The organism is Nisaea sp., assembly GCF_034670185.1.
GTDB lineage: Bacteria > Pseudomonadota > Alphaproteobacteria > Thalassobaculales > Thalassobaculaceae > Nisaea.
On sequence record NZ_JAXMNY010000005.1, the window covers coordinates 115,344 to 171,157 of the forward strand.

Annotated in this window: 60 protein-coding genes and 1 tRNA gene (2 of these 61 cut by a window edge); 38 read left to right on the forward strand and 23 right to left on the reverse strand. The window is 58.8% G+C overall.

All coding sequences use genetic code 11. From position 1 onward, the window contains the following. The 5 genes from VOI22_RS19545 to VOI22_RS19565 all read right to left on the reverse strand — a co-directional run. On the reverse strand, positions 1-515 hold the start of the coding sequence (locus VOI22_RS19545; protein WP_323798121.1) for an FAD-dependent oxidoreductase. The gene continues 769 nt to the left of window position 1, outside the view; the window shows 515 of its 1,284 coding nt (coding positions 1-515); it begins with the start codon at positions 513-515; its stop codon lies beyond the left edge, outside the window. Between the two features lie 187 nt (positions 516-702). Continuing rightward, positions 703-1,956, reverse strand: a complete 1,254-nt coding sequence (locus tag VOI22_RS19550; RefSeq protein ID WP_323798122.1) for an adenylate/guanylate cyclase domain-containing protein — start codon at positions 1,954-1,956, stop codon at positions 703-705. Positions 1,957-1,968: 12 nt separating this feature from the next. Further along, the gene (gene neuB, locus VOI22_RS19555; protein WP_323798123.1) at positions 1,969-2,997 is read right to left on the reverse strand and encodes an N-acetylneuraminate synthase; all 1,029 of its coding nucleotides are present in this window, start codon (positions 2,995-2,997) and stop codon (positions 1,969-1,971) included. 6 nt (positions 2,998-3,003) lie between these two features. Further along, positions 3,004-3,657 (reverse strand): acetyltransferase, encoded by a 654-nt coding sequence (locus tag VOI22_RS19560; RefSeq protein WP_323798124.1) that lies wholly within the window; start codon positions 3,655-3,657, stop codon positions 3,004-3,006. A 47-nt stretch (positions 3,658-3,704) separates the two neighbouring features. After that, on the reverse strand, positions 3,705-4,367 hold the full coding sequence (locus VOI22_RS19565) for an NAD-dependent epimerase/dehydratase family protein (protein WP_323798125.1): 663 nt from the start codon (positions 4,365-4,367) through the stop codon (positions 3,705-3,707). On the opposite strand from VOI22_RS19565, the gene VOI22_RS19570 reads away from it, so the two are divergent. From VOI22_RS19570 to hisH, 3 genes are read left to right on the forward strand one after another with little or no spacing between them, the layout of a single operon-like run. Next, entirely contained in the window at positions 4,368-6,032 is a 1,665-nt protein-coding gene (locus VOI22_RS19570; protein WP_323798126.1) for an N-acetyl sugar amidotransferase, read from the forward strand. Positions 6,033-6,056: 24 nt separating this feature from the next. Further along, positions 6,057-6,824, forward strand: a complete 768-nt coding sequence (locus tag VOI22_RS19575; RefSeq protein WP_323798127.1) for an imidazole glycerol phosphate synthase cyclase subunit — start codon at positions 6,057-6,059, stop codon at positions 6,822-6,824. Next, a complete protein-coding gene (gene hisH, locus VOI22_RS19580) occupies positions 6,824-7,465 on the forward strand; it encodes an imidazole glycerol phosphate synthase subunit HisH (protein ID WP_323798128.1) in 642 nt (213 codons plus the stop codon). The genes VOI22_RS19575 and hisH overlap by 1 nt, the downstream gene beginning before the upstream one ends. 18 nt (positions 7,466-7,483) lie before the next feature. Here the strand turns inward: hisH and VOI22_RS19585 are convergent, their stop codons facing one another. Further along, positions 7,484-8,815: a surface carbohydrate biosynthesis protein gene (locus tag VOI22_RS19585; protein ID WP_323798129.1), complete on the reverse strand. Its 1,332-nt coding sequence runs from the start codon at positions 8,813-8,815 to the stop codon at positions 7,484-7,486. A gap of 301 nt (positions 8,816-9,116) precedes the next feature. Here VOI22_RS19585 and VOI22_RS19590 point away from each other — a divergent pair, with 301 nt between their 5' ends. Further along, positions 9,117-10,016 (forward strand): NAD(P)-dependent oxidoreductase, encoded by a 900-nt coding sequence (locus VOI22_RS19590; protein WP_323798130.1) that lies wholly within the window; start codon positions 9,117-9,119, stop codon positions 10,014-10,016. A 49-nt stretch (positions 10,017-10,065) separates the two neighbouring features. Next, positions 10,066-10,923: a hypothetical protein gene (locus VOI22_RS19595; RefSeq protein WP_323798131.1), complete on the forward strand. Its 858-nt coding sequence runs from the start codon at positions 10,066-10,068 to the stop codon at positions 10,921-10,923. A gap of 62 nt (positions 10,924-10,985) precedes the next feature. Here VOI22_RS19595 and VOI22_RS19600 read toward each other — a convergent pair whose 3' ends face one another. After that, positions 10,986-12,617 (reverse strand): carbamoyltransferase, encoded by a 1,632-nt coding sequence (locus tag VOI22_RS19600; protein ID WP_323798132.1) that lies wholly within the window; start codon positions 12,615-12,617, stop codon positions 10,986-10,988. Positions 12,618-12,835: 218 nt separating this feature from the next. Here VOI22_RS19600 and VOI22_RS19605 point away from each other — a divergent pair, with 218 nt between their 5' ends. From VOI22_RS19605 to VOI22_RS19630, 6 genes are all read left to right on the forward strand, one after another. Continuing rightward, positions 12,836-13,420, forward strand: a complete 585-nt coding sequence (locus VOI22_RS19605) for an SIS domain-containing protein (RefSeq protein WP_323798133.1) — start codon at positions 12,836-12,838, stop codon at positions 13,418-13,420. Next, the gene (locus VOI22_RS19610) at positions 13,420-14,172 is read left to right on the forward strand and encodes a transaldolase (protein ID WP_323798134.1); all 753 of its coding nucleotides are present in this window, start codon (positions 13,420-13,422) and stop codon (positions 14,170-14,172) included. The genes VOI22_RS19605 and VOI22_RS19610 overlap by 1 nt, the downstream gene beginning before the upstream one ends. Before the next feature lie 45 nt (positions 14,173-14,217). Further along, positions 14,218-15,231, forward strand: coding sequence for an SDR family oxidoreductase (locus VOI22_RS19615; protein WP_323798135.1), 1,014 nt, complete (start codon positions 14,218-14,220; stop codon positions 15,229-15,231). A 75-nt stretch (positions 15,232-15,306) separates the two neighbouring features. Then, positions 15,307-16,299, forward strand: coding sequence for a GDP-mannose 4,6-dehydratase (locus VOI22_RS19620; RefSeq protein ID WP_323798136.1), 993 nt, complete (start codon positions 15,307-15,309; stop codon positions 16,297-16,299). 2 nt (positions 16,300-16,301) lie between these two features. Next, complete coding sequence (locus VOI22_RS19625; protein WP_323798137.1) at positions 16,302-17,306, forward strand: thiamine pyrophosphate-dependent dehydrogenase E1 component subunit alpha; 1,005 nt, start codon at positions 16,302-16,304, stop codon at positions 17,304-17,306. Positions 17,307-17,319: 13 nt separating this feature from the next. Continuing rightward, positions 17,320-18,372: an alpha-ketoacid dehydrogenase subunit beta gene (locus VOI22_RS19630; RefSeq protein ID WP_323798138.1), complete on the forward strand. Its 1,053-nt coding sequence runs from the start codon at positions 17,320-17,322 to the stop codon at positions 18,370-18,372. 3 nt (positions 18,373-18,375) lie between these two features. Here VOI22_RS19630 and VOI22_RS19635 read toward each other — a convergent pair whose 3' ends face one another. From VOI22_RS19635 to VOI22_RS19655, 5 genes are read right to left on the reverse strand one after another with little or no spacing between them, the layout of a single operon-like run. Next, positions 18,376-19,032, reverse strand: coding sequence for a class I SAM-dependent methyltransferase (locus tag VOI22_RS19635; RefSeq protein WP_323798139.1), 657 nt, complete (start codon positions 19,030-19,032; stop codon positions 18,376-18,378). Further along, a complete protein-coding gene (locus VOI22_RS19640) occupies positions 19,025-19,912 on the reverse strand; it encodes an SDR family oxidoreductase (protein WP_323798140.1) in 888 nt (295 codons plus the stop codon). Before VOI22_RS19640 ends, VOI22_RS19635 begins: the two co-directional genes overlap by 8 nt. Position 19,913: 1 nt before the next feature. Further along, positions 19,914-21,206 carry a nucleotide sugar dehydrogenase gene (locus tag VOI22_RS19645; RefSeq protein ID WP_323798141.1) on the reverse strand — a complete coding sequence of 431 codons (1,293 nt, stop codon included), beginning with the start codon at positions 21,204-21,206 and terminating at the stop codon, positions 19,914-19,916. A 4-nt stretch (positions 21,207-21,210) separates the two neighbouring features. Next, positions 21,211-22,137 (reverse strand): Gfo/Idh/MocA family oxidoreductase, encoded by a 927-nt coding sequence (locus VOI22_RS19650; RefSeq protein WP_323798142.1) that lies wholly within the window; start codon positions 22,135-22,137, stop codon positions 21,211-21,213. A 15-nt stretch (positions 22,138-22,152) separates the two neighbouring features. Next, on the reverse strand, positions 22,153-23,706 hold the full coding sequence (locus tag VOI22_RS19655) for a PfkB family carbohydrate kinase (protein ID WP_323798143.1): 1,554 nt from the start codon (positions 23,704-23,706) through the stop codon (positions 22,153-22,155). Positions 23,707-24,028: 322 nt separating this feature from the next. Here VOI22_RS19655 and VOI22_RS19660 point away from each other — a divergent pair, with 322 nt between their 5' ends. From VOI22_RS19660 to cobM, 6 genes are read left to right on the forward strand one after another with little or no spacing between them, the layout of a single operon-like run. After that, positions 24,029-25,102, forward strand: a complete 1,074-nt coding sequence (locus VOI22_RS19660; protein WP_323798144.1) for a sirohydrochlorin chelatase — start codon at positions 24,029-24,031, stop codon at positions 25,100-25,102. Positions 25,103-25,116: 14 nt separating this feature from the next. Beyond that, positions 25,117-25,770 carry a precorrin-8X methylmutase gene (locus tag VOI22_RS19665; protein ID WP_323798145.1) on the forward strand — a complete coding sequence of 218 codons (654 nt, stop codon included), beginning with the start codon at positions 25,117-25,119 and terminating at the stop codon, positions 25,768-25,770. Next, on the forward strand, positions 25,767-26,999 hold the full coding sequence (cbiE, locus tag VOI22_RS19670; protein ID WP_323798146.1) for a precorrin-6y C5,15-methyltransferase (decarboxylating) subunit CbiE: 1,233 nt from the start codon (positions 25,767-25,769) through the stop codon (positions 26,997-26,999). The genes VOI22_RS19665 and cbiE overlap by 4 nt, the downstream gene beginning before the upstream one ends. A gap of 4 nt (positions 27,000-27,003) precedes the next feature. After that, positions 27,004-27,723 (forward strand): precorrin-2 C(20)-methyltransferase, encoded by a 720-nt coding sequence (gene cobI, locus VOI22_RS19675; protein ID WP_323798147.1) that lies wholly within the window; start codon positions 27,004-27,006, stop codon positions 27,721-27,723. Beyond that, the gene (gene cobJ / locus VOI22_RS19680; protein WP_323798148.1) at positions 27,720-29,516 is read left to right on the forward strand and encodes a precorrin-3B C(17)-methyltransferase; all 1,797 of its coding nucleotides are present in this window, start codon (positions 27,720-27,722) and stop codon (positions 29,514-29,516) included. The genes cobI and cobJ overlap by 4 nt, the downstream gene beginning before the upstream one ends. Then, positions 29,513-30,277, forward strand: a complete 765-nt coding sequence (cobM, locus tag VOI22_RS19685; protein ID WP_323798149.1) for a precorrin-4 C(11)-methyltransferase — start codon at positions 29,513-29,515, stop codon at positions 30,275-30,277. Before cobJ ends, cobM begins: the two co-directional genes overlap by 4 nt. A gap of 117 nt (positions 30,278-30,394) precedes the next feature. Here the strand turns inward: cobM and VOI22_RS19690 are convergent, their stop codons facing one another. Both VOI22_RS19690 and VOI22_RS19695 read right to left on the reverse strand, forming a co-directional pair. After that, complete coding sequence (locus tag VOI22_RS19690) at positions 30,395-31,150, reverse strand: cobalt-precorrin-6A reductase (RefSeq protein ID WP_323798150.1); 756 nt, start codon at positions 31,148-31,150, stop codon at positions 30,395-30,397. 3 nt (positions 31,151-31,153) lie between these two features. Next, positions 31,154-32,245, reverse strand: coding sequence for a cobalt-precorrin-5B (C(1))-methyltransferase (locus VOI22_RS19695; protein WP_323798151.1), 1,092 nt, complete (start codon positions 32,243-32,245; stop codon positions 31,154-31,156). Between the two features lie 162 nt (positions 32,246-32,407). On the opposite strand from VOI22_RS19695, the gene cobA reads away from it, so the two are divergent. Continuing rightward, entirely contained in the window at positions 32,408-33,250 is an 843-nt protein-coding gene (gene cobA / locus VOI22_RS19700; RefSeq protein WP_323798152.1) for a uroporphyrinogen-III C-methyltransferase, read from the forward strand. 4 nt (positions 33,251-33,254) lie between these two features. After that, the gene (locus VOI22_RS19705; protein WP_323798153.1) at positions 33,255-34,583 is read left to right on the forward strand and encodes a cobyrinate a,c-diamide synthase; all 1,329 of its coding nucleotides are present in this window, start codon (positions 33,255-33,257) and stop codon (positions 34,581-34,583) included. Positions 34,584-34,655: 72 nt separating this feature from the next. Here the strand turns inward: VOI22_RS19705 and VOI22_RS19710 are convergent, their stop codons facing one another. Further along, a complete protein-coding gene (locus VOI22_RS19710; RefSeq protein ID WP_323798200.1) occupies positions 34,656-35,144 on the reverse strand; it encodes a Fur family transcriptional regulator in 489 nt (162 codons plus the stop codon). 234 nt (positions 35,145-35,378) lie between these two features. Between VOI22_RS19710 and VOI22_RS19715 the strand changes: the two genes are divergently transcribed. From VOI22_RS19715 to VOI22_RS19725, 3 genes are all read left to right on the forward strand, one after another. Next, a complete protein-coding gene (locus tag VOI22_RS19715; protein WP_323798154.1) occupies positions 35,379-35,912 on the forward strand; it encodes a hypothetical protein in 534 nt (177 codons plus the stop codon). 182 nt (positions 35,913-36,094) lie between these two features. Continuing rightward, positions 36,095-37,162: a hypothetical protein gene (locus VOI22_RS19720; RefSeq protein ID WP_323798155.1), complete on the forward strand. Its 1,068-nt coding sequence runs from the start codon at positions 36,095-36,097 to the stop codon at positions 37,160-37,162. Between the two features lie 167 nt (positions 37,163-37,329). Next, positions 37,330-37,405: transfer RNA gene (locus tag VOI22_RS19725), tRNA-Thr, on the forward strand. Positions 37,406-37,431: 26 nt separating this feature from the next. On the opposite strand, the gene VOI22_RS19730 is transcribed toward VOI22_RS19725, so the two are convergent. Continuing rightward, positions 37,432-38,274 (reverse strand): hypothetical protein, encoded by an 843-nt coding sequence (locus VOI22_RS19730; protein WP_323798156.1) that lies wholly within the window; start codon positions 38,272-38,274, stop codon positions 37,432-37,434. 200 nt (positions 38,275-38,474) lie between these two features. On the opposite strand from VOI22_RS19730, the gene VOI22_RS19735 reads away from it, so the two are divergent. Together VOI22_RS19735 and VOI22_RS19740 are read left to right on the forward strand one after the other, a co-directional pair. Further along, entirely contained in the window at positions 38,475-38,831 is a 357-nt protein-coding gene (locus VOI22_RS19735; protein ID WP_323798157.1) for a hypothetical protein, read from the forward strand. A 6-nt stretch (positions 38,832-38,837) separates the two neighbouring features. After that, positions 38,838-39,335: a hypothetical protein gene (locus VOI22_RS19740; protein ID WP_323798158.1), complete on the forward strand. Its 498-nt coding sequence runs from the start codon at positions 38,838-38,840 to the stop codon at positions 39,333-39,335. A 30-nt stretch (positions 39,336-39,365) separates the two neighbouring features. Here the strand turns inward: VOI22_RS19740 and VOI22_RS19745 are convergent, their stop codons facing one another. Beyond that, on the reverse strand, positions 39,366-39,800 hold the full coding sequence (locus VOI22_RS19745) for a hypothetical protein (RefSeq protein ID WP_323798159.1): 435 nt from the start codon (positions 39,798-39,800) through the stop codon (positions 39,366-39,368). 168 nt (positions 39,801-39,968) lie between these two features. Continuing rightward, positions 39,969-40,691 carry a Bax inhibitor-1/YccA family protein gene (locus VOI22_RS19750; protein ID WP_323798160.1) on the reverse strand — a complete coding sequence of 241 codons (723 nt, stop codon included), beginning with the start codon at positions 40,689-40,691 and terminating at the stop codon, positions 39,969-39,971. A gap of 168 nt (positions 40,692-40,859) precedes the next feature. On the opposite strand from VOI22_RS19750, the gene VOI22_RS19755 reads away from it, so the two are divergent. The 4 genes from VOI22_RS19755 (at position 40,860) to VOI22_RS19770 (ending at position 42,599) form a co-directional block, all read left to right on the forward strand. Then, positions 40,860-41,240: a hypothetical protein gene (locus VOI22_RS19755; protein ID WP_323798161.1), complete on the forward strand. Its 381-nt coding sequence runs from the start codon at positions 40,860-40,862 to the stop codon at positions 41,238-41,240. Next, entirely contained in the window at positions 41,237-41,869 is a 633-nt protein-coding gene (locus VOI22_RS19760) for an SIS domain-containing protein (protein WP_323798162.1), read from the forward strand. Before VOI22_RS19755 ends, VOI22_RS19760 begins: the two co-directional genes overlap by 4 nt. Positions 41,870-41,938: 69 nt before the next feature. Further along, positions 41,939-42,397 carry a hypothetical protein gene (locus tag VOI22_RS19765; protein ID WP_323798163.1) on the forward strand — a complete coding sequence of 153 codons (459 nt, stop codon included), beginning with the start codon at positions 41,939-41,941 and terminating at the stop codon, positions 42,395-42,397. Positions 42,398-42,401: 4 nt separating this feature from the next. Beyond that, positions 42,402-42,599: a hypothetical protein gene (locus VOI22_RS19770; protein WP_323798164.1), complete on the forward strand. Its 198-nt coding sequence runs from the start codon at positions 42,402-42,404 to the stop codon at positions 42,597-42,599. Here the strand turns inward: VOI22_RS19770 and queC are convergent. Together queC and VOI22_RS19780 are read right to left on the reverse strand one after the other, a co-directional pair. Beyond that, positions 42,596-43,288, reverse strand: coding sequence for a 7-cyano-7-deazaguanine synthase QueC (gene queC, locus VOI22_RS19775; protein ID WP_323798165.1), 693 nt, complete (start codon positions 43,286-43,288; stop codon positions 42,596-42,598). The genes VOI22_RS19770 and queC overlap by 4 nt on opposite strands. A gap of 338 nt (positions 43,289-43,626) precedes the next feature. Beyond that, on the reverse strand, positions 43,627-44,424 hold the full coding sequence (locus tag VOI22_RS19780; protein ID WP_323798166.1) for a TIGR02391 family protein: 798 nt from the start codon (positions 44,422-44,424) through the stop codon (positions 43,627-43,629). 66 nt (positions 44,425-44,490) lie between these two features. On the opposite strand from VOI22_RS19780, the gene VOI22_RS19785 reads away from it, so the two are divergent. After that, the gene (locus VOI22_RS19785; protein ID WP_323798167.1) at positions 44,491-44,970 is read left to right on the forward strand and encodes a hypothetical protein; all 480 of its coding nucleotides are present in this window, start codon (positions 44,491-44,493) and stop codon (positions 44,968-44,970) included. A 26-nt stretch (positions 44,971-44,996) separates the two neighbouring features. Here VOI22_RS19785 and rlmN read toward each other — a convergent pair whose 3' ends face one another. Further along, the gene (gene rlmN, locus VOI22_RS19790; protein WP_323798168.1) at positions 44,997-46,106 is read right to left on the reverse strand and encodes a 23S rRNA (adenine(2503)-C(2))-methyltransferase RlmN; all 1,110 of its coding nucleotides are present in this window, start codon (positions 46,104-46,106) and stop codon (positions 44,997-44,999) included. A 159-nt stretch (positions 46,107-46,265) separates the two neighbouring features. On the opposite strand from rlmN, the gene VOI22_RS19795 reads away from it, so the two are divergent. Continuing rightward, positions 46,266-47,336 (forward strand): FAD-binding oxidoreductase, encoded by a 1,071-nt coding sequence (locus VOI22_RS19795; protein ID WP_323798169.1) that lies wholly within the window; start codon positions 46,266-46,268, stop codon positions 47,334-47,336. 13 nt (positions 47,337-47,349) lie between these two features. Here VOI22_RS19795 and VOI22_RS19800 read toward each other — a convergent pair whose 3' ends face one another. Then, positions 47,350-47,895, reverse strand: coding sequence for an invasion associated locus B family protein (locus VOI22_RS19800; RefSeq protein WP_323798171.1), 546 nt, complete (start codon positions 47,893-47,895; stop codon positions 47,350-47,352). 260 nt (positions 47,896-48,155) lie between these two features. Between VOI22_RS19800 and VOI22_RS19805 the strand changes: the two genes are divergently transcribed. Together VOI22_RS19805 and VOI22_RS19810 are read left to right on the forward strand one after the other, a co-directional pair. Next, positions 48,156-48,695, forward strand: a complete 540-nt coding sequence (locus VOI22_RS19805) for a sigma-70 family RNA polymerase sigma factor (protein ID WP_323798201.1) — start codon at positions 48,156-48,158, stop codon at positions 48,693-48,695. A gap of 2 nt (positions 48,696-48,697) precedes the next feature. Further along, positions 48,698-49,387 (forward strand): ChrR family anti-sigma-E factor, encoded by a 690-nt coding sequence (locus VOI22_RS19810; RefSeq protein ID WP_323798172.1) that lies wholly within the window; start codon positions 48,698-48,700, stop codon positions 49,385-49,387. A 43-nt stretch (positions 49,388-49,430) separates the two neighbouring features. Here VOI22_RS19810 and VOI22_RS19815 read toward each other — a convergent pair whose 3' ends face one another. Next, entirely contained in the window at positions 49,431-50,624 is a 1,194-nt protein-coding gene (locus tag VOI22_RS19815) for a hypothetical protein (RefSeq protein WP_323798173.1), read from the reverse strand. A 190-nt stretch (positions 50,625-50,814) separates the two neighbouring features. On the opposite strand from VOI22_RS19815, the gene VOI22_RS19820 reads away from it, so the two are divergent. From VOI22_RS19820 to VOI22_RS19845, 6 genes are all read left to right on the forward strand, one after another. Continuing rightward, positions 50,815-51,798 carry a radical SAM/SPASM domain-containing protein gene (locus VOI22_RS19820; RefSeq protein WP_323798174.1) on the forward strand — a complete coding sequence of 328 codons (984 nt, stop codon included), beginning with the start codon at positions 50,815-50,817 and terminating at the stop codon, positions 51,796-51,798. Further along, the gene (locus VOI22_RS19825) at positions 51,776-52,426 is read left to right on the forward strand and encodes an acyltransferase (protein WP_323798175.1); all 651 of its coding nucleotides are present in this window, start codon (positions 51,776-51,778) and stop codon (positions 52,424-52,426) included. The genes VOI22_RS19820 and VOI22_RS19825 overlap by 23 nt, the downstream gene beginning before the upstream one ends. Next, positions 52,413-53,507 (forward strand): histidinol-phosphate transaminase, encoded by a 1,095-nt coding sequence (locus VOI22_RS19830; protein WP_323798176.1) that lies wholly within the window; start codon positions 52,413-52,415, stop codon positions 53,505-53,507. The genes VOI22_RS19825 and VOI22_RS19830 overlap by 14 nt, the downstream gene beginning before the upstream one ends. 79 nt (positions 53,508-53,586) lie before the next feature. Next, a complete protein-coding gene (locus VOI22_RS19835; protein ID WP_323798177.1) occupies positions 53,587-54,645 on the forward strand; it encodes a Gfo/Idh/MocA family oxidoreductase in 1,059 nt (352 codons plus the stop codon). An 81-nt stretch (positions 54,646-54,726) separates the two neighbouring features. Further along, positions 54,727-55,485, forward strand: coding sequence for an HpcH/HpaI aldolase family protein (locus tag VOI22_RS19840; RefSeq protein WP_323798178.1), 759 nt, complete (start codon positions 54,727-54,729; stop codon positions 55,483-55,485). Positions 55,486-55,490: 5 nt separating this feature from the next. Next, a protein-coding gene (locus VOI22_RS19845) for a 3-deoxy-manno-octulosonate cytidylyltransferase (protein WP_323798202.1) crosses the window boundary here: on the forward strand, positions 55,491-55,814 show its beginning. 453 nt of this gene lie beyond the right edge of the window; only the first 324 of its 777 coding nucleotides appear in the window; the start codon lies at positions 55,491-55,493; its stop codon lies off the right edge, out of view.

The window sequence follows — 55,814 nt, forward strand, 5'->3', positions numbered from 1 at the left end:
AGACGCCCAAGCTGGACGTTGTAGGCGTTTCCCGCGTCAATCGCTTCTGGATCGGCCCCGAGATGTCTGAGCCATCCAAGCACGGCGTCACCGATAGCCGGCGGATAACAATGCATCCTGTCCGCCAGACTGGCGCATGCGCGGTAGGTCTCAGGATCGGCAAGACCATCCGGCGGCGCATCGAAAACGGGCGCCTCGAAATCCTCATGCGAGACGGGACCGAAACCGAGATCGGTATAGGAGCCGTAATAGTGCGCGAACCGATAAAGATTGTTTTGCAGCGCGTCCGGCAGGGCCTTGTGCCAGGCCTGCTCCGTGCGCAGATACTGGCATCCGTTGAAATACCATCTCCCGCCGCTCTCAAGATCCCTCAGGATGCCGCCAAGCAGTGGTTTGGCTTCGTAGAGTGTCACCTGAAACCCGAGACGGGTGAGATCAAGCGCGGTCGCACAGCCGGTGATACCGCCGCCGACAACGGCAGCTGTCTTGCTGCCCCGCTCCGTATCGTCACGCATCGCCGCTACGCCGCCCAAGAAGCCGGGTCGGTGTCGAAATCAGGCATCGATAAAACGGGGCTCGGTGACAAATCGGCGATCCTCTTCACGCGCCGGCGATCTGGTATCGGGACCGGCCATCTCTGCAATCCTACAGGAAGAGGCCGCTCAGGGGGCAACCCGCGTCTTGATTGCGCGGCACATGGCCTCACGCCGGGACGTAGACGTCCTGCGTGCCGGGCAGGCCGCGCAGGCTGAAATCGCCAAGTTTACGGACAGGAACCGGCAGGCATTCGGCGAAGGTCTTCGACATCAGGATCGGCTCGTGCAGGGTGCGGCACTTGGCGCCGAGCCGGGCGGCAAGATTCACGTCCTTGCCGATCACCGTGAAATCCAGCCTCTCGCCGGAGCCGACATTGCCGAAGGCGACCTTGCCGTGATGCAGGGCAACGCCCGCCTTGACCTCGACGTCCGCTCCCCATCGCGAGGTGTCCAGCGCATCGAGACAGGCCTGCCCTTCTATCGCGGCCTCAAGCGCACCGCCCCGGCAGAGTTGGCACTCCCCGATACCCGATGGATCCTGGAAAATCGCAAGGATCCCGTCACCGGTGAATTTCAGCACCTCGCCGCCATGTTTCAGGATCGGCGGGATGATGCAGTCGTAATAGGCGTCCAGCAGCTCCACCGTCTGCTTGTCGCCGAGCCGGTCGGAAAGCAGCGTGAAATCGCGCATGTCGGCGACCAGAATCGCCGCCTCCATCGTGTTGACCACACCGCGCCGGACCTCGCCGGCAAGAATGCGGCCGCCGGGCTCACGGCCGACATACATGGCAAGTACATCGTCCATGCTGCGATAGACGGACATCAGCTCCAGCACGATCTTCGCCGTCGGCATGATCTGCTGCAGCAAGGCGATATCACGCTCTGAGAAGCCCTGTATTTCGCGACTGGCAAACGTCAGCGCATTCCGCATGCCGTTGGCGAAGATGATCGGCACGCAAAGATAATCCGAGTATCCGAGCGCCTTCAGGTCGGCCAGAATCGGAAATTCCGCCGCACTCTTCTCGTCAATCCGCCGATGCAGCCAGCTCCCGGTCTCATGCACCAGCCGGAGGGGGCTTTCCTCATAAATCCTGGCATTGCCCGGCGCGTAATGCCAGGGCTTGACCTCGACCCCCTGCCCCATGCGCCACTCGCAATGCACGCCTTCCTTGATCGCGTGCAGCACCATAAGGATCGCCGTGCCGCGCTCGACCGGAACGCCAGCCAGAGCCAGGCGGCGGCAAAACTCGTCCCAGAGCCGACCAAGATCACGGCCCTCGCGGGAGATCTGCAGCAGCCAGTCCGAAATCTCGCGCGCAGTCAGCATATCCTCGGCGCTGAGGATCGACGGCGGAGCCGCCGGACGGTCGGTGATTGTTTTCATGCGCGGGTAGATGGGGCGGAAGTAGCTCCGCGGCAAGGCACTTTTGCGTCAGCCGATATCAGCGAGACTCAAAAGCGTCCCCGCTGGAATTGCCCGCACGGCGCGTCGGCCGATGACCATATCCGCCCGCGACGGCGCGATACCGTCCCCCGGTCGCAGATATGTCAGGTCAGCGGCCGTGATTTCTGCCCCTTCGGCGATATCCGCGCGAGCGGCAATGCTGCGCCGGGCGACCAGTGCCACCTTGCGTTCCGCCTCCGTCGGCTGCTTGCGGCCATTGCCGATAGCAGCCTCGGTAATCCGGATATTATCGACCATCCGCTTCAGCTCGGCCGGATCGAGAGATGCCTTGTGATCCGGCCCCGGGAGGTTCTTATCAAGTGTGAAGTGCTTCTCGATAATCGTCGCCCCGCGCGCCACGGCAGCGATGGTCACGGTATCGCCGAGCGTATGATCGGACCAGCCGATGGGATACCCGAAAGCCGTCCGGAGCGTATCCATGGCCGCCAGGTTCGCATCCGACGGATCGGCCGGATAATCGCTGACGCAATGCAGCAGGCTGATATCACCCGCGCCACTCTCAGCCAGCCAGCCGAGTGCCTGCTCGATCTCCCCGAGATTGGCCATACCGGACGACATGATCACCGGCAGCCCGGCCCCGCCGATCGCCCGCACCAGTTCGGGATTGGTGATCTCACCCGAGGGAATTTTCAGGCGGCGCACCTTCAGGAACAACAGATGATCAAGGCTGACAGGGTCAAACGCCGTCGACATGAACTCGATGCCGAGCGAGGCGGAATATGCGGCCAACTCGCTAAAGGCTTCCAGCGGCAGTTCAAGATCCGCCAGCATGTCCTTCTGGGAACCCGAGGCTCCGGTGTTGGTTTTCTGGTAGTCAGCCATGGGTGCCGTTGCCGCGACAATGGACTCCAGCGAGAAGGTCTGAAACTTGACGGCATCCGCGCCAGCTGCGGCTGCGGCTTCGACCAGACGGCGCGCCATGGCGAGGTCGCCGTTGTGATTGACCCCAGCTTCGGCAATGACGAAGACCCGGCCCGCTTCCGAACTATTCTGCATATATCCTCACAGCACCGTCGCGCCCGGTGCGCGCTTACGGATCAAGACTGCGGGAACACCGCCCCATAATTCGTCGCTGCCTGCGTCGGAGGCCAGGAAGGACCCGCCGCCAATAACGGCACTCTGTCCGATCGTGCGACCGTGGGACACGGCGGCACCAATGCCGATATAGGCACCAGCCCCGATCCGGCAATCGCCGCCCACCGTCGCGCCCGGAGCGAGCGCCGCATAATCGCCTAGCCTGCAATCATGCTCCAGGATCGCGCCCGTATTCAGAACACAAAAGGCATCGATTTCCGCGCCGGGATTCACAATCACTCCAGGCATCACTACGCTCCCCTCACCGATCAAGACGCCTTCGGCCACTGCGGCGGACGAAGCCACGATGGCAGGGAAGCTGGAGAAACCGGCCTGTTTGTAGCGGGTCACGGTTTCCCTGCGGCGCACACCTTCACCGAGAGCGATGATGACGGCTTCCCCACAGCGAGCCTCGAGGAATGTGTCTTCGTCCTGTACCGACCTTCCCAGGAAAGACGCGCCCTCACCCGGGTCCCGGTCAATGAAGGAGACGATGTCGAGCTGGTCACCCGCCTCAACCATCATGGCGATGACCTTGGCGTGACCTCCGCAGCCGACAATATGGACCGGAGCTCGTGGCACAATGCGTTCCTTACGTGCGAACTTGTACGTTCGCTCTACGCGGCAGTTCACGCATCGTCAAGAATACTGCGCAGCCCTTCCCGGTAGGTGGAGTATGCCAGCTTGACACCAAGTTCGGACTTGATCCGCGCGGTATCGAGCCTTTTGCACTCGGAATAAAACGACCGCGCCATCGGAGACAGCTCCGCGCTGTCAAACGGAATCGGCTCAGGCGCCTCCATGTCGAGAAGTTCCGCGGCGTAGCGGATAACGTCTCCGCTGGGACAGGCTTCATCATCCGCGACATTGTAGATCCGGCCATGATTCGGCCGCTGCATCGAGGCCATCAATATAGTCCCGATATCATCGACATGGATGCGGTTGAAGACCTGGCCTGGCTTATCGATGATCCGTGCCTTGCCACTGCGCAATTGATCTATGGCGCTCCGGCCGGGCCCGTAGATCCCGGAAAGCCTGAACACCTGAACGGAGACGTCAGTATTCTCGAAAGTGGAAACCCAGGCACGTTCCGCCGCAAGGCGGCGTCTGCCGCGCTCGGATCCCGGATTGGGAAGATCGGTCTCGTGCACCACGGCGCCACCACGGTCACCATAGACAGCCGGTGTCGAGAGATAGCCGACCCATTCAAGGCTCGGCAAAGCGCGCAGATCAGCCAAATGCTGGAGTAGCGCAGGGTCACCTTCCTCACCAGGCGGGATCGAAGCAACCAAGTGTGTAACATCACGGAAAACATCAAATCCGCCAGCGACCGGCGCGTCACCGCAAAAGCGATACAATTCCAGATCTTCGTTAGGCTCCTTCTCTCGCAAACTGCGAACGGTCCCGGCCGTCCGCCAGCCAGAGACACGCAGTCGAGATGCCAACCGAGAACAGGTGTACCCAAAACCGAAACAGAAAAGCTGCCCGCTTACACCTGCACGGACGCCAAGCTGTTTCTGTTCCATTTTTACTCACCTTCTCGGAGGGCCGTACGGGTAAAAATATTGCTTTTAAAAGAAGCAATCGTGTTAGGAAACCGGATCAGCGCAGAAATCCATCAATTCAAGGCTTCCATGTATAAATATCCAGCGCACGTCGATATCGACTTTTCGAGTTTCGCAGCTGACAATCCCGAGCCGGAAACCCGCTACGGACTTCCGCAGGATATCGAGTTCTGTACGCGATGCGTGATCTCGAATCAGCGCCCAAATTCGACCGTCGAATTCAAGCATACGAAACAGAGCCGCAAAGCAACAATTGCTCTGGACGAAGAGGGTGTATGCGACGCTTGCCGCGTCGCAGAAGAAAAGCACACCACCATCGACTGGGGCGGACGCGAAGAGGAACTGATTGCGCTCTGTGACCAGCACCGAAGCAAGGACGGAAGCTACGATTGTCTCGTTCCCGGCTCAGGCGGCAAGGACAGCTTTTACGCGGCTCATATCCTTAAAACCAAATACGGGATGCATCCGCTGACCGTGACCTGGGCACCTCACATCCATACGGACTGGGGATGGAAGAACTTCGAATCATGGATCCATGCCGGATTCGACAACTATCTATGCACGCCGAATGGTAGAGTGCATCGCCTGCTGACCCGTCTCTCGGTGGAAAACCTCTACCATCCGTTTCAGCCTTTCGTTCTAGGCCAGAAAAATCTCGCGCCGAAGCTGGCCGAGCGCTTCAATATTCCGCTGGTGTTCTATGGCGAGAACGAAGCCGAGTACGGCAATCCGAAAACCGACGTTGTCACCCCGATCCGCTCCAACACTTATTACGCGGCCAAGGATTTCGATAATATTTACTTGGGCGGGGTCTCGCTCACCGAGCTGCAAGAGGATTTTGGGCTCGAGGAGCAGGATTTCATCCCTTACATGCCTGCAGACCCGGACCGTCTGGAGAAGGTCGGAATTGAGGTCCATTACCTCGGTTATTATCTGAAGTGGCACCCTCAGAGTGCTTACTACTATTCCGTTGAGCATGGCGGATTCCAAGCTTCTCCGGAGCGGACACCCGGCACCTACAGCAAGTACAACAGCATCGACGATAAGATCGACGACCTGCATTACTTCTGCACCCACGTAAAGTTCGGCATCGGACGCGCAACGTATGACGCCGCTCAGGAGATCCGATCCAAGGACATCCTCCGTGAGGAAGGCGTAGCGCTGGCAAAACGGTTCGACGGCGAATATCCGGACCGCTTCGAAGCGGACAACTTCGCGTATATGAGCATTACCGAAGATCAGTTCCCCATAGCCGCGAAGAACTTCGAGAACCAGAAAATGACACGTGATTATTTTCTTCATCTCGCTGATCGGTTCCGCTCTCCGCACCTCTGGCAGCGCTCGGAAAACGGTGAATGGTCCCTGCGCAGAACCGTCTGGCAACAGAATTGACGACAGCCTGCGGGGTCCATTGAAATGCGTCCGATCCGACTAATCGCCCGGCTCGATATCAAGGGGCCGAACCTGATCAAAGGCATTCATCTCGAAGGCCTGCGTATCATCGGAGACCCGCAAACCTATGCTCAAAGGTACTACGAGCAAGGGATCGACGAGATCATCTATATGGACTCGGTCGCAAGTCTCTACGGACGCAACAATCTAACTGAAATTCTCGAACATACTGCCCACCATGTGTTTGTTCCGATCACGGTCGGGGGCGGCGTCCGATCTGTCGAGGACGCGCGAAAGCTGCTGCGGTCTGGAGCGGACAAGGTCGCAATCAATACGGCGGCTATCGCCCGTCCCGAGCTGCTATCGGAAATCGCGGAAGAATTCGGCAGCCAAGCGGTCGTGCTTTCTGTCGAAGCGAAGCGGCAGAACTCCGGCGGATGGGAAGCCTATACTGACAACGGTCGGGAGCATTCTGGGCGCGACGTTATCGAATGGGTCCAGGAAGCGGAAAAACTGGGCGCCGGCGAATTATTGCTGACCTCGATCGATCAGGAGGGCACACGGAAAGGGTTCGATATCGCGTTGTTGAACGCGATATCGGGCCTTGTCAGTATCCCGGTCATCGCTTCCGGCGGGATGGGGTCTGTGGAGGATCTTGTCGCCGCCGTTCAAGACGGACATGCCGATGCAGTCGCCATGGCCGACATCCTGCACTACGACCGCATGACGATCGCAGAAATCCGTGGTCAAGCCCTGGCCGCAAACATGAACATACGGGAGCTGTCGATCTGATGAGTGCTCCAAGGGTAACTGTTCTCGATTTCGGCATAGGAAATCTGTACAGCGTCTGCCGCGCCGTCGAAAAATCCGGGGCCTCGGTGGAGCTGGTCGACAAATGCCCGCGGGCAGATCAGGTCGAACGCCTGCTGCTGCCTGGAGTCGGTGCCTTCGCAAAATGCCTTGATGCCATGAGGCGCTATGGAGCGGTTGATCTGGCGCGGGAATTCGCCCTGACCGGCCGGCCGTTGCTCGGCATCTGTGTCGGCATGCAGGCACTCTTTGAGATTGGCGAAGAATTCGGAGAGCATCAGGGCATCGGATTGATCGCCGGACGTGTAAAGCAGCTGCAGCCAGCGGCCGGCAACAACGCGTTCAAACTGCCTCATATCGGCTGGGCGCCGCTTGAATGCCCGCGGCCGGGCAGATGGGGCTCAAGCCCGCTTCGATCGGTGAAGCCGGGCGAGTTCGCCTATTTCGTGCACAGCTACCATGGCCTGCCGGATGATCCAGAAGCCGTCCTGGCGACAACGACTTATGATGGGACCAAAGTCACCGCAGCCGTGATCAAAGAGAATGTGACCGGAGTGCAGTTCCATCCGGAGCGGAGCGGGCCGGTCGGACTCAAGATCATGGAATCCTTTGTGCACTCATAACGCCGAAGCCGGGCCGCGTCAGTCCACAGGCGTGAACATATAAAGCGAATCGCCCATTTTTTCGACTTTGGCTCTGAAACCAATTCCCGTTGCCTTTACCAGATTGGTCATTTTCTCGTTCAGTTCCTTGATGTCTAGCTCGATCTTTTTTCGCTGATACTTGGTGCGATTTACTCCGACATTGAGGCCTTTTCCATCCCGATAGACCGACCCTGAGGAGCTCGCCACCTCGATGCTTTCGATACCGTGGAAAATACCAGCGGTCGCCAGCGTCTGGTCCAGACCCGATATATGCTGCCTAAGGACAAGATCCCGATCTTGCCGGATCGCATTGATCGCCCCATCCCGGTCCTGAATCCCCACTTTCACAGCATCGAAGAGGCTATCCATGTCCCGAAATACTGGGGTTACCAGATTGGAGAGGAATATCGTTTCGACCCAATTTGTGTAGGAAGCATACGCGCCGACTGGAACACCGAGCACCATGGCCTCGGTGCCGGTCGTGCAGGTATTGTGGATGAAATAATCGGCCCCGAGCATCCAGGGCGCAGCAGAGCCCTCGAAAACGACATGGATGCGCTCTTCTCCAGACATAGCGTCTTGCCAGGACTTTACATCCTCGGCTGGATGCGGCCTTAGAACCACCTGATGATCGGGAAACCTGTCGCGGAGTTTACGCATCATGACTTTGAAGGCGGCCATATTCATGACTTCAAGATCGTAAAAATCGGCTAAAAACTTCCGGTCTTCCGGGTCCGAACGGTTGATGTACCCCACATTTTCACAAACCTTAACGAAGTTCTCAGGCTTGCCCCAAGCCGTGTTGACATAGCCGAAATTGGTATTAATCAAGATATATCGGCCGTACCGTTCCCGGTATTCCTCCGCTGTATCGTTGAACGCTTTGGTGAATTCCTTGCGCAGGAGATCGAACCGCGGATTACCGGTTATTGTGAAGCGATCCTGGAAATCCGGAAACGCGTCCGTGTAGATATTGTATTGGTTCTGTCCCTGCAGAAAGAAACGGTCGATCAGCGGTAATGATTCCGGCCAGACCTCCTTCAGTACAAATCGCCGGTCAGCGATCGCCGTGACCTCTTCATCGATAGCAACGATCTTGTGACCGTGTTTTTTGGCGTGAGCCATCCAAGCAGCCTGAACTTTGTTCGTCCCCTTGAAGAAGACAATTCCCGGGGCGAGATTCTGCAGGTTGTTGATCAACAGCCATTGCTGACCAATCACAACCCGGTAGCCCTGCTGCATGGCAGCGATAACGAGCAAAAGCCGCGCATTGAGTTCGCGCGCAGACTCTTCGATCGGCAAATACAGATGCTTATATGGTTTACTCATCAACCTGCTAACAAAGTAAGAAATTTAGGCATTCTTTTTAGCGTTTTGATCCCTGCACTAGCAAGCTGGCAATCGCCGAGAACGGCAAGTTTCCCGAGGCTTCGTAAGATCCATAACGAGGAAGTATCCGATGAAAAAACACCACGATCTAAGTCGCGGTTTGTCTTGATCGGAATGACGTACTGACCCAAGCTGTCAATGTAAATAACGCGCCACCCTATATCAGCGTTTGGAGGCTCCACCCTCATGCTCAGCATGATCGAGTCCGACGCACAATGGATATTATTCCGGGGCAACAATAGTGGCTACACCCGTTATTCTGACCGGTGCAGGATCGTTTCTTGGCGGATATGTGCTCAAGGCCCTTGATGCGGAAGGGATAGACACTTTTGCCCTTTCGCGACAGGCGGCAGCCACGTGCGCACGTCATGCCCTATCCACAAGGATTAAGCCGGTCGATCTTGACCTGTCTGCCCCCGGACTAGAATGGTCCCCACCGTCAGACAGCCCGCACACAATCATTCACCTTGCTTTCGACCGCATGACGTCGGGAGACGGCGCGCACGGCGCTGAAATCAACAGCCGGATCACGCAAAACGTCCTTGCCATTTGCCGCGCCTCGAACATCTCCTCGATCGTGAATGCCTCAAGTACCTCTGTGTATGGAAAACCAGACGGCGGATTGGTTTCCGCAGAGACGGCGCCAGTATCTCCATCAGAATATGGAGCGGCAAAGCTGTTGGCGGAGCAGCTCCTCGTTGACGCACCGCAAGTCGCTTCTGTTATTTCAGTCAGGCTTCCCGCAATTCTGGGACGCCATGCCCACCCGGAAAACTGGCTTGTCCGTGTGGCGCAGCGCCTGATGCAGAATCAAGATCTGACCTACTCCTCGCCGGGCTTCAAATTCAACAACGCCGTCCTGGCATCAGACGTAGCGAAGTTCTTCGTCGAACTTGCCGCTATGAACGATTTGCCAACAGATGTTAGAGCGCCCATCGGATCCACCGCTGGTCCGTGCCTCGCAGAAATCCTGCGTCAGATGCGGAGCGATCTTAATTCAAGGTCCGGGCTGAAAGTCTCGCCCGCCAGCCAATCGCCGTTCGGAATTGACAATTCCGCTGCTGAAAAGTGGGGCTACCGGCCCCACGACATATTGGAAACAATCAGGCAATTTACGCGGGACTTCGCCCAAGACGCTTAGGATGCGCCTCTCTGCCGAGATCGATTGTTATGCTCGGAGCGTCATCATCATGTTATTGAAAACCACATCAGCAGGTCATTCGGGCTTCACAAAAGGGTCCCTTCAAGCTAAGGCGGCATCAGATATGCTTGAACTCAGTCAGAAACAGATCGCCGAGTACAAAAGATCCGGCATTTTCTCTTTTCGGATGCATGAGGAAAGCTGCCGCTTACTGTCCGATATTCGTGCACGGGTAAACCACCACTTTCCTGAATCGGCACAATACTACACGTCGATGGACGATGAGACCTACCGGTCGATCGTCGCCAAAGCGCAAGATGAAATAAACGCTCTCTCTTTTACAACTGAGTTTTGCCGCCTTGAAAAACAGAGAATCGGAAAAATCCTTCAAAACGACGATTTTTCGGTCACCAGAATTTCATACCTTCGAGCGACGCGCCCAGATAAAAAACGCATTCAAGAAAATGTTGGTTTTCACAGAGAATCATTCTGGAATGAAAACATGAAATATGGAGTCAACATCTGGATTCCATTACTAAATGTAACATCTTCCAATAGTTTACAGTACGTCCCTGAAAGCCAGAATATTCCAGACGCGAATATTGAGACTATAAATGAAGGCGAAAAAAGCAGCACGGTTGCAAAACACTCGTCAGGCCACAAAATTGGCCTGTTATATGATGTAAAAACCATCACGAGCGGCGTTGATTTTTCGAACACTAAGCGAATCTCACTGCCCGAAGATCACTATGTGATCTTTGATACCAATCTGATTCACGGCGCAGCAAGCAACGAGAGCACAGACATCCGCTTCAGTCTCGACTTTCGCGTGCTCCCGAATGACAAGGTCGACGAGGATCTTGATAACTTCGCGTCCCAAGGGAAAATGTGGACCCGGCTCGAATAGCTCCACGGCCAGGGAAAGCGAAATAGACTTTTCACTATTCGAGCAGGGTACGACGAAATGCCCTAAGTTCGCGGTACGCGCGCTTTCTCGACGATGAAATTACCCATCACCAGCGCATCCAGCCCCGTTGAGGCAAAGGTAGAAATCGCTTCCAGCGGCGTCTCGACAATCGGCTGCCCCTTGATGTTAAAGCTCGTGTTCATCACAGACGGGACGCCCGTTTCATTCGCAAAAGCCTTGATGACGGCATGGAACCTCGGATTGCTGTCGGTCGAGACCGTCTGCACCCGAGCGGTTCCGTTCAGATGGGTGACGCCCCCCAGAACGGATTTTTTCTCTTCCAGAACCGGGAATGCCTTGGTCATGTAAGGCGAAGGCTTGGACATCTCGAACAGAGTGGATGCCTCTTCCTCAAGCGTGGCCGGCGCGAACGGGCGGAATTCCTCGCGGAATTTGACCCTGGCATTGACCACATCCTTCATCTCCGCACTGCGCGGGTCCGCCAGGATTGAGCGGTTACCGAGCGCGCGCGGGCCAAACTCGGAGCGCCCCTGGAACCAGCCGACAATCTTTCCCTCGGCCAGCCAGCGCGCCACCTCTTCTTCCGGCGCATCGCTCTCACGGAATGCCATGCCGGTCAGATCCAGCGCGGACTTGATCGTATCGTCGGCGGCGGAGCTGGACGGGCCGAGATAGACGTTCGAGAGAGGCGCCGGCCGGTCACCAGCAGCGAAAGCTCCATGGTAAGCGCAGCCAAGAGCCAGCCCGCGGTCGGACGCAGCGGGCTGCACGAAGAAGTCCTTGAGAGACGGCAGCCGGTCGAGCTTCAGGTTGGCCGAACAGTTCAGGCCGACGCCACCGGCAAGAGCCAGCCGTGACCGGCCGGTTTTTTTCTGGATCATCTCGACAAGCGAAACCGCACAAGCCTCCAGTGCCTGCTGTGCGGCAAAGGCGACATCCATCAAACGCTGGTCTATCGGCTCGCCAAGGCGTCGGGGCTCGCCGAGCAAATCGACGAGTTTCTGACTATAATAGGGCTCCAGACGGGATTTCGGGGCGGGATCGCTCCGGATAAATTCAGAATCGACTTGATAGCCGTCCGCAGTCGGCTTGGCGAAAACCGTCAGGTCGTATTTCTCTTTACCGTAGGCCGCCAGCCCCATGACCTTGAACTCATCCTCGCCCGGCATGAAGCCGAGATAGGACGTCATCGTTGCGTAGAACATGCCGAGGGAATTCGAGTTCGGGAACGATCCGAGTATCTCCACCCCTTTCCCGGTATCCGCAATACCGTACGCCCCGCTGAGACGGTCGCCCTGGGCGTCGTAGGACAGCACGAAAGTATCGTCGGCCGGCGCATGGAAATAAGCGGATGCCAGATGCGCCATCTGGTGATTGATCATCTCCACCGGCGGGCAATGACCAAAATAATAGGTGATGTAGTCCCGAATGCGGCCGGGCATGTCATCGTAGGTTTCGCCCGGATGAACGATCCCGTCGATGTCATTCATTGAGAGGCCGGCATGCTTGAGACATGCGGATATGGCGCGTATGGGAATCTGGCCATATGCGCCTTTCATGCGAAGAAGGCGCTCTTCCTCGATAGCGGCCACGACCCTGCCGTCACAAATCAGCGCGGCGCCGGCATCGTGCTGATTGAGCGTGACGCCTCCATGGATGCCCAGAATATTCACTCGGAGATATTTCCGCTTAAAACCTCATATACGCCGGACTCTGCATTCATGAGCAAGGAAACGCCACTCCGATCTTGTGGCCGATAACCGCAACTGTCCCCAGGACTTGTCATAAAAGACTTATGGCTTGAAACTTGCACTCGCTTTCTTGTTCTGGGAAAACGCCTGCGGTCTCGTTTTCCCGTTTTCGATACGAAACAGGCTGCTTGGAGTTAGGTTTGCCGCATATTCAGCGTTTCCTCGAACTTGCGGGTGAAGTGTGCCGCTCCCTCGATCCGGTGGCGATCGAGGATATGGCGCTAACGCTCAAGCGCGTTCGTGATAACGGCGGGCGGCTGTTCATTCTCGGTGTTGGTGGCAGCGCCGGAAATGCAAGTCATGCGGTGAACGATTTCCGCAAACTCTGCGGCATCGAAGCCTACGCCCCGACCGATAATGTTTCCGAACTCACCGCCCGCACCAACGACGAAGGATGGGAAACCGTTTTTCGCGAGTGGCTGAAAACCAGCCGGGCACGGGCCGAGGATGCGCTGCTGATATTTTCCGTCGGCGGCGGCGATGCGGAATGCGGCGTTTCGATGAATCTGGTGCACGCGATTGACCTTGCGCGCGAGCGCGGCATGGCGATCTGTTCGGTCGTCGGACGCGATCAGGGTCACGCGGCACGGCATAGCACCCACGCAATCATTGTTCCGCAGGTTGACCCGAACCTGGTCACTCCGATTTCAGAGGCGTTTCAGTCTGTGATTTGGCACGCCCTTGTAAGTCACCCGGAATTGCAAATCGCCGAGACCACATGGTGATGTCAGAGCGCAAATCCTTCCTCGCCCCGGTTTCCGTTTCCGGCCTTTCCGTCGCGGTCTATGCAGACGGGGCCGACCTCGCGACCATCGCGGCGCGCGCCAAGGATCCTTTGATCAAAGGTTTCACGACGAATCCGACCCTCATGCGCAAGAGCGGTATCCAGAACTATGAGCGCTTCGCCAAAGACGCGCTCGCTCTGGTCGATGGGCGGCCGATCAGCTTTGAGGTATTCGCTGACGATTTTTCGACAATGGAAAAACAGGCCCGACGGATTGCATCCTGGGGAAGCAATGTTTCGGTCAAGATCCCGGTAACCAACACCAAAGGCGAGTCCGCAACGTCGCTGATCCGCCTGCTGTCCGCTGAGGGCATCTCGGTAAATGTAACAGCCATCATGACTGCGGCGCAGGTCCAGGCTGTCAGTGCGGCTTTACATGCCGACACACCTGCCATCGTCTCCGTCTTCGCCGGACGTATCGCCGATACCGGCTGCGACCCGGTGCCCGTAATGCAGCACTGCAAGAACCTTCTCGGTGACAAACCGGCGGCGAAACTGCTCTGGGCAAGCCCGCGCGAAGTACTCAACCTGTTCCAGGCCGATACAGCCGGCTGTGACATCATCACGGTTACGGATGATCTACTGACGAAGCTGGTTAATATCGGCAAGGATCTGGATGCATTCTCACTTGAGACGGTGAAGATGTTCTTCGATGACGCAACGTCGGCTGGCTACAGTATTGTCACCGACTAGAATTTTAATCGGTCTGAAGCAGACAAATTCAGGGGAGTGAACCCGTTGGCAAATCGATTCAAGAAGGTCCTGGTTACGGGTGGGGCCGGATATGTGGGAAGCCTGCTGATCCCCCAACTGCTGGATCAGGGCTACGAAGTCGTCTCCTACGACATTCAATTCTTCGGTGATGACTTTCTACCGAAGAACGATCCCAAGCTGACCTCCGTCAAAGGCGACATCCGCGACACGGCGGCTTTGTCAGCAGCCCTCAAGGGCTGCGATGCGGTGATCAATCTCGCCTGCATCTCCAACGATGCCAGCTTCGAGCTGAACGAATCTCTGAGCGAGACCATCAATTTCGACGCCTTCGAGCCGATGGTGATCGCCGCCAAGGCCGCTGGCGTGAAGCGCTTCATCTATGCCTCCTCCAGCTCCGTCTACGGCGTCTCCGACCAGCCCGACGTGAAAGAGGATCATCCGCTGCTGCCGCTGACCCTCTACAACAAGTTCAAGGGCATGTGCGAGCCGTTGCTGTTCAAGCACCAGACCCCGGATTTCGTCTGCGTGACAATTCGCCCAGCCACGGTTTGCGGTTACGGTCCGCGCCAACGCCTGGATCTCTCGGTCAATATCCTGACCAACCATGCCATCAATAACGGCAAGATCACCGTGTTCGGCGGCGACCAGCTGCGTCCGAACCTGCACATTCAGGACATGTGCAATCTCTACAAGATGCTGCTTGAGGTCGAGGACGAGAAAATCGCCGGTGAGACATTCAATGCCGGCTACCAGAACCAGTCGATCATGGATATCGCCAGGATCGTCAAGAAGGTGGTCGAGCAGGAAATGCCGGAGCTTGGGGACATCGAACTGGTTACCACGCCGAGCGATGACAACCGCTCCTACCACATCAATTCTGACAAGATCGCGGACAAGCTCGGCTTCCGCCCGGCCCACTCCATCGAGGATGCCGTCCGCGATCTCGTCAAAGCGTTCAAGGCAGACAAGCTGCCCGAGCCGATGACTGATGATTTCTACTACAATGTCAAAAGGCTCAAGGCGATCAACGCATCCTGACCCGCTGGAATTCCGGAGCCGCCCCAAGGTGGCTCCGGAGCAGGTGGTTTTCGGCAAACAAAGAGCAGCGAGATAATGACAAAAACCTATGCAATTCTCGGCGGCGGCGGCAGCTTCGGTATCCATGCCGCGAAATACCTGCTCGACAATGCCGACCCAAAGAAAGTGATCGGTATCGGCCGCAACCCGTTGCGGCCGGAGCCTTTCTCGCTCGATATCGAGAGTCACCCGAAATACGAATATCATGCCCGCCACATCACCTATGAGCTCGACCTTCTGCTTGAGCTGCTGGACGAGAAAAAGCCGGACGTCGTCGTCTGCTTCGCCGCGCAGGGCGAAGGCGCGGTTTCCTGGAAACATTCCTGGCGCTTCTTCGAGACCAACTGCGTCGGCCTTTCGCACCTGACCGAGGAACTGGCCAAACGCGACTACCTTGAGCGCTTCATCCAGATCGGCACCTCCGAGCTTTACGGTTCGGTCGAGCATGCGGCAAAGGAAGACGACCCGATCCGCCCATCGAGCCCTTATTCAGCGTCGAAGGCAGCATTCGATCTGCACTTGATGGCCGTCTCGAAGCATCTGTCCTTCCCGATGAACATCCTCCGGCCCTGCAATGCCTATTGTCCCGGCCAGCTTTTGCACCGGGTCATCCCGCGGACCATAGTGATGGCTAAAAAGGGCGAGAAACTTCCCTTGCATGGCGGCGGCAAGGCGGAAAAGTCCTACATCCATGCCCGCGATCTCGGCCGCGCCATCCATCTGGTTGCAGAGAAGGCTCCACTCGGCACCGTCTACAATGCGGGCTCGGCCGAGCCGACCTCGATCCGCCGCGTCGTCGAGCTCTGTGCCGATGCGCTTGGCAAACCGTTCGAGGATATCTGCGAGGTTGCCGGTGAGCGTCTCGGACAGGATTCCCGCTACTGGCTCGACAGCAGCGCCATCAAGCGCGATGTCGGCTGGGAAGCAGAGATCAGCTGGGAGCAGGGTCTCGCCGAAATGGTCGAGTGGGCCGACACCTACTGGGATCAGATCAAGGACTGGCCGACCGGTTACACGCTGCGGGGGTGAGCATGACGCCGGAAGCTGCAATCGGCGGAAACGCCCGTCCGGAAGTTGAAGCTCGGCAAGAGCTCTATCGCTCCATGCTGCGCACGCGCCGCGTCGAAGAAGCCATCGTCGACCGCTATGCCGAGCAGGAAATGCGCTGTCCGGTGCATATCTGCATCGGGCAGGAAGCGCCGCCGACCGGCGTCTCCGCGCATTTGCAGAAGCAGGACCACGTCTACAGTGCGCATCGCAGCCATGGCCATTATCTGGCCAAGGGCGGCGACATGCCGGCGATGATCGCGGAGATCTATGGCAAAGCCGACGGCTGTGCCGTTGGCAAGGGCGGCAGCCAGCACCTGATCGACCTGGATGCCGGTTTCATCTGCTCCGCGCCGATCCTCGCCAGCACGATCTCGGTCGGCGTCGGCGATGCCTGGGCAGCCCGGCAGCGCGGCGAAGACCGCGTCATCGTGATCTATTTCGGCGACGGCTCAACCGAGGAAGGCGCCTTCCACGAGGCCATGAACTTCGCCGGCGTGAACAAGCTGCCGGTCGTCTTCGTCTGCGAGAACAATCTCTATTCGGTGCACACATTGCTGGAGACCCGCCAGCCGGAGAACCAGACCGTGCGGCGCCTTGGCCCGCCAAACGGGATGGAGAGCTTCGACGGAGACGGCAACGACGTGGAAGAGGTCTGGCGGCTGGCGGAATATGCCGTGAACAAGGCCCGGAACGGCGGCGGCCCGACGCTGCTCGAATTCCATACCTACCGCTGGATGGAACATTGCGGCCCGCTCGACGATACCCATCTCGGCTACCGTAGCGCCGAGGAACTCGAGAGCTGGAAGACCCGCTGCCCGGTCGACAACTATCGCGACCGGCTGATCGAAGACGGCTCTGTCGATCAGGCCTGGCTGGATAGCGCGGAAAAGACTCTCCATCGCGAGATCGAAGCCGCCTTCACTGCCGCCAAGAACAGCCCTTTCCCAGACGCGGAAGAACTCTTCCGCCACGTGTATCCGGAATGACGGGCGCACCGCGATGACCAGGGAAATCAAATATTTCGAAGCCCTGCGCGAGGCCCAGGCGCAATGCCTGGAGAGCGATCGGGATGTTGTCGTCATGGGACTCGGCGTGCCCGGCCCGACCGGTGTCTTCGGCACCACCAAAAACCTCGTCGACGATTACGGCCCTGACCGTGTTTTCGACATGCCGTCTTCCGAAAACGCCATGACCGGCATGCTGCTGGGGGCCAGCGGCAACGGCATGCGGCCGATCATGGTGCATATGCGGGTTGATTTCGCGGTGCTGTCCATGGAGCCGCTCGTCAATCAGGCGGCCAAATGGCATTACATGTATGGCGGCAAGATGCGAGCACCGCTGACGGTCCGGATGATCATTGGTCAGGGCTGGGGCCAGGGCCCGCAGCATTCACAGGCACTGCAGGCCTGGTTCGCACATATTCCCGGCCTCAAGGTCATCATGCCGACGACGGCGCATGATGCCAAAGGCATGCTGATCGCCGCCGTGCGTGACGATGCGCCGGTGATTTCGATCGAGCATCGCTGGCTCTATGGCGTCAGCGGCGCCGTGCCGGAAGAAATGTACGAAACTCCGATCGGCAAGGCTCGCATCATGCGGCCGGGCAAAGATGTCACTATTGTGGCCGCTTCCTATGCAAGCCTTCTGGCATTGCGGGCAGCGGAAATGCTGGCCGATGCCGGGATTGATGCCGAGGTTCTGGACCTGCGCACCATCACGCCGCTGGACCGGCAGAGCATTGTCGAGAGCGTCCGCAAGACCGGCCGGCTCGTTGTTGCCGACACCGGCACCGCCGAGTTCGGCATCAGCGCTGAAATTGTCTGTGCCGCCGTCGAGGGCGCTTCGGAGAGCCTGAAGACTGCACCGCGCCGGGTCGGCCTGCCCTCCGTGCCGACACCGACATCACCGGCCTTGAGCGAGCATTTTTACCCCCGCGCCATCAATATCGCGGAAGCGGCGGCGGCAACACTCGGCGCCAAAATCCAGTTCACCGAACCGGAAACCGGTAAGTGGCATGACGTGCCGGACCCGAGCTTTACCGGGCCTTATTGATCCCTAGGCAATAATCGTCCAGGCCCAGTCGCCTTTGTACCCGGCTTCCTCGAAAAGTGAGAGCCAGCCGTCCGGGTAATCATGGAATTCCGCCGTCAGCACCCAGTCCTCGAAGACGGCTTTCTGCTGCGGCGTGTGATACGAGTCCACACGGATGAACGCCTTACCCTTGCCGACCCGGCCGATCTCGCGGAGCGCCCGGATCGCGCCTTCCCGCTTCTGGTTGTGGATCACATCCAGCGCCAGAACGAGATCGAAGCTCCCGTCCGGAAACGGCAAAGCTTCGCAGTTCCCCAGATGCAGCCGTTCTGCCACCTCCGGCGGACAATGCTTCAGGGCGTATTCCGAGATATCGAGGCCGAAAACCTCAAGTCCGGGACAGGCATCGAGCAGATCCTTGACCAGAAAACCCTTGGCGCAGCCGATATCGAGTACCCGCATGCCCGGCTTCAGTCCGTAATGCGCAACGATATCCCGGGCGACCGGTTGCCACCGTCCGTCATAACGGTAGCCGCCATAGCCATATTTTCGCGGCCCATCGAAATAATGCTCACCAAATTGCTTGGAGAGCCGGACGACCTCCGGGTCTTTGCCGACAGTGCGCTGCTGCAGGTTTCGTTTGGTTTTCGGCAGCGCGCGCAGAAGGTCGATCTCAGGCATCGCGCATCCCGCTCGCCAGCGTCTTTTTCAGGCCTTCTTCAAGAGACGTGAACCGGAAGTCGGGAAAAGCGCGGGCCACGTTGGCCGGATCGAACGGCCGGTAGCCATTGTGCGGCATGGCGCCCTGTCGCGCCTGCCCGACAATCGCGCTCGACGAACCAGAGAGCCGGACAACGGTTTCCACGATATCACGGAAGGCATGAACGGAACCGGTCGCGGCGTTGATTACGCCGGTGCTGCGGTGGAGGACCATCCGGCGGATCAGATCCGCAACATCATCGACAAGGACATGGTCGCGACGCTCCTCGCCCTCTCCGAAAAGCCTGATTTCCTCATTAGCTATCGCAAGCCGCATGAAGCGGTTCGGGCCATAGCCATTATGCGGATCGGACGCCCCGTAAATCAGGGTCGGCCGGATGATGCCGAGCGGCACATCGAGCTCGGCCGCCAGCGCGACTTCCCGGGCCAGATGCATGGCCCCATGCAGGCTGGCCGGCTCGGCGGCGGCGCTTTCCGACATCGGATAAAGCACGTCACGATAGACCGCGTCAGAACTGACATTGATCAAATGTGCCGGCGCCTTCGCGCGCAGAGCCTCGATGACGTTCGCGACAATCGTCATGTTATCGCGCAGCATGACAACATTCCGCACCGGGGCCATAGCGGAAACGAAGACGACCGTGTCGCCCGGCTCCAGCAGCCCGGCCAGTTTATCCGCTGCATCAGTGGCAAGAAGATCGACATCGGACCGGCCGATGGAGGCCACCGCAACGCCTTCCTTCCGCAGCGAACCGACCACTGCTCCACCAACGAAGCCAGCACCGCCAATAACCGCGACACGCCCCGGAAGCACATCGGTCTCGTTCAGATGTTTCAGCATGTCAGTCAGTTCCCAATGATCGGCCCAGTACGAAATGTGCGAATCTCGCCCCGCGTGCATTATCTCTGTCGAGTAGACCGTAGGGATCGACCACAGCACGCCCCCGCATCACTCCTGCAAGACGGCTGGCATCCAACTCCCGGAATTCCGGCCACGGCGTGGTCAGGAACAGCACATCGGCATCCCGGCAGGCCTCCAGAGCACTTTCGCAATGTGTCAGATCCGGCAGCACATCAGCTTTCACCACCGGGTCATACACGGCGATCTCGGCATCGCCGCCGAGATTATCGAGCAGAACCAGAGATGGCGCATTCTTGAGGGAGTGGGTGTTTTCCTTATAGGCGAGCCCCAGCACGGCGAGGCGCGGAGAGTCACCCAGCATCGGACGAATCAGATCCCGGTACGTCCTGTAAGGCCAGTCCTTGCGCCACGTGCTGTTCGACACCCAGGCCTCGACCACGCCCGCGTCTGTCTTGTTCGCTTCGGCAAAGCGGATGACGGTCGCGAGGTCGCGCTCCAGATTGCCGCCGGATAGGCCGAGGCCCGGCGTGAGGTACGAATATTGGCCGATCCGCCGGTCGAGCTTCAGCGCCGGGACAATCTCCGACCAGTCAGCACCGATCCGCTCACACAGCTCTGCCAATGTATTCGCCGTCGAGACTGAGGCGACAAGGCAGCAGTTGATCGAGATCTTCGCCAGCTCCGCGCTCTCATACCGCATCGGCAGGATCGGGCAGTCAAATGCGCCGAGCAGTGCCGTATAGGCTTCCGGCAGCCGCAGCGCCGCATCGGCACAGCCGACAATATAGCGCTCGGGATAACGTGCCCGCTCGATTGCCCGGCCGAAGACCAGCGTCTCAACCTGGTAAAAAAGGCGCTCTGCAGGGAAATCCAGCGCACGCGTGAAACCCGGTGGCACCTGGCAGAGAACGACCAGCAAGGCATCGGGTCCAAGCTCGGGGATGATCCGGTCCAGCAAAGCCCGGATCCGGGTCAGATCGGATTGCCCCTCGTCATCCGTCGGCACGTCGACCGAGATATAGACAATATCGGCCCTGCCAAGATCGGAGACCTGTACTGTAAAAGTCAGACGGTCCTTGTTCGCGGCCAGCATCTCGGGCAAGTCGGGCTCCACGACCGGGAGCTCTGCCTGACGGAGCCGACTTGCCTCTTCCTCCGTTTCGGCGAAGCCGATCACCTCGAAGCCAAGATCAGCGACGGCGACGGCAGAGTTCAGACCGAGATGGGTCATTCCGGCAAACCCGATGACAGGCTTCTTCAAACCGTTCGCCATACTCTTACGCGTCTCCCGCGATTTCAGAAGAAAGCCGCCCCAGCGCGCGATAGAGCCACCGGTCGTTCTCCAGATTGGACGCTCCCTTGGCCGCACAAAGCGCCTTGAAATGAGTGTATTCGGCTTCCCAGGTCGGATCGTCCTGAACCAGCGTCACAGCTTCTTCCGGCGGCCTGCCGCTGGGCAGCACCCGGCGGCGATGCACGAAGCGCGACGGCCCCCATTTGCACAGCGATTCAATATGCGCCGTGCCATGCTCGGCAAACACATCGCAGATGAAATGGTTTCGCCAGGACAGCAGCGACATCTCAAGCTCGATACGGGGGCCAGCCCCGCCCGAGGCGATGACCACATGATCCGGCGCCGCATTCTCGAAACAGTCAGCCGAGACGATACGAAAATCATCGGCGATATCACCGAACCAGAACCGCGCCGTATCGAGTAGGTGGCTACCGAGATCCGGCAGCACGCCAGCGCCCATATCCCGCCAGGCCGAGTCGCGCACAAGCCGCGCCGTACCGTTTCCGTAAAACATCCGGCAGCGGTAGATTTGACCCAGAGTGCCGGACGCGATCAGCTCGCGCATACGGACAAAATGCGGCTCGAAACGATGGTTGTAGGCCGTGTAACAGACCGCACCTGAAGACGCAGCCAGCCCTGCAAGCACATCCATCTCGGCTTCGCCGGAAAACCAGAGCGGCTTCTCCACCAGCACATGCTTGCCGTTGCCGAGCAAGTATTTCAGCAGCTCGAACTTGGGCTCGTCCGGCGTGCAGACTAGCGCCGCATCGTAATGGTCCAGCGGGACGCTTTCGAGGGTCCGGAAACCAGCCTCATCATGAAAGGGATCTACGGTTCCGACGCAATCGGCTCCCGCAACACGGCGTCTCTTGTGGCCCTGAACACCAAGGCCAACGACAAGGGCACGCATGGCCAAAACTCCGTCCTAGCTCTCGAATCTGGCGCGTCGCTCAACGGCGGATATTTTCTTCAACACATCCGCAGGGGTGACCGGAATGTTGCCGTCCTGCTCGCACTCTATGGCTGCCGCGAATGACCCGAGGATTGTAGCAATCGGTGCGCTACCCCGCGTCATCATGGCGAGTGTCGCATAGGCGAGCAGAGCATCGCCCGCCCCGACAGCGTCTTCAACCCGATCAGCGAAACTGTCGACGACAAAGAAGGAATCGAGCGCCTCGTGATCCGCGTTCCGACAGGTCAGAACACCGCGATCCCCCAACTTCAGGATCAACGTCCGGCACTCCGCCTCGTCGTATATCCGGGAGGCCAGCGGGCGGATTCCCGAATCCTGGTCCGCGATACTGAACCGCGCTTCCCGCTCGTTCGGGGTGATCAGATCGAAGCCCTTGAACTCGGTGATATTGCCCCAGCGGCTCGCCACCTGGCTGTCGGCAACCTTGAACAGGTCAGGCCGGATCGCCTCGGTCAAAGAAGGGATGGTGCGGCGGTTGAAAATACCGTGACGGAAGTCGCTAAAGACGACCGCGCCTTCTTTCGTCGCCTTGATCTGCTTAACCAGGCGGACGCGGATGTCATCGGAGATGCTGGAATTGTCGAGCGTGTCGATTTTCAGCAGCCGGTATCCACCGGCCACGATGGCATTCTTGTTGGTTGTCGGTCGCGTCGGGTCGATGATTGGCTTCAGCTTGATCCCTGAAGCCTCCAGATCCACGATGACAAAATCCTTGTATTCGTCGTCGCCGAGAACCGTGGAAAAGGTCACTTCGGCACCGGCAGCAGCCAGATGCTTCGCAACGATCGCCGCACCACCGATATAATCGCGCCTGCCCTGGTATGACACGCTGATCGTTGGTGTCTTGGTCTGGCCGCCGATTAGCGAGGTTTCCGTATAACTGTCGACGATCGTATCGCCGATCACATGCACTTTCTGGCCCGCCATCGAGCTTAGAGTGGACGAAAGATCGTCAAACTCGAAACCTTCCTGGCCCATCAGGGTCAGAAGCTTTTCCATCGGTATTTGCGGCGCTTCAAGATCGATCAGTCTGGAAGATGAATAGACGATATCTCCCGGCGTGAAGATCACCTCGCCACCGTAGGATTGGACAGTATCCAGCTCTTCCTGCGTCTTCGGCGGCAAACCCTGCGCCGTATATTCATATCCCTTGGCGAAGAAGTCGGGCTGGATCGCAAGCAGGTTGTCGAGCGGTTTGGCGTTCTGGTCGATCACGACATAATCGACCATTTCAAACGCCGCGAGATTGAGCGCCCGAAGCTGTTCGGGCACGTGCGGGCGATAGACGCCTTTCGCGATATGACGGTCAGCCGTCAGGCTCGCGATCAGGATCTTGGCCTTGCTCTTCGCGAACCCCAGATGACGCAGATGCCCCGGATGCACCACGTCGAACACCCCGTGGCACATGATCACCTTCTTGCGGCGCGGGAAGCTTCCGACAATCTCGGCAATCTCGGCAGCTGTCTTGATCTTGTGCTTGTAGCGGTCGGTGAATTCGGCACTCATTAAAAAGCTTTCCTGATCATCCGAGCCGGCCCGCATCCGGGAAACAAGCTCTTGTAATCACCCACGATACCCTCATCGGGAGCAGGGGGCAAAGCGATGACATCACGGAAGCAGAGGTCGCGGTGGCGACGCTATTGGTCCGATCCGGACTTGCCCCCATCCACCCTACCCTCTATCCAGAACACTTCGGCCCGGGACACTGACGTGACGGGCGCCCCGGAGATCTCCGGGGCCGGATAGATCCAGCAAGGATATCCGCGGCGGCTCGTGGCCGGGATGGCAACATTCCCGCGCCCCCGTGCACGCGGCGGTGGGGGATGAGATGAGCGTTTCAGACAAAAAAATTACCGGAAAACAGGGCGTGATGATCTGCGGGCATGGCAGCCGTGATCAGGCAGCCGTGGACGAGTTCGCGAAACTCGCCATCCGGATCAAGGAACAGATGCCGGACATGCCGGTGGATTACGGCTATCTGGAATTCGCCACGCCTATCATCCGCACCGGCCTCGACGCGCTGAAGGCGCAGGGCGTGACGGACGTGCTGGCCGTGCCAGGCATGCTGTTTGCCGCGGGTCACGCCAAGAACGATATTCCGTCCGTGCTGAATACCTACCAGGCCCAATCGGACGGCATGAATATCCATTACGGGCGCGAGCTCGGCATCGATGTGAAGATGATCAGAGCTGCGTCGGCCCGTGTCGAGGAAGCGCTGAAAGCGGCAGGCGATAACATCTCCCGGCACGAGACCATGCTCGTTGTCGTCGGTCGCGGCGCCTCCGACCCGGACGCGAACTCGAACGTGTCCAAGGTGATGCGCCTGCTCTGGGAAGGCATGGGCTTCGGCTGGGGTGAGACCGCCTATTCCGGCGTCACCTTCCCGCTGGTCGAACCGGCCCTCGAGCACGCCGCCAAGCTCGGCTACAAGCGCATCGTCGTGTTCCCCTATTTCCTCTTCACCGGCATTCTAATTACCCGGATCTACGATTACGTCGACAAGGTTGCCGCCCGGCATCCGGAGATCGAGTTCGTCAAGGCGCCGTATCTGAACGACCATCCGCTGGTGATCGAGACCTTCCTTGACCGGGTGCGGGAAATCACCGACGGCACCGGCAACATGAACTGCCAGATGTGCAAGTACCGCCAGCAGGTGCTCGGCTTCGAGGACGAGGTCGGCCTGCCGCAGGAAAGCCATCACCATCATGTCGAGGGCATCAACGACAGCGATGGCCACAGCCACGATCATGATCACGACCATGGGCATGATCACGGGCACCACCATGACCACGATCACAAGCACGGGCATTCCCATGACCACGGGCACGGGCACGACCACCATCATCACCCTTATCCCCATGCGGACCATCCGCTCGGCCCGCGCACGCTGACCGATTCCTGATCCGGCCAGCCGTTATGACCGCGCCAACTTTCGAATACGAGAAAGATCCGTCCGCCATCTACCGGCGATCCTTCGAGATCGTCCGGGCGGAGACGGATCTTTCCCGCTTCGACGCCGACGAGGCCGAGGTCGCGGTGCGTCTTGTGCATGCCTGCGGAATGCCGGAGATCGCGCCCGATCTGGTTTTCTCGACCGGCGCCGTCGCGGCTGGGCGGACGGCACTTGCCTCGGGAGCACCGATCATCTGCGACGCGGCCATGATCGCCCATGGCGTGACACCGAAATTGCTGCCGGCCGGGAACGAGGTGATCAGCCTGATCCGCGATCCGCGCCTGCCGGATCTGGCGAAGGCCGAAGGAACGACACTCTCCGCCGCCCAGGTAACACTCTGGCAGGAGCACCTTGACGGTGCGGTGGTCTCCATCGGCAATGCACCGACGGCGCTGTTCCGCCTGATGGAGAGCATTCTTGCAGGTGGGCCGCGCCCGGCGGTCATTCTCGGCTTCCCGGTCGGCTTTGTCGGCGCGGCCGAATCGAAACAAGCACTGGCGGCAACAGATAACCTGCCACCCTTCCTCACCCTGCCGGACAGGCGCGGCGGCAGTGCGATGGCAGCAGCGGCAGTGAATGCACTGGCGATCCTCGCCGGAAAGGGTGCGGCCCGATGAGCACCGGAATGCCCTGGCTGCGTGTGATCGGCATCGGCGAGGACGGGCTGGACGGCCTTGCCCCCTCCGCCCGCGCACTGGTCGACAGCGCCGAGGTGCTGATCGGCGGCGCCCGGCATCTGGCCATGGTGCCGGAGGACGGACGCGAGCGGCATGAATGGCCATCCCCGCTCAGCAAGCTGGTCGAAGCAATTATTGAAATGCGCGGCCGCCCGGTTGCGGTGCTTGCAACCGGCGACCCGATGCAGTTCGGCATCGGTGCCACCCTCGCCAAGCATCTCCCGGCCAGTGAAATGGCGATCCATCCGGGACCGTCCGCCTTCTCTCTCGCCGCCGCACGCCTCGCCTGGCCACTCTCCGAAGTGCGCACCGTGACCCTGCATGGCCGCCCGCTTGCCCTGCTCGCCGCCGCCCTTCAGCCCGGCCTGAAGCTGATGCTGCTGAGCGACGGGGGGGAGACACCGGGACAGGTTGCGGCCTATCTCACCGGCGCCGGGTTCGGCGCCAGTACCATGAACGTGTTCGAGCATATGGGCGGCGCGTCCGAGCGGCGGCTGGACGGCACGGCGGCGGACTGGCCGCACCAGCCCGGTGCCGATTTCAACACCATTGCCGTGGCGCTGTGTCAGCCGGATAGACCAGCCGCGCTGGGCAGCACACCGGGCCTTGATGACGATTTCTACGAAAGCGACGGGCAGTTGACAAAGCGCGAGGTCCGCGCGGCAACACTCTCCGCCCTGCGGCCGGGACCGGGACAGTTACTCTGGGATGTCGGCGCAGGCTCCGGCTCCGTTGCCATCGAATGGATGCGCACGGATCCGCTGGCAAAAGCCGTCGCCATCGAGAGCAATCCGGAACGCATCGAAACCATCCGGCTCAATGCAGACGCCCTCGGTGCCCCGTTTCTCAGGTTCGTGGAAGGCCGGGCGCCGGAGGCTCTGACCGGGCTTGAAGCACCGGATGCGATCTTCATCGGCGGCGGGATCACCGGCGATGGCGTGATGGACGCTTGTTGGTCCGCATTGAAGCCCGGCGGAAGACTGGTCGCGAATGTGGTGACGCTGGAAGGCGAGGCGGCGCTGTTCGCGGCGCAAACGCGCCTTGGTGGGCAGCTGTCCCGCATCGCTGTCTCCCGCGCGGAGCCGGTCGGCCCCTATCAGGGTTGGCGGCCGCTGATGAGTGTAACCCAATGGGCCGTAACCAAGCCCGCAACAGACAAGACGGAATAGCAGCATGACCGGTTTGCTCACAGGTATCGGCGTCGGGCCGGGTGACCCGGACCTGATCACGCTGAAGGCGCTGAAGCGACTGCAGGCGGCGGATTTGATCTGCTATCCGGCCCCGGAGGATGGCGACAGTCTGGCGCGCGAGATCGCCGCGCCGCACATCCCGGAAGGCCGCGCGGAATACGCCATCCGCATGCCGATGGTGACCTCCCGGTTTCCCGCCGCGCAGGTCTATGACGAGGCCAGCCTGCATATCGGTGCAGCGCTCGACGCGGGCCAAAACGTTGTCGTGCTGTGCGAGGGCGACCCGTTCTTCTATGGCTCCTTCATGTATCTCTATGAGCGGTTGGCCCCGACGCATCGGGCCGAAGTGGTGCCGGGCATCTCTTCGCTGATGGCCTCCGCCGCCGTGCTCGGCGCCCCGCTGGTCTCCCGCAATGACGTGCTGACGGTATTGCCCGCGCCCCTGCCCGATGACATCCTGCGTGCCCGGCTGGAAAACACGGACGGCGCCGTCATCATGAAGGTCGGCCGCCATCTTGAGCGCGTCCGGACCCTGCTGGCAGATCTCGGCCTGCTCGACGGCGCCCGCTATATCGAACATGCGACAATGGACAGCCAGCGCTGCCTGCCACTTGCCGAGGTGGACGCCTCCGCCGCCCCCTATTTTTCCATGATCCTCCTGCATAAACGCGGTGAGGCCTTCCTTGAGGGAAGCCGCCTATGACAATCGTCGTTCTGTCCCCGTCCGGCCGCGAGGTCGGTGAAAAGCTCGCCAAGGCGCTGGAAATGGAGCTGCATGCCCGCAGCGCGCCCGCCGACCGGGTTTTCACCGAAGTCGCGGAGCACTTGCGCGATCTGTTCACCATCGGCTCGCCTATCCTGTTCGTCGGCGCCGCCGGAGCCTTGATACGCATTCTGGCGCCGTTGCTGGCTGACAAGGAAACGGAACCGCCGGTGCTCGCCATCGCCGAGGACGGCTCTGCCGTCGTGCCATTGCTCGGCGGCCATCACGGCGCCAACGATCTGGCCCGCCGGGCCGGAGAAGCACTCGGCATCGCACCATCGATCACCACCGCCAGCGACCTCAGTCTGGGCGTCGCGCTCGATAATCCGCCTGCTGGCTGGCACCTCTCCCCCGGCGCCTATTATAAAAGCGTCGCCGCTGCCCTGCTGGCCGGAGAGCCCGCCGCCATCGACCCAGCGCTGGACTGGCTGGCTGACGCTGACCTCAAGCGAGACGATGCCGCCGAGTGCCGCGTCACAGCCTCGGTGAACATCGCCGCTACCGCACCGAAAAGCCTGACCTATCACCCCGAACGCCTCGCCGTCGGCGTCGGTTGCGAGCGGGATGCAGAGCCGGAAGAGCTGATCCGTCTGGTTGAGGAGGCTCTGGCCGAAAACAATCTCGCCCCCGAGGCCATTGCCGGTGTCTATTCCATCGATGTGAAGATGGACGAAACGGCAGTGCATGCCCTCGGCGCCCGTCTCGGCCGCCCGGTCCGGTTCTTCGATGCGGCCCGGCTGGAGGAAGAAGCACCGCGCCTCGCCACACCGTCGGACGTTGTCTTCCGGGAAGTCGGCTGCCATGGCGTCAGCGAAGGCGCGGCCCTTGCCGCCGCCGGGCCGGACGCGACCTTGATTGTGCCGAAGCGGAAATCGAAACGCGCTACCTGCGCCATCGCCGAAGCCCCGGCACCGATCGACACGGCCTCCACCGGCATGGCGCGCGGACAACTCGCTCTTGTCGGGATTGGCCCCGGCGCGGATTACTGGCGCACACCGGAAGCCGATGCGGCTATCCGCAATGCCGAAGTGATCGTCGGCTACGGCCTTTATATCGACCTGCTCGGCCCGCTCGCTGCAGGCAAGGAGCGGCATGATTTCGCCCTCGGAGAGGAAGAAAAACGCGCCGCCTATGCGCTCGATCTCGCGGCGGAAGGAAAGTCGGTGGCGCTGGTGTCTTCCGGCGACATTGGCATCTATGCCATGGCGACGCTGGTCTATGAGCTGCTGGACAAGGCAGGCCGGAAAGACTGGGAGCGGCTGCATGTCTGGGTCACGCCCGGCATTTCAGCCCTGCAGGCCTGCGCCGCCCGGATCGGCGCGCCGCTCGGCCATGATTTCTGCACCATCTCCCTGTCCGACCTGCTGACACCGTGGGAGGCGATCCAGCAAAGGGTGAAAGCCGCCGCCGAAGGGGACTTCGTGATCTCCTTCTACAACCCGGTGTCACAGCGCCGCCGCACCCAGCTCGCCTATGCCCGCGACGTGCTGTTGCAGCACCGCCCACCGGAGACACCGGTGATTCTCGGCCGTTCGCTCGGCCGCGAGGAGGAGAAGATCACCGTGACGACGCTCAAGGATCTCTCGGTCGATCAGGTCGACATGCTGACGCTGGTCATGGTCGGCTCCAGCGAGACCCAGTTCAACGGTAAACACGTCTATACCCCGCGCGGTTATGCCGGGAAGGCTGGCACCAGCATCCGCGCGGACAAAACCTCAGAGGCTGGACAATGACTGTCTATTTCATCGGCGCCGGCCCCGGCGACCCGGACCTGCTGACCATCAAGGGCCGGGACCTGATCGCCCGCTGCCCGGTCTGCCTCTATGCCGGATCGCTTGTCCCTGAAGCCGTCGTCGCCCATGCGCTGGACGGCGCCAAGGTGATCGACACCGCTCCAATGACGCTGGACGAGATCCTGAGCGATATCGAGGCTGCCCATGCAGCGGGGCATGATGTCGCCCGGGTGCATTCCGGCGACCCGTCGCTCTATGGCGCCATCGCGGAACAGATCCGCCGGCTGCGCGCCAAAAATATCCCGTTCGAGATCATCCCCGGCGTGCCCGCCTATACGGCGGCGGCGGCGGCGCTCGAAACCGAGCTGACCCTGCCGGAAATCAGCCAGACGCTGATCCTGACCCGAACCACCATGCAATCCAGCGCCATGCCGGAAGGCGAAGAACTGGAAGAGCTCGGCCGCTCGAAAGCCACCCTCGCCATCCATCTCTCGATCCGCAATCTGCGCCATATCGAACGCGCTCTGACACCGCATTACGGCGCGGACTGCCCTGTCGCCGTGATCTACCGGGCAAGCTGGCCGGACCAGCAGATCATTCGGGGCACCCTGTCGGATATCCGCGGCAAGGTCCGCGCGGCCAAGATCACTCGCACCGCCCTGATCATGGTCGGCCGCGTCCTTGGCGAGGAGAATTTCCGGGACAGTGCGCTCTATGACGCAGAGCACACGCATATCCTGCGGCCTGAAGCGAAAGCGTAAGTCTCCCCCATCCGGACCGCTCCACCATATTCGTCATCCCGGCCGGAGAGCCGGGACCCAGATGATCACAGGGCTGTGGACTCCATCCCTGGGTCCCGTTTTTCAACGGGATGACGATTAAAGAGCGGTCTCCACCCAGACGAGAGCACTTTCCACGTCTCCGACAATCGCCCCCTCCGGCACGGGCGGGCGCGCGACCATCACCACCGGCATACGGAGTGACCGGGCGGCGAGGATTTTGCCGTAGGTGGCTGTGCCGCCGCTGTTCTTTGAGACGATGACGTCGATCTCGTTCTCTTTCAGGAACGCCGCCTCATCCGCTTCCCTGAACGGGCCGCGCGCCAGGACCGCGCGGGCGCCGGGCGGTAACTCCGCCTCGTCCGGTTGTTCAACCGCGCGAACGACATGGGTGCCGTTCATCAAATAATGAAACGGCTCAAGTCCCTGCCGCCCCACCGTCAGGAACACCGTCAGCGGATGGGTTTGCGACAATGCATCCAGATGCCTTGTCGCATCCTCATAATCCGTCGCGGGATACCAGTTATCGCCGGGTGCCTGCTCCCAGGCCGGACGCACCAGATGCAGGCACGGCGTTCCGGTCTCAGCGGCGGCTGTCGCGGCATTGGCCGAGATTTGCGCCGCATAAGGATGGGTCGCATCGACCAGCGCTGTGATGCCTTCTTGCCGGAGATAGTCCGCCAGCCCCTCCGCACCGCCAAAACCGCCAGTGCGGATTACGCAGTCCGGCAGTTTCGGATCGCGGGTCCGCCCCGCCAGCGACAACACGATCTCAAGGTCCGGATGCGCCGCCCGGAGTGCCGCGATGAATGCATTGGCGAGATCCGTTCCGCCGAGCACCAGAATGCGTGCCATTGCTCAAACCTCTCCCGCCGCGCCGACCAGGTTGCCCTTGCGGTCAAACACCTCGACGACAATTTCCACTTCCGTGCCCGCGACCATTGCAGCCGCTTCAGCGCGAGCCAGCGCGCCAATCCGGTCGCCCAGCGGAAGCTCCGCCTCAAGCGACATGTTAAGAACTTCGAGCGCAGTATTCGCGCCCTTCGCCCGTACGACCAAATCGGCATCTCCGCCCACCGCCGCAAGCTGCTCCGCCAGCCAGTCCATGTCCACCTGGCTGCGGCCCGAATGCAGATCCATATGGCCCTGCGCCAGTTTCGCCAGCTTGGCAAAGCCGCCGCCGATCAGCACTTTTGGTAACGGATGACGGCGGAGATATTTCAGCATGCCGCCGACGAAATCTCCCATATCCAGCAAGGCGGTCTCGTCCAGCCCGTACCGCCGGACCACAGCCGCTTCCGAGGTCGATCCGGTACAGGCGGCGACCAGCGGGAATCCACCAGCCCTGGCGACATCGATGCCGCGATGGATGGAATGGATCCAGGCCGAACAGGAGAATGGGATCACCACGCCGGTGGTGCCGAGGATGGACAACCCACCGACAATGCCGAGACGCGGGTTCCAGGTCTTTTTCGCCAGCGCCTCGCCGCCCGGTACCGAAATCTCGATCTCGACATCTCCGCTGCCGCCATGGGCGCGGGCAACCTCCGCCACAACGCCGCGCATCAACTCGCGCGGCACCGGGTTGATCGCAGGCTCGCCCGGCGGAATCGGCAGGCCCTCACGGGTCACCATGCCGACGCCCTCGCCCGCCCTGAACACCACACCGCTACCAGGGGCGCCAATCCGCACCGTGGAGACGATGGTCGCGAGGTGCGTCACGTCCGGATCGTCGCCCGCATCCTTGATGATGGCCGCGCTCGCCACTCCATCGCCCAATGCTTCGCGGGCCAGGGTGAAGTCAGGCCGCTCGCCCTTCGGCAGAAGAATGGAGACGGGATCGGGAAACTCTCCGGTCAGCAGCGCCGTGTAGGCGGCCTTGGTCGCCGCCGTTGCGCATGCGCCCGTGGTCCAGCCTCTTCTCAGCGGTCCGTCCGGTTTTCTTGCCATGAAATCTCTTAACCGGTCCGGCGCCACGCATCCATGTCGAATTCACACGGCTTCTGGACGCAGAGGCAGTAGATCATCGTCTTAACCACCGGTACTTTCACGGTGAAACATCATCGTCCGCCGTGCTGGAAAACACCCCCGCGCGGGAGTAGGGTCGGAGCCATGACAAACGTGACAGATTTCGCAGCTGATTTTGCACCCGGCAGTGTCTGGCTGGTCGGTGCCGGGCCGGGCCATGCCGGGCTTCTGACCCTGCAGGCCCATGCCGCCATGCAGGCCGCCGACGTGATCGTCTATGACGCGCTGGTCAGCGACGATATTCTGGCCCTCGCGCCCGTCGATACACCGCGTGAATATGCCGGCAAGCGCGGTGGCAAGCCGTCGCCAAAACAGGCCGACATCACGCTCCGGCTGATCCAGCTCGCCAAGCAGGGCCTGCGCGTGCTGCGCCTCAAGGGCGGCGATCCCTTCGTCTTCGGGCGCGGCGGCGAGGAGGCCCTGTCTCTCGTCCAGGCAGGTATTCCATTCCGGATCTGCCCCGGCATCACGGCCGGGATCGGCGGCCTTGCTTTCGCCGGTATCCCGCTGACCCACCGGGACACCAATCACGCGATCACCATGATCACCGGGCACGATGCCACCGGCAATGTTACCGGGGTCGACTGGGACGCGGTCGCCAAGGGAAGTCCGGCGCTGATCCTCTATATGGCGATCAAGCATCTGGGCGCGATCGCGGACAAGCTGATGGCCGCAGGGCGCAGTGCGGACGAGCCGGTCGCACTTGTCACCAACGCCTCCATGCCGGACATGCTGGTGCTGGAAACCACCCTTGGCCGGGCCGCGGAAGATATCCGACTGCATGATGTGAAGCCGCCCGCGATTGTCGCCATCGGCGAGATCGTGCGTCTGCGCGCTGGCCTCGACTGGCTCGGAGCCGCCGGCGGCAAGACCCTGGAGGCGGACCCGCTCCACCTCGGCAAGGGCGACACGAAGCAGACCGGATAAGAATGTGTCCAAAGGCCTGATCATCGCGGCGCCGGCGTCGGGCAGCGGCAAGACCACGATCACGCTTGGCCTGCTGCGGGCGCTCCGGCGCAAGGGCATCGATGTCACCAGCTCCAAGGTTGGCCCGGACTATATCGATCCCGCCTTCCATGCCGCCGCCACAGGCCGTCCCTGCGTCAATCTCGATAGCTGGGCGATGCGGCCTGAAACGCTCGCCGCCGCACTCGATGACGCACCGGATTTCACCATCGTCGAAGGCGTCATGGGCCTGTTCGATGGCGCCCATCTCGGTGCCGATCCGGCCCCTCTGGCGGATGGCTCGACCGCCAGCCTCGCCCGCCTCACCGGCTGGCCGGTGTTGCTGGTTGTGGATGCGGCCCGGCAAGCCCAATCCGTTGCCGCGCTAGTCGGAGGCTTCGCCCGGTTCGATCCGGATGTCCGGCTTGCCGGTGTGATCCTGAACAAGGTCGGCAGCGAGAAACACCAGGCAATGCTACGCCAGGCGCTCACCGCCGCTGGACAGACCGTTCTCGGTGCTGTCCGGTCAGACGCGCAGATCGCCCGGCCAAGCCGCCATCTCGGTCTGGTTCAAGCGGGAGAACATCCCGATCTCGACGCCTTTCTCGACGCGGCGGCTGACCGGATGTCGGGCGATCTCGATCTCGACGCGATCATGGAAGCCGCAGCGCTCCGCGCCACCGCAACCGGCGTTGCTCCCGCTGCCCCGCCGCTACCACCGCTCGGCCAGCGAATCGCCGTTGCGCGGGATGCCGCCTTCGCCTTCTCATATCCGCATGTTCTCGATGGCTGGCGCCACGCCGGGGCGGAGCTTTCTTTCTTCTCTCCGCTCGGCGACGAAGCACCAGCTCCGGATGCGGATACAGTCTTTCTGCCGGGTGGCTATCCGGAGCTGCATGCGGCCCGCCTCGCTGCGGCAACGATCTTCATGGAGGGCCTGCGCGCGCATGCCCGTGCCGGTGCCCGGATCTATGGAGAGTGCGGCGGTTACATGACCCTTGGGCAAGCTCTTACGGATGCCGATGGTACAGTTCACCGCATGGCCGGATTGCTTCCGCATGCGACAAGTTTCGCGGAACCCAAACGCCATCTCGGCTACCGAATCGCCACGATGCTCGCAGATACCCCGTTTGGCCCGGCGAGAAGCATCTGGCGCGGGCATGAATTCCATTATGCCGCCACGGTCGGGGCAACAGACAGCGCTCCGCTATTCCGGATTACCGATGCTTCGGGATCGGATCTCGGCGAGATCGGTGCGCAAATTGGAACCATCTTCGGCTCCTTCATGCACCTGATCGACCGCGCGGATGCATGACATGGGCCGCCCGCGGCTGTAGCGGGCAGGCGCTTCGCGCACCAAAGATCCATTATTGAATTAGGTAAAGGCTCAGGCCGGCGGCTTGCCGCTGATGATTTTCGTTTTGGCCTTCGGCTTGTATTTCGGCGCCGTTTTCACTTCCGCCTTCTTCAGCGGAACGCCGAACAGTTCGAGGTGATGATCCACCAGCTCGAAGCCAAGCTCCCGGGCGATGTAGTCCTTCAACGCCTCAAGTTCCTCATTATAGAACTCGATCACATTGCCCGTCGTCACATCGATCATGTGATGGTGATGGTCTTCCTCACCATTGATCTCCTCGTAGCGCGCCCGGCCATCGCCGAAATCGCGCTTGGTGACGATATTCGCTTCCTCGAACAGCTTCATGGTCCGGTAAACGGTCGCGATCGAGATCGAGCGGTCGATCTCGCGCACCCGCTCATGCAGGGATTCCACGTCGGGATGGTCCTCTGCCTCGGACAGGACGCGCGCGATCACACGGCGCGGCTCCGTCATCTTCAGTCCTTTTTCGAGGCACAGGGCCGCAACCCTGGATTCCATGCTGGCTTCAGCCATTCCCTGACAACGCTCCGTATCCTGTCGGGACCACAATCCGTTGGGGAGATTATACCAGCGCTACCGCCATGACAAACCAGCTTTCCGCATGCCCCTCAGAGCCTCGGGATCGCAGTCCGTTTTCCAAGGCGCGGGAAGTTGGTTTCACGCCCGAATCCAAAAAAATTGAATTTCGTTTAATTTGTATTAAAATATTTATCCAAGTTCAGGAGGCAGGCTGTGGCGCAAGAAAGCACGCAATTGCTGGTGAACCGAGACAGCATCTGCAGACTATACAATGTCTGGGCGACATTACCGGTTGGGAAGCCTCGCAGCCTGCTGGACCCGTTGAAATTTGGTCCCCGCCTGCTTCCCCATCTCGCCTTGCTGAAGGCAATACCGGACGATTATCGCTACGAGCTTATCGGCGGACGTATCGTTGAATTGTCACGCAACCTGAAACCCGGCAGTACGGCTGGAGCACAGCGCCAGCCCGCGACCAGCCGCTCAAATATATTCCGCCTGATGCGCACCGTTGCTGAATCCCGGAAGCCGGCGGCACAAACAGCGGCTTTTGAAGGCACCAGCGGAATCCCGAGACGTTGCTTCAGCATGGTGCTTCCATTATCGATGGACGGCATGGCCGTGAACGACCTGCTTCTCGGCTTGTGGCTTGTTCCCAGCCCCGCCGGAAACAGGCTCGATATCCAGATCGAGCCTGTCCCTTCGGTTCCGGAGCTTGTCGAAAAACTGGGTTTTCCCCGCTCAGCCTAGTGCTCACGCTGGTTGAATGAACCCCAAATGCCCGGAATCTCTTGCCCTCTGCTAGGCAATTCCGGCCCTTTTCCGAGTATGGACATACACAACACGTTCAGGTTCCATCTCACCTCCGCGCGGTAAGTGCTTGGAGTCATGACGAGTCCTCTGGCAGGCACTGAAATTGCTCATACAATGGCATGGCAATTTCCCTTTCAGAGGTTGGCGCCACCGAACCCGGTCCCGTCGGCTTGCACATCGACACCGCCGATATGGACAGCCTTTACCGGCTGCCCCTCGGTCTGCTTCCGCTCAAGACTATGGCTCTGAGGCGCCATTCCCTGATCAAGAACGCACAGCTGCACGCAGTTGTGGAGCTGTTCAAAGACAGCGGCTCCGGCAGCGGACAAATCCAGCCGGACCACCTGCCCAATCATTTCAACTCCCAAACCCCTGAACTGATGAGCGACGTTGCGATCCTGAAGCGCCTCGCGGCCATCGGCAGCTACGACGTCTACACCCTGCGCGTGGCGCTGCGGGAGTTGGATATCGGGTTCGAAAATTATGATGCGCTCCGGCTTTCCCCGGAAAAATACCGAGAGCTGACCCAGCTCATGAAGCAATATACTAGGCCGATCGTCCGCCGGCTTTTTGCAAAGGATGGCGCAGCCCTCGGCAGCTACGGAAATCTGGTCGAGTATCTGCGCAATCCAGATCGGGATACCGTCCTCTGTGAGTTGGAGAAACTGGCAGCCGATCTTGAAACCGATGTCTCCGCGATCCCGCGCTTTCTCGAGAATTACGGCGACACTTTCCTCGGGTTCTCCTATTTCCGCAGCTGCCTGACCGAGTCGGAAAACCGCATCAAACATTTTCGCCCCTGGGTTCAGGAGCTACTCGGCTCATCGATCGCCCAAAGCAACCCTTCTCTCCAGAGCAGGACAACGCAGGCCATGCAGGCGCTGTACGGGATCGTTGCGTCGGTTAAACAGCGGTTCGACCATTTCGATCAGAGTTCCAGCCATTTCTGGGAAGACCCCACAGCCGAGTCCTTTCACACACTGCGTGCACAGATCGTTGAGCAGCATGGAGCCACCGGCAGCGTTCTATGCGGACTTGTCGTCAAGCTGAACCTCTGGGAAGAGCGGTTCGCCTCACATGGCGGCAACTTTCAGCGGCGGCTCGAGTTCCTTGAATCGGAAATCTTCCCTGGACTGAGTGCCCTTGCCGCGACGGAAAAACGGACAGCGAACCGCTACCGCAATTGAGCAACCAGACTGTCCATGCTGACGGTCAAGACGCCAACAGGAGTGAACAGGTTGCCGTGGCGCATCGGAGTCGAACCGCCACCTTGGCCCGCAGGCCCAGCACTCGCCGATTTTCCCCTTGCACCAACAGCCGTGAGGGCTTAAGTAGCCGTTCCCGCGAGGGAGACGCCGCAGTAGCTCAGGTGGTAGAGCGCGTCATTCGTAATGATGAGGTCGGGGGTTCGAGTCCCTCCTGCGGCACCACACCCCCACAGAAAAAACGCTCCTGATCAGGAGCCGGGAATCAGTACTTTAGGCGGCGGCGGGAGCTTCATCTCCCGCGGTGTACTTGACATCTGTGCCGAAGGAATCGGCATTATCATGGCGTATTCACCCTCGGCTCGGATTTGATCCCTGGCCCTGGTTAGCCAGCTCTGGCTCTGCGCGGCGCCGACCACCAGGCGAATAAACAATCCTGCAACAGTATCGACTTCGACAAAGAGCGGGTCCTGAGCAGCCAGCAGTTCCGGGAACTCCGTACGCAGCAACTCCCATCCTGCCAGCGCGGCCTCATGGGTCCGATAAGAGGCCAGATGCAGCCCTCTGCCACCGGTCTCTTCCGGCCAGCTCAGCTCGCTGGTCCGCAATTCCAACCGTTCGAAGCGGGCATTCGCGCGCGCGTCCGCCGCCTCCTGATCAGCATTCAGCTTGCTGACCGCCCTAAGGGCAGCATCGACATCCGCTTGAATCTCTGAAAGCTGTTCCGGGTCAACGGACGCTGCTTGCGCCAGCGCGCGCGCCGAGGCAGTTCCGGCAGGAGCACTGGCGCCAAGGTCGATCCGCTTCTCGACCTTGCGGGCGACGATATTGAGATCGGTCTTCAAGCGACCGAGCGTATCTTCCATCTCCGAGAGGCGGGCATCGCCGGTATCTGCCGCGGCCACGGTTTCGGAAACCCTCTCGTCGATATACAGCCGTCGGCGTGGGCCACGCACCGCTTCCGCGCGGTCGAGTTCATCCCGCACATAAGCGCGTACCCGCAGCTCCTCGCTGCCGCTTCCAAAGAGGTCGCCGAGACCGCATCCGCCAAGTGCAAGCAACAACGTTACGGCACAAATATGGGTAAATTTCATCGGGTTCCTCAACGGACCTACAATATCTAGTGGAATCATAGCAGAGTCATGGCGTCCTGAGAATCCCATGTCTGACAGTCTGTTTTTCGCAGCTTCCGTCTGTCCTTTCTCGCGAGATGCCATCTGACATGGTCCGGCAGCATTGCCGACACGGGCAATCCGTCTCTAAGCTGTCCCGGCAAGATCAAGGATTGTGCCCAATGCCCAAATACACACCCGGCCCGTGGCGAATGAATACGAGTGGCGAGCTCTGGTCCTACGCTCGCGGCAATGCACCGGCAGAGATCGGCACCATGAGTTGGGCAGGCGCCCCGCTGGAAAGGCAGGGGAATGCTCAGATTATCGCCGCATCGGCGGATCTCTGTGAAAGTCTCGACGAGGTCATGCTGCTGATCTCCCAGCCGGAAGTCGCCGACGCCATTCTCGGCACAGACAGGTTGAAGACGCGAGCCCAGCTGATCCTGGAGAATGCCCGCACGGTGCTGGCCGAAGCAACCGGCCGCGACTTGCCGGAATGGCCCGGGCGTGACGAAACCGACACACGCCTCGATGGCTGAGCCCCCATGGATCTGAGATCATTCGTCAGAACCGTCGCCGACAGCGAGGTCGTCGACTGGACACCTATCCTGCGTCCGACGCTCCGTCATCGCTTCGTGCCCCGGACCAATCCAAAGGGCGAGGAAATCGGCCTTGCGGCGGATCAACACAGCCTGCATCTGACGTTCCTCAAGGATATCCGCATCACGATGGCCTACGGCATGGTCGAGAACGCGAACTATCAGGTGCCCTCACCCAACCGCTTCGCCAGCGAGAATGCACGCACCCATCTGCTCGATTGCTTCTGGGAAGGCCGCCTCGCTTTTCGCGATATCATCATCAATGTCGGGCGTAATCGCTGCTTGCTGCCTCTGCCCGAGGAATGGACGGAAACCGGCATGGAAATTCCCGTCCTGCGCTACGGGCTGGCAAGACTGATCCACGAACTGGCAGGACCGCCGACCATATTCGATGAGTATTTCAGCATGTCCGGAATGCAGCGAGTCAACCGCCGCTGGCCTTGACGCATAGGGCAGACACCAGGGGAAACCGGCTCAGAAGAGCTTCTGGAAATTCCCGCCCGCGTAATGCAGCAGATAGATAGTGCCAAGCCCGCCGACGAGGATAAGAACTAGCAACAACGTGACCTTGGCGGCCATCGCATAATCGCCCTTCGTGTTCTTCCCTTTCACATTCCGCGCAGGTGCCGGTCGCGCAGGCGCGGCAGCAGCGGTGGCCGGCTGTTCCGGCGCCGCCGGCGGCGTCTTGTCACGGTTCACCTTCGAGGTGGTGTCGAACACCACGATTTCCTTACCGTTTCCGGTCGCCTCATCGAAGGTGTCCTTGATCACCTTGACAGCCTGGAACTGCTTCTCTCCGTGCAGTGACTTGGCAACGTCGATGGCGGTATCGCGATCCGGATAGGTCGAATCGACCGCCCAATTCCCGCTCTTAAGCGTGTGCACCTCGTAAAGGGTCTGAACCGCCATAACCAACAAGTCCCAAACTCAAAAAACAACCTAACCGGAAATCCGGCACAGCGTGTTTATACATAAATTAATCTTGATGACCGGTTAACAGTCATCTGAAAAAAGCCCTAAAATTAAAAAGGCCGCACCGAGAAACCGGCGCGGCCTCTTCAATTGGAACCTGGCAAGCTATTCGCGATTGCCGAACAACTGCAGCATAAACAGGAACATGTTGATGAAATCGAGATAGAGCTGCAAAGCGCCCATGATCGACTTCTTGGTCGAGACCTCGTGGCCGTCGGACTCCATATACATGTTCTTGATGTTCTGGGTGTCGTAGGCAGTCAGGCCTGCGAAGACCAGCACGCCACCGACGGAGATCATGAACTGCATCATGGTCGAGGCCAGGAAGATATTGACGACGCTCGCGATCAGGATGCCGATCAGGCCCATGAACAGGAACGTGCCCATGCCGCTGAGGCTTTTCTTCGTCGTGTAGCCATAGAGGCTGAGACCGGCGAAAGCAGCAGCTGTGATGAAGAACACCCTTGCAATGCTCTCGCCCGTGAAGACGAAAAAGATGCTGGCGAGCGAAAGGCCCATCATACCGGCATAGATGTAGAAGGTAGTCCGCGCTGCCGAAGCCGACATCGACTGGACACGTGCGGCAAGGAAAAACACCATGCCGAGCGGGGCGAGCATGATCACCCATTTCAGCGGCGAGGCGAAAATCAGCTGCGCGAAAGCCGGCGAGCTCATCGCCAGCAGTTTGGTGCCGATGGCGAAGAAACCGGTCAGCGCGAGGCCGATGGTCATATGGTTGTAGACGCCGAGCATGTAAGAGCGCAGGCCGACGTCGATTTGTGCGGCCTCCGCCTCGGCAGCAGTCATGTGTTTGCGATCCAAGTTCATGTCTCACTCCCAATGAGCCGAAGGTCAAAAAACAGTTCAGAGAAGAAGTAATGAGGCACGTCAGTATTTTCAACTGAATCCGGAGCAAAAGTCGCAAGACTTGCGGATCCGGTTGGAATGGCCCAAATGGACTGACTGAATTACGCCATTTTGAAAGAAAATTCGCAGATGGTCGATCTCGGAGAGCTCAAACCCCTTTTTCGCGACAACAACGAGGCCGAGTACGAGTTGGACCTGCGCGGTCTCGACATGCCGCATTCGGTTGCCTCCACCGAGCGCATGCTGGAACGCAACAGATTCCGCACGCCACGCTCCGTCCGCATCCTGATCGACGCACCGGACGGCGAAGGCGGCACCAGCCATTTCCAGCCTATCGGACGATTGCTGCTCGACGCGCGAAAAGAGGGTATCCTTGAGCAGATGTCGACCCTGCCGCCTGAAGACGTTCTTGGCTTCCACATTGTGACGACCGGCAAGCCTGACGCGGGGGAAGACGACACCTTGGGCGACGAGACGGAACCGGCCGAGCCGGAAGGAGAGGACACGTGATTAGCCTGGCGGACCGCACGGCGGATTATTTCGAAACCCTGGCACGCCTGACTCGCGAGGCCGGCGCGACCGACCATACAGGCCAGGTAAAATCGCTCGGGGACGGCATTAACGAATTCATCACACGCGGCCGCGCCGCGCACGATTCCGGCAACAAAATGATCTTCATCGGCAATGGCGCAAGTGCCTCCATGGCGTCGCACTATGCCCTCGACTTCGCCAAGAACGGCGGCATCCGCTCCCTTGCCATGACCGACCACGCCATGCTGACGGCGCTAACCAACGATATCGGCGGCGACGCGATCTTTGCCGAACAGATCGGCTTCTACGCCCAGCCGGGCGATATCCTTGTCGCCATCAGCAGCAGCGGCTCCTCGCCGAATATCACGAAAGCGGTCGAGCGAGCGCGGGACATAGGCTGCGCCGTCATCACCTTCTCCGGCTTCGCCGCGGATAACCCTTTGCGGCTGTCGGGGGATCTCAACTTTTATGTCGCCGGTGACGAATACGGCTTCGTCGAAACCGCCCACGCCGCACTGATCCACGCCATCATCGACCTGTCGCTCGGCTGGGGCACGGCGGAAGACCGTAATCCGGGCGCTCTGAAACGCCGCGGTGCGGCAGTATAAGTCCCCCATCGTACTCAGGCGCTGCTGAACAAACCGCCTCGCATCCCCCGCGCAAAGGATAAGCGCCCAATGCAGACAGTCGCCGTGCCGATAGCCGCCCTCACCTGGTCCCTGTTTCTCCTGCGTCTCGGCGTCAGTCTCGTGCTCGGCATGTGGGTACTGAACAAGTTCGTGAACCCGGCCGGGACCGCTGGTGTGTTCCGGCATTTCTATGGCGTCCCGGAACTCGATATATCCCTCTCCTACGCGCTCGGCGCCGCGCAGGGATTTGTCGTCCTGGCCTTCCTGATCGGCTCCCGGAAACGCGTGGCGACCGCTCTGGTCTTCCTGATGCACCTCGCCTCGACCCTCACCCCGGTCGCGAACTATCTCGATCCCTGGACCACACCGAACCTGCTGTTCTACGCCGCCTGGCCGATGCTGGCCGCCATCGCGGCGCTGTACCTGCTGCGGGACTACGACACGCTGTTTTCGATGGAGTCCGGGATGGAAGCGGGGCTGGCTGCCTTGCGCCCAGCCGAGGACTGACGTGATGCCGAACAGAAGCCCTCATCAGTCGAAACCGGCCGTCCGGCAGCTTGTCGACGCACTTGACGATGCGGACGGCGATGCACGGCGGGTGGCAATGACGCGCCTGTCATGGCGACCCGCCTGGGCCATTCGCAGCCGCAGCGGTGCGCTGCGCGCGTTTCTGGATCTGTTTCGCCGACGCGAGGACGCGCGGGATTAAGTGGCGTACCCGGCCCAGCCGGATTTGCGCAGATCGCAGGCCGGGCAGTCGTCACAACCATAGCCCCACGCGTGCAGCACGGTCCGGTCGCCGCGATAGCAGGTATGACTCTCGCGCCGTATCAGCTCCACGAGATCCGCACCGCCAAGCCCCTCGGCCATTTTCCAGGTCGCAGCCTTGTCCAGCCACATCAGCGGCGTGTGCAGCACATAGCGCTTGTCCATGCCGAGGGTGAGCGCGACCTGCAGCGCCTTGATCGTGTCGTCCCGGCAATCGGGATAGCCGGAATAATCGGTCTCGCACATCCCGGCGATAATATGCCGAGTGTCCCGGCGATAACCGACAGCGGCGGCCGTGGTCAGGAACAGCAGGTTGCGGCCGGGCACAAAAGTGTTCGGCAGCCCGGCTTCGGTCATCTCGATTTCTTTGTCGCGGGTCAGTGCCGTGTCGCTGATCGCGCCGAGCAGCGAGAGGTCGATGAAGTGATCCTCCCCGAGCTTCGCACCCCACTCCGGAAAGCGCTCACGCAACGCCGCGAGGAAGGTCTTGCGTACCTCAAGCTCGACAGCATGGGTCTGCCCGTAATCGAAGGCGATGGTCTCGACATGATCAAACCGGTCCAGCGCCCAGGCCAGACACGTGGCGGAATCCTGCCCGCCGGAGAAGAGAACCATCGCTGTTTCGGTCATGGCAATTTCGTCTTGTTGAGAGGACAGGCCGGAACGCGGAATGCAGACCGCATTTCCATCAGGCCGCACTGGCGCGCAACTCAGGTGATACCCCCGATGGCCGCGGCCAGGCAATCACTCTCCATGAAGCACGCAGGCCTCAGCAGCGCCTAAAGCCACATCAAATCAAGACAACGCCCCACCCCACCTCCGGTCGTCACCCCGGCGCAGGCAGGGGTCCAAAGATTATAGGGCAGTGTCCGTCACCCCTGGATCCCGTCCTTCGACGGGATGACGGCAGGAATCAAGTGGCATGTTCCGGATTCGAGCAAGTATCTCCTTGATCCGAATCTGAAAACTTAATTTCTTGGCGGCATGTGCGCCTTATCTAACCGGCGATGAATTAGAGATACAATCGTCAGCAAATCTTCAGCATCATCCTTCGACATAGCCCAGCGGATTTGTGCTTCGTGAGCCGTCGGATTTCGAAACATTCCGAAAGTCCCTCGTATCAAGTTAGCAAACCCGCCCTGCTCGCTGCGTTCACTCTCCGTCGACCACGCATTGATCACTAAGAGCGGTGGCTTGCCTCCCAGGGCACGGTCTATCAAAATCGAGCCGTCATCAGTCAATCCAGTTTGAGATCGTAATTTGTCGGCCACGCTTTTCACTGCTTCTAAGACAGCATGGAAATAGTTATCAGCCAGAAGTTCGGATCGGCAAAACTTCAAGACATCTGGGTGAACTCCGCGACCTTCTAGATCAGATCTTAATTCGAGCGCTCGACGCTTTGCTTCTGGCAATGTTTGCGCGATTTTTGACGATATCAACCTGCCCGTCTCGTCAACCAATAGGCCCGCGAATGCTAGTCCTTGATTTAGCAAGGCCCGCAGTGGCTCATAACGCTCCGGCTCTCGACTATACCGTGCTGGCTTCATTGCAATACGGATGAATGCTAGGATGTTTTGGCGGTTTCCCTTAATGTTTTGACTTTCAACGAAGGCATTGAAAATGCGGATACGCTTCGTCATGAGGCCGGGGTCGCTGATCTTGCTAGATATAAGCAGGTGCTGAATTTCAGTCCCTTTGAGGCCGCGTTCTGTGTCACCGAGCGCACCGGCAATCGCCTCTAACTGATCCTGAGTAAAACAAGCCATTATTCAACCCCTCTCACGAGAGCTGAATTGAAGCTCACCGCATAAAACACAGCAAGATTGAAAATCATGAATTCATCAGAACGATTTCGCTCAGCGCTTAGTGGCGTCGAGATCAAAAAAATCAAAATTCCAATAAAGACAATACTCTACCGTGGCTGTCACAGAGAAAATGCGAATGCAGCCGCAATTGAAGCGATTGAACCTCGTTTCTTCACCCGGAACCGAGAACTAGCCATAGAATACGCCCACAAAAATCATAACAAAACAGAGCGCGCTGGCAGCTTCCCTTTTCTTATCAAAGCGATCACGATTACAGAGCTGATCCTAGCAAAAATCGATCTTGTGCTTCCATTGGTGGAAGCAGCCTACCTTAGCAATATGAATCAAAATCTATGCCCACAAGAGTGGCAAAGACAGCATTTAATCAACGCTATAACTAAAGAGTTAAATCAAAAATTCCATGGCTACGAATCGATCAATGCAGAAGAAATCCTCCTTCAAAATCCATCCGAACACTTATCCATAAAAATTCAGGAACTCGATTAATACCGCACAAATTAAACTGATTTCCTCTACCCGGCACTCGCAGCCGCAATTGCCGCGATCCGGTCTTTCTTCCGCAGCCGCTCGCTCGCGGACTTCAGCTGTCCGCAGGCCGCCAGGATGTCGCGTCCGCGCGGTGTCCGCACCGGTGAGGCATAGCCTGCCTTCAGGACCACCTGGGCGAACTTCTCGATAGTCTCGTCGTCGGAGCATTCATACTCCACGCCGGGCCACGGATTGAACGGGATCAGGTTGATCTTGGCCGGGATGTCCTCGATCAGTTTCACCAGCGCGCGGGCGTCGTCCAGGCTGTCGTTCACGCCCTTCAGCATCACATATTCGAAGGTGATACGGCGGGCATTGTTGACGCCGGGATAGGTCCGGCAGGCGTCGAGCAGATCCTTGATCGGGTATTTCTTGTTGATCGGCACAAGCTTGTTGCGGATCTCGTCGGTCACCGCGTGCAGCGAGACCGCGAGGTTCACGCCGATTTCGGCGCCGCAGCGCTCCATCTCGGGAACGATGCCGGACGTGGACAGGGTGATGCGACGCTTCGACAGGCCAAGGCCTTCGCCATCCATGGCGATCATCATGGCGCGCTTCACATTGTCGAAATTATACAGCGGCTCACCCATGCCCATCAGCACGATGTTGGTCAGTTTGCGGTCGCTCTGCGCCGTCGGGAAGCCGCCGAGCCGGTCGAGCGCGACCAGGATCTGGCCGACCATCTCGCCGGAGGTCAGGTTCCGGACAAGGCGCTGGGTGCCGGTATGGCAGAAGGAACAGGTCAGCGTGCAGCCGACCTGGGAGGAAATGCAGAGCGTACCCCGGTCGTCGTCCGGAATGAACACGGCCTCGGCCTCGTTCCCGTCGTCGAACTTCAGCAACCACTTGGCGGTGCCGTCCTCGCTCCACTGCTCGCGGGTGATTTCCGGGCGGCCGATCTTGTAGTGCTGGGCCAGCTCTTCGCGCAGCGGCTTTGCCAGCGTCGTCATCTCGGCAAAATCTGTGACACCCTTGTGGTAGATCCAGTGCCAGATCTGACCCGCGCGGAATTTCGGCAGGCCGAGCGTCTTCAGCTCTTCTATGAGCTGCTCGCGATCAAGGCCCACCAGATCCTTGGCGGCAAGATCGTTCATCGCCGGCTGGTCGGAGGCGGCGGAAGTGGATAAAGCATGTGTCGACATGGGCGGTAAAATGAGTGCACAGGCCTGCAAAGGCAAGCCGAATCGGCGGAAAGCAGCCATGCTGCAACTGCGTATCTCGTGGCCCGGGGAAGAGACGATGGAAGACCAGCAATGAGTGCATCGCCGAAGATCGTCATCGCGGGTGCCGGGATCATCGGCGCCGTAGCCGCGTTCGAGCTGAGCCGCGCCGGTGCGGATGTAACGATTATCGAGGCCCGACCGCGGCCCGGAGAGGGCGTTTCCGCCGCCTCTTTCGGCTGGATCAACGCCATCACCTTCGATCCCGAAAACGATCCGTCGATCTATGCGCTGCGCCAGCAAGCCATCGGCTCCTGGGCGGCGCTCGAACAGGCTCTCGGCAAGCCGCTCCCGGCACACCGGCAGGGTGCGCTGTTCTGGGGCGACACACGGGCGGAAACCATGGTGGCGCGGGATCGGCACCGGGAGGCTGGCTGCGACTACCGGATTGTCGACCGGGTGGAGATCGCAGAATTGCTGCCGCAGCTTACCCTTCCGCCGGAGGCCGCTCTGTTTGCGCCGGAAGAATTCGCGCTGGACGTCACCGCTACCGCCCGGATGCTGCTGAAGGCAGCGGAAGAAAATGGCGCGGCATTGATCACCGGCACTGAGATCACCGCCATCGAAAGCGCGGGCGGGCGCGTGCGTGCAGTCCGGGCCGGCGACACACTGCTGGAGGCGGACAGGCTGATTGTTGCGGCGGGAACGGGAAGCGGACGGATCCTCGCCCCGTTTGTTCAAGACCTCGGTGTCGAGCCCTCGCCTGCCGCTCTGGTCACCGTCACCGGAAACTTTCCGCAGACAACCTGCATCACGGACAGCCCGGAGCTGGAATTCCGCATCCCCAAACCCGGCCTGCTGATATCGGCCCACGACGTGCCCGAAGGCAGCGATCCGGAAGGCACCCTCGCCCGGCGCACAATCGAGCGAACGCGTCGCATCCTGAAAAATACGGGAGAGCTTGCGGTGAGGTCCGTGCAGATCGGCCAGCGGCCTTTTCCGATCGGCGGAACACCGCTCGTCGGACCGGTCGCATCATTGACCGGCGCTTATGTCGCCGTTGCCCATCCGGGCGTCATCCTGGCACCGGCCATCGGCGCCAGGGTCTGTGATCTTGTATCCGGGCGCGCTGCCGGAAGCGGGCTTCAGCCAATAATGCTCTAAGCCCTGCCGGTTATTACTTCCGGCATTTCCCGTCGATCAGCTTCTTGGTCGCGGTGAAGCCGCTGAGGGAATAGGTGTCTGACGTCTTGGTGCCGCGGGTGGAGACCCCGGCCACCACCATCTTGCTGCCCTTGATCATCGCGTTGACGATGGCGCTGTCCGTCTTGGCATCCGGCGCCCAGGCCCGGTCCTTGTCGGTGAAGAGCGAGAATTTCCGCCCGCCGATTTCGACTTCGACCTCACTGTCCGGCTTGTAGGAATAGCCGGTGACGATGCTGAACTCACCCTTGCTGTCCGCGTCGGGGTGATGGGTGACCAGCGCGTAGATGTGCCCGCGCTTGGAGTAATTACCCTCCGCCTTGGTCGGTGTGCTGGCCATATAACAGACCGTCTTGCCGCCACTCTCGTAGGTGTAAGCAATCCAGTCGCTATTCCGGCCAATGGTCTGCGGTTCCTGGGCCAAAGCGATTGGAGCGGAGACGAGTGAGGCCACGCCGAAAACAAGGGCGAGACCGAGTAAATGCAAGCGGAAGTGCGTCATAGTGATAGAGCCAGCCATTCCGGTTTTCATATCTAGGGTTTTGGATGCCATTCCGGCGATCAATATTCAATGCAAAGAATGTGGCGGGATTGAGAAATCGGCCGGAAATCGAGAAATTTTTCCCGGCGATTGATCCGTCCCCGTGCCGCGACCGTATCCCTACCGTCATGTTTGAGCAAGCCAACCTGGAAACTTCGAGCCGCGAGCTTGAGTACGCGCCCTTCGAGGCGTTACAACCTGTCCTGACATCAAAGAGGGTGGGACGGCTCATATTGAAGATGACGCATGACGAGCTTATCGAGGCGATTGCCGAGTCGCAGGACAAAATGGCGTTTCGGCAATTGTTCGAACATTTTGCCCCACGGCTGAAATCGTACCTCCTCAGGCTCGGCGCTGACCCGGCCACAGCTGAAGATGTTGCGCAGGAAGCCATGGTGATGGTCTGGCGCAAGGCAGCGAGCTTTGACCGCAGGCAGGCAGGAGCCAGCACATGGATCTTCACCATTGCCCGGAACAAGCGGATCGACCGGTTGCGCCGCGAGCGGCGGCCGGAGCTGGATCCGGAAGATCCCGGACTCGTTCCGGCAGCGGAACCGGCTCCTGACCGTTCGCTTCAGGACACCCAGGCGCGCCAGCACATCGCGTCGGCCATGCGGGCCCTGCCGGACGAGCAGGCCGAACTGGTTCGCCGTGCATTTTTCGATGACGAGTCCCACAGCCGGATTGCCGAGGAAAGCGGTCTGCCTCTGGGAACCGTCAAGTCACGCATCCGTCTGGCCCTGACCCGGCTGAGGCACGAGATGAAGGAATTTGAATAGTCATGGCTAAGGCAAAATCAAACGCCGGCAACATGCCCGGCGAGGAGTTGCTGCTCGACTATGCAAGCGGCGCCCTGCCGGAACCGGTTTCGGTGCTGGTGGCGACCATGCTCGCCCTCCGCCCGGATCTGCGCCAAACAGTCTCCGAGATGGAAGCTGTCGGCGGCTATCTGTTGGAAGAGATCGAACCCGAGCTCCTGTCCGACGACGCTTTCGACGCCGTACTGGCACGGATCGAGTCATCCGGCATGCCGAATGAGACTTCTGCGAATAACGACAATATCGTACCGTCCGACGCCGCGACGGTCGCGGCCGTGCCGCAGCCACTACGCTCGTATCTCGGCCGCCCTCTTTCCAAGCTGGCCTGGCGCAAGCGCGGTCCGGGCATCGAGGAATACCGGCTTCCGGTCACCGATGATCGTTTCGAGATGTCGGTCCTGCGCCTCGGCCCCGGCCGCAGCGTGCCGACGCACAGTCATGCAGGCAGCGAGCTGACTCTGGTCCTCGACGGCGCCTTCAGCGACGCCACCGGCCGTTACGCACGCGGCGATTTGGCGGTAAATGGCGAGGAAGACCAGCACGCGCCACAGGCCGATCCGCAGGACGGTTGTCTCTGCCTGGCAATCACCGGGGGCCCGCTGCGCTTCAGCAACCCGCTGATCCAGCTCTACGACAGGATGACGCGGGGCTAGCCAAATAACGGAACCTCATCCCACCGCCTATCAAACTCTTGATTTATTCGATAAATTCGTCGATTCGGGAAATGTAATTAGCCAAAACATCCTGCTCGCCAACTTCAATGCATAATTCTCTGAATTTTTTCAATTCATTGGGAGCATAAAAATTCTCTTGTGATGAATTTTTCTTGAGTCGACGCATCCATTTGAACATGTCATCTCTCGTCTCAATTTTAGCGTTCGGAAATATTGCTCCGATAACTGTTTTATTCGGGTGTAGATACTCGATTTCGAAGACTGGTTTACCTCGTTGAACCGCCTCATACACAACACTGGTCCCGAGCGAAAGCACAGCGTCAGCCCAACCGATAAGCTGTGAAGCATGAAACTCGTCAGCTTCCTGATAGATCAGGCGAGAGGAATTGTGAATTTGAGATATTTCACTCGGGTTTGGGAGAGATACGTCAATTGGACCAGCTCCTCCTCTCCGCTGAAACGTCCGGGGGTGCTTTGCAACCAAAACGGTCACATCAGGAAACTGCAAAAGCATCGCCAATAATCGACTAAATTCCTCCCAGAAAACTGCATATTTTGCGTTTCTAATAAAAAACATTAATTTAAGAGTGCCCTCTCGTTCCGGAATATGCAGAGGTTTCAGCTCAGAATCCAATACTTGGAGCCATTCCATACAGAACCTTGGAAGGCCAAGTACTGCGTAACGATTCTGCCATTTCTCTGTTTTGCGTCGCTCGTGAATCCGGGTCGGTGATATGTACAAATCAAAAGGCCCAGGGTCGGCTGACACACGAGCTTCGCTCAGACGAATGTCGTTGATCGTAATCATATAATTCAAAAACGGGTCATCACCGTGCGGAACCCCCACCGTCTTGACACCCATCAATTGAGCTGCCGAAACGATATCCAAAGTATCTTGACTTCTACTATGGTCAAAGATTAGCCCAGCAGCTTCAGCGTCATTGATCAGGAAGGCTACCAATTCCTGCGGAGAACATGTTGTCTCGTTTGCGCGCCCATGAAACTCTGCGGCCGCACTTACAGTCATGGCTTGCGTTACAATTTTCACCCGCCCTGTGCGGGCCAACATTGAGAGACGGAAATCCTCCAGCTTTAGCTGGTCCGACATCAATACAATCCAAGCGTCCTTGTCTGGTTGACTTGTCCATTTCCAGACCAGTGGCGCGAAATGATCTAAATCATTGTTATGTCGCGCAAAAAATACCAATCGACGCATAATTTTCCCCGCATTAAAATTGAGGAAATTCGATCTCCCCAGCTATTGCCTACGACAGAAGAATACAGAAATCATTTTTAATCATATGTCAGGAGCCAATAAAGTATCTTGTTTATCTCGTTGATTAAGAGCTCCGATTGACAGGCTTACCGAAACGAATTGATGCCTCCTAGCCCTCTCTGTTAGAACGATGCTGAGTTTTGAGAAAACTCCTCGCCCGCTCAATCAGGAACAGCCCGTGACAAACTGCCCCGATGATAGTCAGGTGCGTTTTTTCGATCCATCGATCCATAGAAAACGCCTAAAAGTGGACGCCGCGATATCAAGAAATATAGAGGGCATTCCGCTGCCTTCAGTGGTTGAGATCAGCGAGTCAGGAACCTGCAATCGCAAATGCAGTTTTTGCCCGCGCAGTGCGAACTGGTTCGAGGATATTAAAGAGTTCATTTCTTTTGATTTGCTGAAAAAACTTTGCGTCGAACTGTCTGAAGTTGATTACTCTGGAACAATCATGTTTTCCGGTTTTGTCGAGCCGATGATTGACAAACAGATATTCGAAAAAATTTCCCTTGTGAGGAAAACATTACCCAAAGCTCGGATCGAGATGATCACCAATGGCGACATATTGAACCGCGAGCGTTTGGACAGAATCATAGATTGTGGGCTCAACACCCTCCTGATCAGCGCATATGACGATAAGGAAACGGCCGAAGGCTTTGAGAAACTAGCCAGAGACGCCGGGTATGGAGAAGATCAGGTAATCGTCCGTCACCGATACCTTCCGCCAGAGCAAGATTTCGGTATCACGATGACGAATAGAGGGGGCACCCTTGATGAGGCCGATCACAAGCGCCCAAGCTTGACCGAACCATTGAAGCAAAAATGCTTTTACCCACACTACACCTTCTTCATGGACTATCTAGGCGACGTCATCATCTGCACCCACGATTGGGCCAAGAGAAAAATCGTTGGAAACCTGAAGGACCAGAGCTTTCTAGAAATCTGGCTCTCGGATGAAATGAACAAGTTGCGCCGTAAACTTTCGCAGGCAGACCGTAGTGAATCTCCGTGCAATGTATGTGATGCGGTCGGGACTCTAATCGGCGAAAATCATGCGAAAGCCTGGGACAAGCTCTTGGGAGTTAAAGAGCATGAGCGAACCGATTATCTATGACCATGTAGAGATCGGCGAAGGCACAACGATAGAGCCATACGCGATCCTGGGCATCGTCGACCGCTTCCACCCAGTCAGCCCTACCATCATCGGTCAAAAATCCTTTATCGGCTCAAGATGCACGGTCTACTGCAATGTCACGACCGGTAATGGATTTGACATTAGTGATCAGTCCACGGTTTTTTACGATAACCACTTCGGGGATGATTGCCGAATCGGCCCCAAATCCGTCATCAAGAACGGATGCAGGATAGGTGATCGGGTCCGGGTAAACTCCCAAACCTTTCTGGAACGGGTCCAAATCGGATCTGATGTCTTTATCGGTCCAGGCACCATTTTCACAGATGACATGCACCCGCCCTGCCCACACAATAAAGAATGCACTCCTTTCATAAATGTAGGTGACCGGGTTTCAATCGGCGCCAATGCAACGATATGCCCAGGCGTCGATATCGGTAACAATTCTCAGATCTATGCGGGCGCTGTTGTCGTCAAAAACGTCGAGCCGTTTTCCGTAGTTGCCGGCGTTCCCGCACGCAAGATAGGAGACACCCGAGAGCTGACTTGTCCTCCCGGACTAATGAAACATCCATTCGAACCTTGGCTGATTGCAGATGACGACATCTGAACGTTGGTGGCGCGTCCAAGCGAGAACTGCGCCATTACGGCCTAACTGGCACACGGAATCTTCGCGTGATCCAAATTTCTTATGGGCTGACAAAAATGAGAATTTTGATCCGCGCATCGCTCAAGCTGTCCAAAAAACTCTCCGCGACCTTCCCAATCACCTCGTAGGGTCCTATCCAGATCTTGGCCCCGTCTACAGCAGGTTGACCGATTTTTTCTCTGTAGATAATGGGCAGGCTCTGATTACGAATGGTGTCGATGAAGGAATTCGGCTGACATTTCAACTGGCGCAGTCAACAGGCCGCTCAATTTTCATGACCGCGCCAACATTTGCAATGTATAGCGTATATGCGATGGCGCTCGGTATCGACGCACAAACATTTACCTATGAAAGACACCGGTCTGGCTTTGCTCTGGATACGGATCAGATCATGGCCGCGATCGAAAAATTAAAGCCTTCAATTGTATTTCTCGCCAATCCAGACAGCCCGACAGGTTCCGTCATCCCTCCTGAAGTTCTTCTAAAAATTATGGATCGCGCGGGAAAAAACGGAACGATTCTCTTTATTGATGAAGCCTACTACCCATACTCAGAAGAAACGCTTTTAGGAGAAATATCCGGTCAAGATAACCTCCTTGTAGCTCGAAGTTTTGACAAGGCATTTGGCTTAGCTGGCTTTCGACTCGGAGCCCTTTTCGGAAACGAAGGCCTGATAGACTCCATAAGTCGTAGGCGGTCAATGTATGAAATTGGTGCCGTGCAAGCGTTCGTGCTCGAGAGAATGCTCAAGAAAACCTCGCTATTGAGCGAGGTTGCACATGACATCCGCAACGCAAAGAGGGAATTTGAAGCTCGCATATGCAGCCTTGGCTTTGAGGTTATCCCGACTGATGGGAATTTTTCCCTGATCCTCTTCGGCGATCAGCGGGACCTCGTGCGCAAAAAATTAGAAAAGACAACACTGTACCGGGATCAATTTGGCCATCCTTCGATGCAAGATATATCCCGAATCAGTATCGTTTCCAAAGGTGCGGCAAACAGCATTGCATTCCAAATTGAAGAAGCCGTAAGCCAGAAATGACACTCCGCAAGCAAGCCTCTAGGGCGTATAATACTCCGTTCCGGCTACCTTCATCCCAAAAGTCAGAGGCAAACTATACATGATCACTCCATTGAGAGTCGGTATTGCAGGGTATGGCGTTGTGGGGAGACGTCGCCGGCATTTCCTTGATTTAAACCCTGAAATGGAAGTGGTCGCTGTCTGTGATCGGACTTTCGACGAGCCCAGAACAATTGATGGGGTCAAAGCATTCAAGTCTTATCAAGAGCTTTATGGCGAAGGCCTGGATGCCGTCTTCGTCTGCTTGACGAATGATATTGCCCCCGAAGTGACGACGGAAATGATCAAACGCGGGATTCATACATTCTGCGAAAAGCCCCCCGGTCGAACCGTCGAAGATATTGCTAGTGTTCAGGATACAGCGGCAAAGCATCCGCATATTAAAGTGATGTACGGCTTCAATCACAGATATCATGAATCAGTAAATGACGCGTTGGGCATTGTCCGGTCCGGGAGCCTTGGCAGGGTCATAAATCTACGCGGTGTTTATGGGAAATCTAAGTTTATTAGTTTCGATCAGGCCTCGGACTGGCGCACTAAACGAGCTGTAGCAGGAGGTGGAATTCTGCTCGACCAAGGTATCCACATGGTCGACCTGATGCGGCTGTTTGCTGGTGAATTCCAGGATGTCCACAGTTTCGTATCCAATGCTTATTGGAAACATGACGTAGAAGACAACGCCTATGCCTTGATGCGCACGGCGGACAATACAGTCGCGATGCTTCACTCAAGCGCGACACAATGGCGGCATCGCTTTAATCTTGAAATCGGCTTGGAGCGGGGCGGAATCACGTTGAGCGGAATACTCTCCGGGTCGAAGAGTTATGGGGCGGAGACACTGACGGTCATCTGGCCGGATGACGACGACAAAGGGGACCCACGGGAACAGACCACTCGATATAACCGAGACCCGTCGTGGCCTAATGAGATTGCCGCTTTTGCAAATGCCATCCTTAGGGACATACCTATCAAAAATGGCACAATTGAAGATGCCTACCGTACAATGGATCTTGTCTATCGGATCTACATGGCAGACCCAGAGTGGCGGGAACATTGGGGATTGAATGCGCATTTGGCGCCCGCCCCTCATACAGGATAGGTTGACGATGGGAAGTCTGCGGCCAATAAAACACTTTATTACATTAATTAATGAAGTCCGAGAAACACCATGTCACTGAAAATGAAACTAAAAAATAATCAACTGACGATCGGCTCCTGGCTCAGCTTCGGCTTCCCACCGATCGCTGAGATGATGGCCAAAGCTGGGTACGATTGGCTTGTCGTCGACATGGAACACACGGGCATCGCGACGAACGAGATGTTCCAGATGATCCAGGTGATCGATCTGGCCGGATGCACACCGCTTGTCCGCGTTGGCGCAAACGATCCGTTGTTAATCAAACGGGCCATGGATTCCGGGGCGCATGGTGTGATCGTGCCCATGATCTGCACGCCGGACGAAGCCAAGATGGCGGTCGACTCGATTTACTATCCGCCGCGGGGGAGCCGAGGTGTAGGGCTATCTCGAGCACAGGATTACGGTCTCGGTTTTGAGCGATACAAGGAATGGGCGGAGAAGGAAACGATCCTGATCGCCCAGATCGAACACTACAAGGCAGCGGGTTCCATCGATGAAATCCTCGCCGTGGACGGGATCGACGGCTTTATCATTGGCCCTTATGATCTTTCAGGCTCCCTTGGACATCCAGGAAACTTCGAACACCCTGATGTCGTAGCGTGCCTGGACAAAGTCACCGCCGGGATGAAGCGGTCTCCAAAGGCCGGTGGGGTTCATGTTGTCATGCCTGACGAAGACCTCCTTCGTAAGAGGATCGAAGAAGGATATACATTCGTCGCCTATGGCGACGACATGGTGTTCCTTGCCGAGAAACTGCGTGACGATTCAGCTATTGTGAATGACCTGCTGAAGAACCGGTGACCGATATGCAATCAGTCTGCATCATTCCCGCACGAATGGGCTCCAGTCGATTTCCGGGCAAGCCGATGAGCCCGCTGCTTGGCATGCCCATGATTGAGCACATCTACCACCGGTGCCGCCTTCATGAAGGCTACGACCGGGTGATCGTCGCGACCTGTGATCAGGTGATTGCCGATTGCATCATCTCTGCCGGCGGAGAAGCCGTGATGACTTCCGACGACCATGAACGCTGCACCGATCGCGTTCAGGAGGCTATCAGCAATCTAAAACTCGATCTCGCGAACGAAGATTTAGTGCAGATGGTTCAAGGCGACGAGATCTTGGTCGGA

Excerpts from the sequence above, each read along its gene's own strand:
- neuB (WP_323798123.1), bottom strand. The coding sequence starts at position 2,997 with ATGCAGAATAGTTCGGAAGCGGGCCGGGTCTTCGTCATTGCCGAAGCT.
- VOI22_RS19575 (WP_323798127.1), top strand. The coding sequence starts at position 6,057 with ATGCGTCCGATCCGACTAATCGCCCGGCTCGATATCAAGGGGCCGAAC.
- hisH (WP_323798128.1), top strand. The coding sequence starts at position 6,824 with ATGAGTGCTCCAAGGGTAACTGTTCTCGATTTCGGCATAGGAAATCTG.
- VOI22_RS19585 (WP_323798129.1), bottom strand. The coding sequence starts at position 8,815 with ATGAGTAAACCATATAAGCATCTGTATTTGCCGATCGAAGAGTCTGCG.
- VOI22_RS19595 (WP_323798131.1), top strand. The coding sequence starts at position 10,066 with ATGTTATTGAAAACCACATCAGCAGGTCATTCGGGCTTCACAAAAGGG.
- VOI22_RS19610 (WP_323798134.1), top strand. The coding sequence starts at position 13,420 with ATGTCAGAGCGCAAATCCTTCCTCGCCCCGGTTTCCGTTTCCGGCCTT.
- VOI22_RS19620 (WP_323798136.1), top strand. The coding sequence starts at position 15,307 with ATGACAAAAACCTATGCAATTCTCGGCGGCGGCGGCAGCTTCGGTATC.
- VOI22_RS19625 (WP_323798137.1), top strand. The coding sequence starts at position 16,302 with ATGACGCCGGAAGCTGCAATCGGCGGAAACGCCCGTCCGGAAGTTGAA.
- VOI22_RS19630 (WP_323798138.1), top strand. The coding sequence starts at position 17,320 with ATGACCAGGGAAATCAAATATTTCGAAGCCCTGCGCGAGGCCCAGGCG.
- VOI22_RS19635 (WP_323798139.1), bottom strand. The coding sequence starts at position 19,032 with ATGCCTGAGATCGACCTTCTGCGCGCGCTGCCGAAAACCAAACGAAAC.
- VOI22_RS19640 (WP_323798140.1), bottom strand. The coding sequence starts at position 19,912 with ATGCTGAAACATCTGAACGAGACCGATGTGCTTCCGGGGCGTGTCGCG.
- VOI22_RS19645 (WP_323798141.1), bottom strand. The coding sequence starts at position 21,206 with ATGGCGAACGGTTTGAAGAAGCCTGTCATCGGGTTTGCCGGAATGACC.
- VOI22_RS19650 (WP_323798142.1), bottom strand. The coding sequence starts at position 22,137 with ATGCGTGCCCTTGTCGTTGGCCTTGGTGTTCAGGGCCACAAGAGACGC.
- VOI22_RS19655 (WP_323798143.1), bottom strand. The coding sequence starts at position 23,706 with ATGAGTGCCGAATTCACCGACCGCTACAAGCACAAGATCAAGACAGCT.
- VOI22_RS19660 (WP_323798144.1), top strand. The coding sequence starts at position 24,029 with ATGAGCGTTTCAGACAAAAAAATTACCGGAAAACAGGGCGTGATGATC.
- VOI22_RS19665 (WP_323798145.1), top strand. The coding sequence starts at position 25,117 with ATGACCGCGCCAACTTTCGAATACGAGAAAGATCCGTCCGCCATCTAC.
- cbiE (WP_323798146.1), top strand. The coding sequence starts at position 25,767 with ATGAGCACCGGAATGCCCTGGCTGCGTGTGATCGGCATCGGCGAGGAC.
- cobI (WP_323798147.1), top strand. The coding sequence starts at position 27,004 with ATGACCGGTTTGCTCACAGGTATCGGCGTCGGGCCGGGTGACCCGGAC.
- cobJ (WP_323798148.1), top strand. The coding sequence starts at position 27,720 with ATGACAATCGTCGTTCTGTCCCCGTCCGGCCGCGAGGTCGGTGAAAAG.
- cobM (WP_323798149.1), top strand. The coding sequence starts at position 29,513 with ATGACTGTCTATTTCATCGGCGCCGGCCCCGGCGACCCGGACCTGCTG.
- VOI22_RS19690 (WP_323798150.1), bottom strand. The coding sequence starts at position 31,150 with ATGGCACGCATTCTGGTGCTCGGCGGAACGGATCTCGCCAATGCATTC.
- VOI22_RS19695 (WP_323798151.1), bottom strand. The coding sequence starts at position 32,245 with ATGGCAAGAAAACCGGACGGACCGCTGAGAAGAGGCTGGACCACGGGC.
- cobA (WP_323798152.1), top strand. The coding sequence starts at position 32,408 with ATGACAAACGTGACAGATTTCGCAGCTGATTTTGCACCCGGCAGTGTC.
- VOI22_RS19710 (WP_323798200.1), bottom strand. The coding sequence starts at position 35,144 with ATGGAATCCAGGGTTGCGGCCCTGTGCCTCGAAAAAGGACTGAAGATG.
- VOI22_RS19720 (WP_323798155.1), top strand. The coding sequence starts at position 36,095 with ATGGCAATTTCCCTTTCAGAGGTTGGCGCCACCGAACCCGGTCCCGTC.
- VOI22_RS19730 (WP_323798156.1), bottom strand. The coding sequence starts at position 38,274 with ATGAAATTTACCCATATTTGTGCCGTAACGTTGTTGCTTGCACTTGGC.
- VOI22_RS19735 (WP_323798157.1), top strand. The coding sequence starts at position 38,475 with ATGCCCAAATACACACCCGGCCCGTGGCGAATGAATACGAGTGGCGAG.
- VOI22_RS19740 (WP_323798158.1), top strand. The coding sequence starts at position 38,838 with ATGGATCTGAGATCATTCGTCAGAACCGTCGCCGACAGCGAGGTCGTC.
- VOI22_RS19745 (WP_323798159.1), bottom strand. The coding sequence starts at position 39,800 with ATGGCGGTTCAGACCCTTTACGAGGTGCACACGCTTAAGAGCGGGAAT.
- VOI22_RS19750 (WP_323798160.1), bottom strand. The coding sequence starts at position 40,691 with ATGAACTTGGATCGCAAACACATGACTGCTGCCGAGGCGGAGGCCGCA.
- VOI22_RS19755 (WP_323798161.1), top strand. The coding sequence starts at position 40,860 with ATGGTCGATCTCGGAGAGCTCAAACCCCTTTTTCGCGACAACAACGAG.
- VOI22_RS19765 (WP_323798163.1), top strand. The coding sequence starts at position 41,939 with ATGCAGACAGTCGCCGTGCCGATAGCCGCCCTCACCTGGTCCCTGTTT.
- VOI22_RS19770 (WP_323798164.1), top strand. The coding sequence starts at position 42,402 with ATGCCGAACAGAAGCCCTCATCAGTCGAAACCGGCCGTCCGGCAGCTT.
- queC (WP_323798165.1), bottom strand. The coding sequence starts at position 43,288 with ATGACCGAAACAGCGATGGTTCTCTTCTCCGGCGGGCAGGATTCCGCC.
- VOI22_RS19780 (WP_323798166.1), bottom strand. The coding sequence starts at position 44,424 with ATGGCTTGTTTTACTCAGGATCAGTTAGAGGCGATTGCCGGTGCGCTC.
- VOI22_RS19785 (WP_323798167.1), top strand. The coding sequence starts at position 44,491 with ATGAATTCATCAGAACGATTTCGCTCAGCGCTTAGTGGCGTCGAGATC.
- rlmN (WP_323798168.1), bottom strand. The coding sequence starts at position 46,106 with ATGAACGATCTTGCCGCCAAGGATCTGGTGGGCCTTGATCGCGAGCAG.
- VOI22_RS19795 (WP_323798169.1), top strand. The coding sequence starts at position 46,266 with ATGAGTGCATCGCCGAAGATCGTCATCGCGGGTGCCGGGATCATCGGC.
- VOI22_RS19800 (WP_323798171.1), bottom strand. The coding sequence starts at position 47,895 with ATGGCTGGCTCTATCACTATGACGCACTTCCGCTTGCATTTACTCGGT.
- VOI22_RS19805 (WP_323798201.1), top strand. The coding sequence starts at position 48,156 with ATGACGCATGACGAGCTTATCGAGGCGATTGCCGAGTCGCAGGACAAA.
- VOI22_RS19810 (WP_323798172.1), top strand. The coding sequence starts at position 48,698 with ATGGCTAAGGCAAAATCAAACGCCGGCAACATGCCCGGCGAGGAGTTG.
- VOI22_RS19815 (WP_323798173.1), bottom strand. The coding sequence starts at position 50,624 with ATGCGTCGATTGGTATTTTTTGCGCGACATAACAATGATTTAGATCAT.
- VOI22_RS19820 (WP_323798174.1), top strand. The coding sequence starts at position 50,815 with ATGCTGAGTTTTGAGAAAACTCCTCGCCCGCTCAATCAGGAACAGCCC.
- VOI22_RS19825 (WP_323798175.1), top strand. The coding sequence starts at position 51,776 with ATGAGCGAACCGATTATCTATGACCATGTAGAGATCGGCGAAGGCACA.
- VOI22_RS19830 (WP_323798176.1), top strand. The coding sequence starts at position 52,413 with ATGACGACATCTGAACGTTGGTGGCGCGTCCAAGCGAGAACTGCGCCA.
- VOI22_RS19835 (WP_323798177.1), top strand. The coding sequence starts at position 53,587 with ATGATCACTCCATTGAGAGTCGGTATTGCAGGGTATGGCGTTGTGGGG.
- VOI22_RS19840 (WP_323798178.1), top strand. The coding sequence starts at position 54,727 with ATGAAACTAAAAAATAATCAACTGACGATCGGCTCCTGGCTCAGCTTC.